Below are 56,360 nucleotides of genomic sequence, written 5' to 3'. Positions count from 1 at the left end.
ACTATGTCCAACATCGTCGTAAAAAGCGGCACAGCCCGAAACCCGGCGATCCTCGCTATCAGCGACAATCTCCCATCGCTTTTGCACGGCGCGCCATTTTTCACCGGCTTTCGGCGCAACGCGTTGCATCTTGTCACGGCAGCGGGCCGGCAGTGCCGGCAGGGTCACGCCGGCATTCTGGCGGCCGATCTCAGTTGACGCTTCCGTGAGGCGCTGATCGAGAGTGCCGCAGCCATTCAAGATCGCCGTCAGTGACGCGGCAACCATCATCGCCGGTATCAGCGGCCACGGCCGCCTCATATTGCTTCCACGCATCGTCCGCTTCCCTGTTTGCCGCCTCGGCACGCACTCGATCGCTCGCGGCGGCCGCTTCCGCCACTTTGAACTGACGGCGCATTTCCTCGATCTGTCCTTGCAACGCCAGCTTCTCGGACGCCGTGACGAACCCCTCGCGCGCCGCCGAGGCGACGGCCGGGTCATGCACCAGCCAGACATAGAGGCTCATCAGCGCGGCCGTCAGCAGAGTGCCGGCCACGACGCCGGCAATGGCGGCGGCCGTCGTCCCGATCTTGTCGAGCAAGCCGAACATCACAGCACCCCCGAGGCGCAGAGTTCGCCTTCGCCGATGCGCGTTGCGTCGCCCATACCGCGCCGCCGGGCGAGGCCGACCACCATGCGCCCACCGGCCCGGTTGAAGGCCGTGGCGGCGACACAGCTTTCCTGCCAATGCCCCGCCCGGCCGAGCCGGGCCGCTGTCGAGTCGCAGGCGGCGTTGGCGCCGATGTTCCAGGCGAGCGAGTTCATCATCGCCCGCCAGCTCACCGGCGCGGCATTCCAGTTGGGAATGCAGGCCACGAGCTTGGCGCGATAAACGTTGGTCAGCTTAGCCGAAAGGCGCCGGTCGCAGCCGACGGGTGTTTCCGTCATGCCGGGTTTCACATTCGTCGTATCGCCGTCGCAAATGGTCCAGACCGGCGGCTGGGCGATGCTGTCGAGATAGGCGCTGAGCGACCGGCCTTCCCAGGGCTTGACCAGCACCTCGACGGCCAGCGCCACGTCGTCAGGCACCGGCACGGCACCGGGCATCAGCGCCACCGTGCCGCCGGCACCGGCCGCGACAACGACAGCGGCGATCGCCGCGCGGGCGCGCCGGGTCGGCGAGAGCTTAATCGTCGCCATCGTGCAAGGCCTCCTGAAGGATGTAGCGGGCAATGAAGGCGGCAAACACCACGCCGAAGACAACGAACGGGAAGACCGCGGGGGCGATCAGCTCTGTGCCGGAGAGATAGGGCAGCACCGCCTCGGCGGCGGTGAGCAAGCCGCTAGCGATCAGGATGTGGGAGGTCCAGGAATGTCTCAGCACGCGGCGGGCGTTGGGGATGAGCCTCGGTCGCTTCATGGCGCAAACTCCAGCGAGAATGGCTGGAGACTAGACGGGGATGGTTTCCGCCGTTGCGCTCAGCCGATCCTGAGCCAGTGGCGCACCAGCACCGACGCCTGATCGGAAAACCAGGTCAGGGCCGCGCCGACGCTGACACCACCGAGGGCGAGGAAGCCAACGATGGTGAGGCCGGTCTTCTTCATGTCCTGCCAGTCATCAACGGCCGGCAGGACGGTTTCCGCCTGTGTTTGAGCGAGAGTCTCGACCAGCTGCCGGCTGAGCGCCAGTTCGGTCTTCACGTCGGCCAATCCCTGTGCCTGTTCATCGAGCCGGCGATGCACGGCCGCGCGGTTGTCGCGGGCGGCCGTCTTCTCGTCGGCGAAATCGCGCAGCAAGTGCTCAACGCTGGCGCCGAGCTCGCCGAGCTTGACGAGGATCTCTCCGGTGGGATCGGTATCGCGAAACAACGGCTTGGTCATGCCCTCAACCTTGTGGGGCCGGCCAGCCGGCGGCGATGTCGATGGCATCGAGTGCGGCAGCGTTTTCGGCGGCAAGCGCCGCGTCCTTCAGGTCGCGCCGGTGCTGCACGATAGCGGCATAATAGTCGCCGACCGAGGCAGCCAGGGCAAGACCGTCGGCCGGCGTGGCCAGCGGGATGCGAAGGTTCTCGATGGTGATCCAGCCGCGCGCATAGCTGTCGGGCCAAGACACAGCGCCGGAAGCAGCGGCGGTGGCGGTCGCCGCCATAGCCGTGAGATCAGCTCGACTGCCGTCATCGAGGGCAATGTGAAGACCGGAGGGTAACGACGCGCCGGCGGAAAATAGAATATTAGCAAATGCGGTTATGCTGGCGAGCTTGGCCTTGCGGAGATCTTCAAATGAAGACGCCGGTTCGGCAGGGGCGGACCAACTCACGCCATCGAATATCCACCCGATCTGAACATCGGCAGGACCGTCAACCACGTTAAACTCAGCGAGTTTCGCATCATCCTCCAGCATGACTGTGTTAACCACCACGCCGGCTTCAACGACATAAGCTTGCTTCATGATCAGAACTCCAGCAAGAGAAGGCATCCTGGCGTGCCCGCACCGCCAGTACCCGAGCCACCGAGGCCCGCTGCTGCGCCGCCACCAGCGCCGTAACCGCACCCAGGGATGCCGTTTTTGGATATGGAGCCATTCCAGTTACTAACTCTAGCGCCTCCGCCGCCGGCACCGAGGCCAAAAGGCCCATTGCCGCCGTTCGGGCCGGTGGAAAGCACTACCGGATTGCCGCCAGTAACCGTCCCGTCCCCACAGGGGGCACCCGACAAATTGATAAGGCCATTGGTTGCCACCCCACCATTACCCTGGGCGCTGTACGTGGTGGCTCCGACTGCAAAGCTGGAATTACCCCCGACACCGCCGATTATCGCCGTATACTGTGTGCCGTCAGAGACCGTAGCAAAGAACATGCACCCAGCCCCACCGGGAGCCCCGGCACCATAGGAAGCTCCGCTGCTGTTACCACCGGAGTTTGCTCCACCAACTAAAAAGCCGAGCCACTTAGTGCAGCCTGGGGCCGGCTGGACATTACCTGAGGCCGTAATGAAGCGAACGTTCTTCAAGCGACCAAGTACTGCCGTCAGGTCGAGCGCGAGCAGCCGATCGGCCGAGAGATCACCCTCAGCCGGCGTGGCGTCGCTGCCTGCTACGCCATTGAGCGACAAGCCTGCACCAACCTTCAACCTGCGCCCTGTCGGCACATACCCCCCGAGCATGGTGGTGATCTGCGCGGTGGTCGAATAGGAGGCCGGGTTCCAGATCTTGGCCGCTTCAGCACTTGCCGCCGCTTCGGCAGCCTTGCTGGTGGCCACTCCGGCCGCCGCCGTTGCGGTGCTGGCATTGCCCTCCGCCGCCACCACGGAGCCAGAGATGCCAGCCACCGTCTTGATGTCCTGGGCGATCGGTACCAGAGCCTGCATCTGCGGCTGGATGTCCGACAGCGAAAGCACCGAACTGGTGAGTTGATCCACCGACACCGACGACGTCACCGGCAGTACCACGGCGCGCGCCACCTGCTCTTTGAGCTGCAGCGACATCTGCGTCTGCAGATCGATCGCCCGCTCGATGGTCTCGGCGAAATAGGCACCCTGGTTTTCGAGGTCAATGTTCTGGGTGAACGGCACGTTGAGGATCAGCGTCACCCGATAGCCCGAGGCATAGGCGACGGCCATGTCGACGGCCCCGCCGCCGCTCTGGCCGACGCCGGCCACAGTGTAGTCGGTTCCGAGTGACAGCGTCGTCTCGGTGCCCTGGGGATCAGTCAGGATGACGCGGATGTGTGCCGCATCGTAGATCCGGAAGCCAAAGGGAAAATGTGTCGTCGCCCCGTTGCAGGCATAGGGGCCGGAGCGGTTCGCTTCGCTAGCAATAGTCATCGGCGGGCCTCGCTGTTTTGCAAGACCGTAAGGGCAGAAGGATTATTTCGTGACGCGACGGCCCCCGCCAGCGCCACACTCCCCTTCGCCAAAGCCCCGCGTTGGCAGAGCCGCTCAGGATGGTACTATTTAACGGCAGCCCTGGGCGCTTTTTTTACACCTGAGAGAACGTTTAGGGTCACCGCTGCCTTGGCACCGCCGGCGTCAGCCCGGCCAGCCGGCCGCAATGTCGATCGCTTCGAACGCTGCGGCATCCTCGGCTGCGAGAGTCGCGTCCTTCAGGTCGCACCGGAGCGGACGATGGCGTCTGCCATGACATCAATTCGATGCGCGTAGCCCGTCACTCCCACAGAACAGTTGCGGTGCCCGAATCGAACGTGTCCGTGCCGTTTGCCGGGGTAAGGCGTAAACGATCAAGTACACCCCCGAGTGTCTTGTCTCCGCCCGCCACGAACCCGTAGTAAATGCCCGCACTGTTGTCGAGACCACCAGCCAGGCTGGCGACCCAACGATTGCCGCCGACGTTGATCAAGGTAATGACCGAAGATGAGACGACGGCTGCCCCGCCCGTCCAGCCAGCGAAAAAACCAGCCGTGCTGCTCATGGACGAACCACCGGACCCAGTGGTCGAAATAGAAGTGTACGCGGCATATCCGGTGTTCTCAATGCCGGCAGATTTACCCAGTTGCAACAGCACATGGGAAGCGCCAGTCGTGCTGAGACTGGCCAAAGCTATAGTAATGCGCTTCGCAACTGACGGGATGCCCGTAAAATCTACAACGGTTCCGCTCAGTGCGACCGCAGTCTGCCCCTTGATCAGGCCAGTAAGCTGGCTTCCATCAACTGCTGGCAACTTCGCGTTGCCATCTAGGGCAACAAGATTGTTCGCAAGTACGCCAACGACACGACGACCAAGAGTGACCAGGTTTGTAGCGAAAGTCATCCGGTATCACTCCCAGAATAGATTGGCGGTGCCGCCAGTGAATGTATCGCCTGTGTCTGTCTTTATCCGAATCCGATCGAGAACGCCCGGAAGGGTGATGACGGCCGTCACCCAACCAATACGGGTTCCATCGGAACACTGGCCCACAACCTTCCATGTATCGCTCGTAATGTTTACGAACGTCAGCAGAGAATTAGATTGATTTACATTCCCACCGCCGCCCACAGGCAGAATGATGCCGCTACTAAGTGCAACTGTCCCGTAGGCGGTTGACAGCATAGCACCCTGAGCGCCGACATAGCCGGTGGTGACTATTCCTGAATTGGCGCCGACCTGAATCAGCAAACTTGCTGAGGAGGAACTTCTTGATACATTTGTCAAATCCAGCGTTATACGTTTCGCCGCTGACGGAACCGCAAGGAAATCTTTTATCGCCACTCCAGAAAGCGCCGAGCTTCCAAGCGGGCGAAATAATCCAGTAAGCTGCGAACCGTCGAGCGGAGGGATTTTCCCCGCCGCATCGAGCTTGAGAAGCTGATTGGCTCCAGCACCGGCGTCCTCCACAGCCGCGCTGCCGAGCCCGAGGTTAGCCCTTGCCGCCGTCTTGTTCGGCAGATCGGAAAGGTTGTTCGACAGCGCCACAGAGTTGGAGACTGCGAAGGCGGTAAAAACGTGAACCTCGACGACATCGCCGGCACTCGCCGCGTTCGCCAGCGTTAACGTCGTGGCTGTCAGCGCGTAGTCGGCGCCACCGAGGGGGTATTTCGCCCCGTTGTGGTAGACGTTCGCCAGGGCCGGAACGATCGTCTGACCTAGTGAAAACACCGTCTGCCCAGCCGTCGCGGTGAACAGGATAGGGATATAGGCTTGCCCGCCGAAAAGCGCGGCTTGCTCGGCTGATGCCGCCGCCGCATTGGCGCTGGTCGTCGCCGCCGCCGCCTGCGCAGCGGCAAGCGCCACCTTGTTGGCCGCGTCCAGAGCGGCAGCCTTGGCCTCGTCCCGATATCCCTTGACGGCCGATGCGTTACCGGCAACGTCGTTAAGGGTGATGGGATCGATGGTCGCCCCCTCGCTGTAATTGGCGGGCGCGAGGTATGCCCGCTTGACCATCTCCAAAAGCTGGAGCGTCCGTTGTGTGACAAGGTCGAGGCCGCGCTCGATGACTTCCGCGAAAAATGCGCCCTGGTTTTCGAGGTCGATGTCCTGAACGAAAGGCACATTCAGAAGCACGGTGATCGATGCACCGGCGGAGTACGCGGCCGTCGTCACCACCGAACCGCCGGCGTCCCCGCCAACCCCAGCCACCGTATAGTCGGTCCCGAGCGACAACGTTCTGTCGACGCCTAACGCATCGGTCAGGATCACCCTGACATGCCGCGGATCATAGACCTTGAAGCCGAACGAGAAGCTTGTCGTCGCCCCGTTGCAGGCATAGGGGCCGGAGCGGTTCACTTCGCTCGCAATGGTCATCGGCGGACCTCACAAAAGCATCGTACGGAAAGGAAGCCGGTTTCCGCAGACTCGATGCGGCAACAGGAAAGTCGAATCTCGCCAGACCCTAACCCGCCGAGGTTTGTTTCATCCCGCCCCGAACACATGATCAATCGCCGTGGACGGCGGCGCGTCGATCAGGAGCGCGGCGGCCATCATGGCCGAGCGCACGACCTTGGCGTCGCCGGCGCCCTTTGCCGGTTCGGCCAGTGGGGCCCACATGGCTGCCCTGGCCGCGCCATCGCCCAACACCGGCGTGGCGTCGCGGATTTCCGGTGCCGAGTCGATCAGGCTGAGGCCGCCGTCACCACCCTGCCCCTCGCCCCGCGCCGCCGCTTGCACCACCTTTGCACGGGCGAACAGCAGAGCGGCGCCGAGGGCGCGCGTCAGATCGCCGGCCGCCCCCGCCGCGTCGGGATGGGCGTGGAAGAAGGCTGCGACCATCGTCTTCACCGCCTCGGCCTTGCCGTTCGGCGCTGCGCCCGCCCGCCGCAACCAGCCGTCGCCCTCGGCCACCGCCTTGGCCTCGTTGCCGAACCGGGCGAGCCCCTCGCCGTAGCCGGCGAGCCACACGGGCATGTCGACGAAATGCCAGCGGATGCGCCGGATCAGCCAGGCCGCGAGATCTTCCTTCCCCGCCTCGCCCCGTTTGGCCGCCGCCGCCCGCCGCCCGGCCATCAAGGCGGAACGCTCGACGATCCGGTCATCGACACCGGGGCAGAACGTACCGCTGACGCCGGCCGCAAACCCAGCCTTGCCCACCGCTTTCATCGCCTCGGGCAATCCCGCCGCCTCGATCAGCGCCACCGCCATATCCTGCGCCAGCTGCCGGGCCGCCGGTTCGCCCCCTTTGGCCGATGCCATGCGCATCAGAAATTCCGCCGGCCCGAGATCGCCGGCCGCCACGCCGTCGAGCCAGGCCGCCAGCGTTTCGAGATCGTCCTTCCGGCCGTTGACGGTGAAAGCGTCACCCAGCTCCAGCTCCCTCAACAGCCGCCCAGCATTGGTCACCGGCTCGGACAGCATGAGATCATGCAGCAGCCGATCGACGGTAGCATGCAGCAGCGTGAGATCGAGCCCGACGCTCCCCTCCGCCTCACCGCCCCTAGTCATCGCCTTGGCGAACCGGCCGGACCGCACGTCGCCGGCAAGGTCGCCCTGGACGACCAGCGGATAGAAGCCGCCCTTCAGCGCCACGCCGCCCACGCTCACCGGCCGCGCCGCGGCCCACTTGGGTGTTCCACCGGTCGCCCGCCGCTCGCGCGCGACGATCTCGTCCCGGAAGCTCTCGAGAAAATCCCACACCGCCTGAATGAACCGCGTATCCCGCCCATCGAGCGCCGCGAGGATCTGTGCCACCATCTCCGGAGCAAGGCCCGCCTGCCCGGTCAGCCCGGCATAACCGGCCTCGTTGCCGGCATTGAGCGCGATGGCGATCATCTCCCAGCGCGACAGCGACCGCCCCAGCACCGGCAGGAACCGGCGCACCGCCATCGCCCGCCGCTCGCGCGCGTCATAGGGCGCATAGAGCGCCGCGATTTCCTGCGCCGCCCGCTGTCGACGCGCCTTCAGCGCCGCGACGGCGGCATCGATGGGCGCCTTCAGGGCCATGAAAGCCGCCCCCTCGGCGCGGCCATCGATCTCCCGCAACACCTCGCCGGCGGCACGACCGAGATCGACCGAACGCTTCCCCACCCCGCCCTTCGCTCGCGCCAAAGCGGCGGCGATGCCCTTGGCAGCGGCGCCGAGGCCCTGCCGGCCGCGCTCGTCCACCAGCGCATCGTTGCGGCCCATGGCGTGTTCGATATTCTCGAGGCTGGCCACCACCGCCTTCAGCGTGCCGATCGGCAGCTCGCGATAGGGCTTGCCCTGGCCATCGGCCAGCACGGCATCGGTGAGCGCCAGTTCGTTTTCGCGGCCGGCCGCCGTCATCGCCCTCACGAAGGTGGCCACCGCGTCGCGCGGCGCCAGCTCGCCGGGCCGGCGGAACTGGTAGCGGTCGAGAATGGCATCGATGGCCGGCCAGCCGTCAACGCCGGTCGTCACCTCCGGCCGCTCGGGATGGTCAAGCCGGCGCACCATCTCCTCCGCCGCCTGGAGATCGTCGGCAATCCGCCGCGCCTCGGCATAGAGCGCCACGTTGAGAAGCTGCCGCCGCCGGGCATCGTAGATCTTCTTGGCCCTCTCCTCGCCCTCGTGCGAAGCGGAGAGCCTTGCCACCTCCTCGCCGGCCCGCTGCTCGGCCACCAGGTGGTGGCGGGCATCGATGGCATCGCGCACCGGCGTGTCGACCAGCGCGTCGCGGGCAAATTCCGCCGCCCCCTCGGCGGTGACGGGCTGCGCCTCGCCGGCCGCGCCAGCCAGCGCCTTCAGCTCGGCGGCCAGCCATTCGGCCATGCGGCTCCCGTGAATGGCGGCCAGCGCCTTCTCCGGCAATGTGCCGTCAACCAGCGGATCGTCCCGCCGCTCCACCATCAGCCGCTTGGCCTCGGCTGCAATGGTCGCCTCGCGCTTCGGCACCAGGGCCATCGCCTGGATCATCTCGTCGCCGCTCGAAAAGCCGAACAGCCCGGCCGCCTCGTCTGGGTCGACGCCGCCCGTGGCGGCATAAACGGTGAACCGCCCACGCGGCAGCGCGGCCAGCACCGCCTCACCGTAGCGCTCGACCAGAATGGGCCGCGACAGCCTGAGCGTCGGCAGCGCTGGCGCTTCATCACCCAACCAACGGCGGTTGGTCAGCCACTCCGTCGCCCGATAGACCGGCAGCGCATTGATCCGCCCTTCCGCCTCGCGCGTCGCAGCCGCCAGTTCCTCGCGATAGCCTTTCTCCCGCGCCTCACGCACTGGCCGCATGATCTCCCGCGTCAGTCGTTCTTCGGCCTCAGCTTCCGCCGCCGTCCGCTTTTCGGGGAGCTCCGGCGACACCGGCCCGACATCGCCGGCCGCCTGGCGCGCCCCGGCCAACGCCAGTTCGCTGGCGAGCAGCCGATCGAACACGTCGCCCACCTCGGGGCTGACAGCCACCCCGAGCCGCCGCTCCGTAAGATAAAGCCCGATCAGCCAAGTCCGGAAATGGCGAAACGCCTCACGCGGTTCGGCCGGCAAAGCCGCGCCCCTCAGGAGATAGTCCTCGAAGGCGCGGGCGAACCGTTCCTCGCCATCACCGGCCTGGCCCAACCAGCGGGAAAGAGCTGCCTTGTCTTGAGAGGCGGGGGGTTCGCCCCGCCGCGCCATGGCGTCCAGTTGAGTGAGATAAGTGTGCGCGGCTTCCCGCAAGACGAGAGGAAGAGCAGCGGCCGAGAATAATTGTTTCGTAGCCTTATCGTCATCGGCGGCTGAGGGAGTACCCCTCGTTTCGCCAGCTTCCGCTGCGTGATCGTTCAAATCACTGGGGCGCGCTTGCATCACCTCTGACGCACCTTCACCATTCTCAGGGAGGCCTTTTCCCAGTTTTCCTGCGGGGAGAACAGCGTCTTGCCTAGCAACATTTGGGGAAACCATTCTTATTCTCCGACCAGGAAGTATTCCGAGAAATCGAGTCCAATCACTCGCCGGGCCTTGGGCTCGTTGACCCATGGCACGGGTTCGCCGCCCGCCGCGCAGGTTCCTTGGACCACGCCTAAGGCGCAGCGGAAGTGGTGGACCTATCTTCGGGAGAGTCAGCGCCTGTTCGCCCAGCTTGCTCTTTTCGAAGTCGATCGATCAAAGCTCTGCCTTCTGCAAACGACGTTTCCCCTGGCTTGAACGTCGCGTGCTGAAGCGCAACATCGCTCAGCTTCGTTCCCACAATATCCGCCATGAAGGTACCCAAGGTCGTCCTGACATAGCCCCCAGACTTAACGGCAGCCTCGAACTCATTCGTAGTTATTCTCAAGCTCTTGGCAAAATCTTCGGCACTAATGCCAGCCTTCCGAAGAGAATCCACAATTGTGTCGGCCTTGAAATAAACGTTCTCAACTTCGGTTCCGAACGCTGTTTTATCGACGACATAGCGTATCTTCTCAGTCTCCCGCAGTTGGGGCAATTTCGGCTCTACGATAGCCGCCAGATCCTCCAGTCTCTCTTTCAAACCGGTGGCTCGCTGAGCCGCAGCAATGGCGTTTTGGGGATCAAGAGGGGCATAATGCGGCTTGGAACCGACGGTGGCTTTTTCGAATAGCGATCCCCCGGTTATCTTCAGCCCTGAAAGCAGTGCGCTGGTGGCTGCTGCGACACCCACGTCGTCGAACAAGTCGCGGTTCTTGTCGTAGTTCCACTTCACGATAGCGTTTTGGCCGACCTGCTGCCCTACTTGCAGGGCGACATCGACGCTTGGCTGAATAACCAAGCGCTCGGTAATACCGCCTGCGAGCTTTCCAAGCCCCGGAATCTTCATTAGTAGATTGCCCAAAGGTGCGTTCGTAAGAGCAGCAACTACCAGCGTCTCACGCTTCACCTTTGCCAAGGTCTGCGGATCTAATTTAAGCTTCCGCCCCTGCTCATCGGCGGTCCCAACCGCATCCGCTGTTAAGAATGCCCATCCCGCTCCGTGTACGATCTGCTCAAGCCCCAACGCGACAATCAGAGGTCCGGCCATCTCACCAACCTTACGACCGAATATGTTCTCCCGTCCGGGTGCGGCCGGGAGAACCTTCTTGCCAAAATTGTCCACAGCCTCACCGTTGTCCGTCATGATTTTCCCGACGACCGAGGGGGAAATCATGGCTCGCACTTGCTCAGGGTCGGCACCTTCAAGCATCGCATTGAAGCCACCTATGAGGTAATTGTAGTTTTCGTCGTTCAGGACCCGTTGGTGGATAGCCTCTATCTCAGCTTGGCTCTTGCCTCTCATTCCGAGGATGTCATTGACGAGAGACTTGTGTTCTGGCGTCTCCGAATCCAGACCGATATGTCCCATTAGCTTAATGAACCTTCCACCGGCAGCTATCACACTGCCGGGAAGCGCTTTTGCCAATTCTATAAGGTTATCGGAAAGCCATTGCCTTTCTAAAGCTGTTCTAGCCCAGATTTCGTCTTTTTCACCGCTGAGAAATTGTTTCAACACATCATCAGCAAGTAGCGGGTCGATAGCGTTCTGTTCGTAGATCTTTCGACGAATGGCTTCAATTTCTTCCGGGCTTTTTCCCTTGGAGCTGACTATGCTGTCGGTGAGATCAGCAAGCTCCTTGTCGGTGGTTGCCATCAGTAAATTTTTGGCATCCTCCGGCCCATAGGTCGGGTTATCTCCACGGACCCATTCGAGCATCTGCAGGCCTAGCTCAGGAGGAAGATCCTGCTGAGCCTTGATCCGCTCTGCTAGGGCTTTTGCCTGCTCCTCTGTGAGGCTCGCAGCATTAGCAATCTCGTCTGAAAGAATTTCTCGCCCAGATGGTGGTATATAAGTCAGCTTCGCCAGTGCTTGACCTTCTGAAAGGCTGCCATTGGCCACGCCATCGATAACGCTGAGCGCTAGTTCTTGAGAGATGTATGGTTGCCGGACGATTAGGTCTTTGAATGCTTTCAAAAGCTGAGGGTCGGGGTTTTCTCCAATTTTAGCGATGCCAAGTGCAATTGAGGCGCGCGTCGACGGGGCCTCAGGCAGATCTATCTGCGTCTTAAATTCCGGCCCCAATGGCATTGCTGAGCTAAAAGGCAAGGTTTGACCAAAGGCCGGAGCATCTTCCGACCGCCCCCCAGTACCGACCGCTGATAGTTCGGCTGGGCCTTTTGGGGTGGGCTGCGCTGAGACGGCAACCGACGAGGGGGAGCTTGTCGTATTACCGTTTGGCAAACCGGCACCAGGCTCAGGCACAACCTCGACATTTATCAGCTTCTCGCCGGGCCGCAGCCCACTGCCGAGTTTTTCATCGTCGTCGCCTGCCTTTGAGGAAAGCGCCTGCCCAGAGCTCGCAGGGGAAGAAGCGGGTTGTGCCCCGCCAAACGCCGGACCAGCCACGGGATCGCCACGTGTCGATGATGCCGCATCACTCGGTTCAGACGCGACCCCGTCCAGCCAGATCACCTTCTCGCCGGGCCGAAGCCCATTGTTGTTGCTTTGGTCGCCAGATGGTGCCGAGTTGCCATTGCTTTGCTGGTCGGACTGCTGTCGGATGGCAGCCGCATCCGCCGTAAGATCCCCGCTCGGTCGCGCGTTAGTGCGAGGGACGGGGAGAGAATCGGCCCAGCCGCCGTTCAGCATCGTTCCGTCTTGGACCGCCTCAGGCATTTCGCTGGGTTTGTCCCATACAGAAGGGACAGTCTTTCGTTCGGGGCTATCTTGCGGACGGACGTCCGCGAACTCATCCGCAAGCTCCGGGTTCGGGATTGGAGGCGAGTTCAGCCATCCTCCCGCCCACGGCGTCCCGTCCGGAATAGTCTTGGAAGCCGCGACGAGATTGCCGGTGGCCTGCTCCACGGACGCCAGATGGTTGTACTGGTCCTTAGGGAGCGGGGTATCCTTGGGGTCGCTTGCGATCGCCAAGGTAATGGGCGAGCCGGCCCGAATCCCATCCGCCCAGGCATAGTCGGCGGCCTCGCGGAACAATTCGTGATTGGCCTTGACCATGTCCTCCGGCGCCGGCTTGCTCCCGGTCCGTTCGGCCGCAAGGTCGGAGAGCTGCGCATCGCTGGAGGACGAACCGGCGGCGTCTTTCACCCGGTTTGCGGCCTGGAATGTCTTGCGCTTTTCGTCTCGCTGCCGCTGCTCATCCTTGTAGGCAATGTAGTTGTCAGGGCTGTCGGGGCTGTTGTCAGGGGTGCGCAAAGGCCTATCTCCCGAAAAGGATCAGGCCTGACGCTAAGTCCTGAGGGTTTCCATGGTGATCGGTTGCGGCGGTCCATCCCCCCACAGCATCAGCTGAGCCACTGGAACTCCGACCGGTCACCTCCTCAGTATTCACCACGACTCTAGAAAAGATTGCGGCCGATTGCCGACTCGCGCCCAGGTGGGGCATATATAGGAACGTAAGAGGAACAGGATAAAGGATCCGCGCAAGGTCGAGCGGATTTGCCAGACCTTCAAGGCGCAGCGAAGGGCAGCAAAGGATTGAAGCAGAGTCATATGAACTGGCGACGCAGATTCATGACGCCTTTCGGCCGAAAAGCTCCGAACAAAAGGACAAACCGAAGTGAAAGACTATAGCCCCGCGCAGATAAAGACGGGTTTCAGAATAAGCCTCGCGCTCCTGTTTATCATTTCACTCGTCGGCAACCTCGTGATTAAGCTCCATAGAGGCGATCAGCTGGGCTACCTTCCAGGAGCCCATGGACGATGGGTCGGACAGCTTCTGGGTGAGGCGTTAGCCTCGTTCATAGCTGCGCTGATCTTCTTCGGCATCGTCAGGATGGTGCGGAAGACCAAGACACCCACAGCGGGGCTGGTAACGGGTATCGTCATCACTCTGATCTGGTGTGCAATGCTCTACCATGAGGCCAGCCTGGAACTGTCGGGCGCCCTGCCCTCCTAAACGAACTGCGACTGCCTGAACGCCGCATATTCCCGCGCCACCTCGCCATCCGTCGGCTTGCGGTCGAGCTCCATGGCGAGCTGCTGTGTAATACTCGTGCGCAGATCCGGTGAGATGTCGGAGAGCTTGACGTTCGGCTTGGGGCGCCTCGGCCCCAGTTGCGGCAGGTAATAGGGCATGACGAACCGGTCGACCGACTTGTAGATGTCGGATGGGGTCGGCCGGGCCTTGGGGTTGGCCGCCCTGAAGTCGGCGAGGCCGGTATAGACGGCGTTCTGCGCCTGGGCCAGCAACTGGCGCTGGTCGGCGGTTTCCTCGCCGCTGGGCGGCAGCGCACCGGCGTTTACCAGCCGCGTCCTCGCCATGTCGAAGGCATCTTTCAGCTCGGCGCCCTCATCGCGCGCCTTGCGGCTGTCCTGGCCGATGGTCGACTGGGTCTCGGCCAGCGCCTTGAGGTCGGATTTTCCCAGGCGGTCACGATAGTCGTTGAGATTCAGCCGCGAGAAATCCTCCGGCCGCACGGCGGCGAACAGGCGCATGTCGCGCAACAGCACATCGTCGCTGACGATGGGAGCGAACTGTGCCTTGCTGACATAGTTGCGCGCCACCGTCATGGAGCTGCTGCCGGCCGCCTGCCGGATGGTGTAGGGCAGCGCGTCGGGCACCGCACCGGCCTCCACCTGCCGCCAAAGCTCGGCCTTGGCCGCCTGTTGCTGCTGCTGCTCCTGCTGGCTTTGCTGGGCCAACGTGGTCATGATCGCCAGCCGGGCAATGTCCCGCCGGCTCGGATCGTCGATGGCTTTGAGGTGCTTGTCGATGGCTTCCGCCGACGGCCGCAGCGCCCGCGCCGCCACGCCGTCGGTGCTGGCCACCACCGAGCCGCCCGATCCCCCGCCGATCGGCAGGCTGAGGCCATAGGAACCGGCGTTGCGCCGCAGCCAGTCTTGCACGTCGGCCGGTGCCTGATCGATGCCGCCGCCATGGTAGGTGAGATCGACCGCCCGCCCCTCGCCATGCATGGTGTCGGCACCGTTGCGAAAGGCGATGCTGAGGCCATCGCGGACCTTGGTCGGCGCATCCTCGATCATGGCGGCGAGGTTGGTGGCAAAGGGATTGTCGAGGTTGAGCACCGCCGAAGCGTTGGTGCTGGCCGTGTGGTGGAGCAGGAAGCCTTTCTGCCGCGTCGGGCCCGCAGCCGGCGCTCCGTCCGATGTGCCAAGAGTCGGCGGCCTTTCGCTCGGCACCCGCGGTCCGGCCGCGAAAGCCATGGCGCTTTGAAGCGTCCTCTCATCGTCAGCTGCCTTGCCGACGGTGGCCTTCAACCTGTCCCGGGCCTCCGGAAGCAGAAAATCCCCGTTGGTCTCGATATCGGCCTCGGCTCCACTGGGATCGGTCTCGGCCTTCCTGCGGATTTTATCCTCATGAACGTCCGAAATCAGAGCCGCCGATTGGGCCGCCAAATCATCCTTGTTCCAATCCAGGAGGTTCCCTAAGTGCTGGTACTCCGTGAAAGCAGCGATCACGTCCAGCTTCTCGTCGTTGGGTGTGCCCCAGCTCGCCGCAGCATTTTCACGGAACGTATCGACGCGCGCTTTGCTGGTTTGGACGGTCCAGGTTTTGCGCTCCTGCATGGCGTGCTTGTAGGCTTCGTCCATCAGGCTGTTGATCGATACGTTGGTGGAGTCCCAGTATTTCCTTGCCGCCAGAGGCGACAGACCCTTGGCTCCATCCTGCGCCAACTGCAACAGGTTCTTTCTGTAGGCGTCCAGCCCCTCCACCGCCGCGCGGCCAGTGGTGTTCATATAGCCGTTCTTGCCATATGTGGCGTCGCGAAAGCCGCCCAGGGTGTTGTTGCTGCTGTCCTTTGCCGTGTTGGTGTCGTCCAGCTCCTTCACCTCGGCCACCGCCTTGCCCACGTCGACGAGGCCCTGCCCGGCCTTCCCCATCGCCTCGCCCACCTGCGAGCCGAACATCTCGCCGGTGGCGTGAATGTTGTCGCGGAAATTGAGGCCGGGATCGAGGTGAATGCCTCGGTCTTCATAGGTTGGCACAACGGGCATCTGGTCCTCGCATCGCTCGCGCGCCAGGACGCTTAACCGTCCGACGCTGTCGGCCCGACGCTAAGGATTTGGGGTTTCCGTGGTGGTGTGGAGAGAAGCGCCTGCCCAGGAGCCCGGGCATTTACCAAATTCTACCAAAGATTGCAGACCGAGAGAATTCGCCTATTGATAGCGAGCGGAATAGAACATATAAAGAACACGGCGGGGCGACCTTTGCAAGGCCATTTCAGCCGCAGACGCATTCCCGCCCTCACGATGGGACGATCATCATGACTTCAAAGACTTTTTCGCTCGCCGCGCTGGTCGTGCTCCTGGCGGGGCCGGCCCATGCCGATTGCGCGCTGATCACCAGCCCCTGCCGCACGGATTCCCACGGCAACACCTATGTGACCGAACAAAACCTCGGCTTCGGCTACACCACCTATCGCAACGGCGTGCCCTATTCCCAGACACACGAAAATATGTACGGCTCCACCACCGAATACACCTACGGCCACGGCTCAACGACCTACAATTACGATCCCTATGCCAGCGGCTTCAAAAGACGGTAACGGCAAGTAGGCCGGATCACGAGCCGAACGCCGGTTCGGCAGGTTCTGACTTGCGTAAGCCAGCGCCCGCCGAAACGACCGCTATTCCCGCGCCAGCTCGCCGGTGGCGCGGGTATTGTTGCGAAGGTTCAGGCTGGGATGGAGGCGGCTGTCAGGGCATTCATAGCCCGGTACAACGGGCATCTGGTCCTCGCATCGCTCGCGCGCCAAGACGCCCGAGCGGTCCGACGCCAAGGATTTGAGGGTTCCCTGGTGGTGTGGACGGCGTCCGCCCCCCTCAGTATTCACCGAGACTCTAGATCAGGTTGCAATCCGGTACCGACTCGCCCTGTGATCGGGCGGAGTTGGCAAACGCTGATCGAAACGAGGATGGAAAATGCAGAATAGTACGCAAGAGGCGGCTCAGCAGGCCGCAGCGTCAAAGGGTAGCGGCCTGGGCAAGTGCATCCTCATTCTGCTCGCCGTGTCTATCGCCCTAAGCGTGGTGCTAGCGATAGCAACCGGGCAACACATAGATCCGAGCGATCGCTTCGGAACAGCGCATTTCATCGGCGCCCAGTTGGCATATGTACTGCTGCCGTTCCTCATTTCGCTGCTCTTTTTCGCGATCATCCGGCTCAGCCGACCAGCGGGGGTGCCGACGGCTGGGCTCGGAACCGGCATCGTCGTCATGCTGATTTGGGACTATCTCGCTTATGTCGGGCACATGATGCACTAGTTCCTGTCAGAAACCCTATATCAACCGCTCGCTTTATCCTGCCTGAGGTCCTGATCTCCGCTAGGATGACAGCATGATGGCAGTGAAATCAGGGCGGCAACCGGAGCGGCGAGCTAGGCAGTAATTATCTGTTTTATATCAATTTCCTGTCATCCTCACGAAGGCGAAGACCTCAGGACGAGAGGGCTCCGAGGGCACTATCAGGCGCCCCGGAGCCCCTATCGATTCAGCTGCAGCTTCCCGGCGACTACGCCGCCACGACCGCCACCTTCTCCTTCACCAGCTTGTTCAGCCCCGCAAAGTCCGTCTTGCCCGAACCAAGCAGCGGCAGCGCCGGCACCACCAGCACCTCGCTCGGCATCATCAGCTCCGTCGCCCCACGCTCGCGCGCAAACGCCATGAAGCCATCGCGAGTGGCGTCCTTCTTGTCGGTCGCCAGGATGATGCGCTCGCCCTTCCTGGCATCCGGCACGCTGGCGGCGGCTGACATCGCGTCCGGCCAGCACTGGGTCGCCAGCGCATCGATGGCGGCCAGCGACACCATCTCGCCGCCGATCTTGGCGAAGCGCTTGGCGCGGCCCTTGATGGCGACGAAGCCATCGTCGTCGAGCGCCACGATGTCGCCGGTGTCGTGCCAGCCGCCCTCGGGCGCCTCGAGCACGCCGGGGTTCTCCACCCGGAGATAGCCGAGCATCACGTTGGGCCCGCGCACGTGCAGGCGTCCGCCTGTTTCGATGCCCTCCACCGCCTCCAGCTTGTGCTCGACGCCCGGCAGCAGGCGCCCCACCGTGCCGGCCCGGTTGTGCATCGGCGTGTTGAGCGCCAGCACCGGCGCCGTCTCGGTCACGCCATAGCCCTCGAAGATGCGCAGGCCGAACTTCTCGGCGTAGAGCTTGCGCGTCGCCTCCTTCACCGCCTCGGCGCCGGCCACCAACAGGCGCAGTGAGCGGAAGTCGTAGGGGTGCGCCATGCGGCCATAGCCGTTGAGGAAGGTGTCGGTGCCGAACAGCACGGTGGCGTTGGTCTGGTAGACCAGCTCCGGGATGATCCGGTAGTGCAGCGGCGTCGGGTAGAGGAACACCGGCACGCCGGAGACCAGCGGCAGGATCAGCCCGGCGCTGAGGCCGAACGAGTGGAAGATCGGCAGCGCGTTGAAGGCCGTGTCGGTGCGCGAGAAGTCGATGCGCGCCGCCACCTGCGCCACGTTGGCGAGAATGTTGCGATGGCTGAGCACCACGCCCTTCGGCGTCCCCTCCGATCCCGAAGTGAACAGGATGGCCGCCGCATCGTCCGGCCCGGTCTTCACCAGCCGGTGCGGCCAGTTGAGGAAGGCATCGAGCTTGTCGAGCCGCGTCACCGTGGCCCTGACATCCTCCAGCCAGACGATCCTGATCTTGCCCTCGATGGCGGCGATCAGCGGCTCCAGCCGCCCTTTCTCCACGAAGACGCGCGAGGTGACGAACACCTTGGCCTTGGAGGCCGTGCAGGCGGCCAGGATGTTGGCGGCGCCGGCCGTGAAGTTGATCATCGCCGGCACCCGCCCTGCCGATTGCAGGCCGAGGAAGGTCACCGCGCCACCCACCGCGTTGGGCACCATCAGCGCCACCGTCTCGCCCGGCGTGGCCAGCGGGGAGAGCTTGCGGCCGAGAATGCGCGCCCCCATCAGCATGCGACGATAGCTGAGCTTGCCGCCCACCGGATCGCTCACCGCCCGGCGCCCGGCGCCATGCTGGCGGGCGGCACCCACCATCGCCTCGAAGATGGTGAGGTCGGTGTCGGTGGTGCGGAACATCATGTCCGACATGATGCCGTAGAGCGCGTTGCCGGCCGCCTGCCGGCGCAGCTTGCCCTTGAGGGGTTCGGGCAGCGTCAGCCGCACCGGCTCGGTGATGGTCACCGTCACCTTGGGGAACCAGCGGCGCTTCACCTGCATCGAATTCAACCGGCTGAAAACCGTCGACTCCAGGCCCGCGAGGCGCACCGGCACGATGGGCACGCCGGCCTTGTCGGCGATCAGGCCGACGCCGTCATAGACCTTCATCAGCGTGCCGGTGACGGTGATCCGTCCCTCGGGGAAGATGATCAGCGTCTCACCGTCCCTGGCGGCGGCGATCAGCGCGCGCGTGGCCAGCGGCTTGGTCGGGTCAAGCGGCATGGCGCGGGTAAAGCGCAGGAAGGGCTTCACCCACCACGCCTCGGCGATGGTGTGGTCGATGGCGAACACCGGGTCGCGGTCGAGCAGGGAGACGGCGACCACCGCGTCGAGGAAGCTCGTGTGATTGAGCGCCACGATGGCGCCCTCGCCGGCCGGCGGCACGTTCTTGAGGCCGGTCACCTCCATGCGGAACACGGCGCGCAGCAGGATGGAGACGAAGTCGCTGAGCGGGTTGGTCGGCAGCACCTTGAAGATCCAGACGGCCGAACCGAAGGCGAACAGGCCGAGGGCCACCAGCACCATCGGCACCGTGGCACCCAGCGCCTGCGCCACCGCCACCGTGCCGGCGCCTGCCACCATGAACAGGGCCGTCAACGCATTGATGGCGCCGACCACCCGGGCGCGCCGCTCCACCGGCGCCCAGTGCTGGGCGGCGGCGAACGACGGCACGATGAACACGCCGCCGGCAATCGCCAGCGCCGCGAGGTCGATGGCCGCGTGAATGGCCCCGGGGTGGCCGAAGAATTCGGCAAGGCTATCGGTGGCCGGCGCGGGGGCGTGGCCGGACAGTGTCCAGGCGAGATCGAGCGCCGCAAGGCCGATGGCGACGGAGGCCACCGGCACCGGCAGCAGCACGATGCGGCCGGCCGACAGCCAGGCGCCCAGCGCCGAACCCACGGCGATCGACACCGCGAACACCGTCAGATAGGCCGACACAGCCGCCTCGCGGCCGCCGAGAATGTCTTTCACGAAGGTCGGCATCAGCGCCATCGCCACCACGCCGAATAGCCAGAACAGGCTGACCATCACGCCGGTGCGCCAGAGCCGCGCATCGGTCCAGAGTTCGCCGATCAGCCGCACAGTGGAGCGGGCAACGTTGGGATCGACCACCGTCTCCGGTGCGGCGGCGCCCACCTTGGGCACGTAGAGCGCGGCGATCCAGCTGCCGACGGCCAGCGTCATCATGGCGATGCCGAACACGATGGGCCCGCCATGGGCGCCGGTGGCAAAACCGCCGGCATAAGTGCCGGTGAGAATGGCGATGAAGGTCGCCCCTTCCACCAGCGCGTTGCCGCGCGGCAGCTCGGAAGGCGCCAGCAGGTCGGGCAGGATGCCGTATTTGATCGGCCCGAACAGCGAGGAGATCACCCCGAACAGCACCAGCGCCGTCATCAGCACGGTGATCGACTGGATGGCAAACCCCAGCACCGCCAGGCCGGCGATGGCGATCTCGACGAGCTTCAGCCAGCCGGCGACGCGCGCCTTGTCATAGCGGTCGGCGAGCTGCCCGCCGAGGCCCGACAGGAAGATGAAGGGCAGCATCAATATGCCGGTGGCGATCGTCACCAGCGCTTCGCCGCCGGCGACGCCCATCTGGAACAGGATGGTGAACACCAGGGCGTTCTTCAGGAAATTGTCGTTGAAGGCCGAGAAGAACTGCACGAGGAACAGCGGCCCGAACCGGCGCTGAATGAGGAGCGACTTGCTCATGGGACCTCCTGAGGGGGCAACGGCCATGGGAGACAGGGAAGCGGATCGGCAGGGGAAACGCAAATGACCGATGGGATACCATCTGTCCTCACCCTTCACCCCGCCTCGCCTCCGTGCTATGAACATCGTTCATGGAATATCGATAGCAGAGATTTGAACGCTGTTCAACGCAAAAATGAACATCGTTCAAATCCTGCACGAACGAGGCAAACGACCATGAACGCCCCCCTCTCCGAACGGCGCCAGGCCCAGCTCACCGCCCTGATCGACGCCGCCGAGCGCCGCATTGCCCAGGGGGGCGCGGCAAGCCTCAGGGCGCGCGACCTTGCCGCCGACATCGGCATCGCCTTGGGCGGCCTCTACAACATCGTCGCCGATCTCGACGAACTCCTGCTGCGCGTTTCCTCCCGCACCCTCGGCCGCCTCGGCGAGGCGCTGACCGCCACCTCCGATGCGCTGCCGCTTGAGACAAAGGACGACGCGGTCAATCGCCTCGTCGCCATCGCCCACGCCTACCTGCATTTCGCGCGCGACAACCTCCTGTTATGGCGCACCCTGTTCGAACTTCACCTCGCCGAGGGAACCGCCCTGCCCGCCTGGGCCGCCGACGACCAGCTCCGCCTCTTCCCCCACGTCGCCGCCCCCCTCGCCCTCCTCGTCCCCAACATGGACGAGCCCCGCCAGACCCTCGCCGCCCGCACCCTCTTCGCCGCCGTCCACGGCATCGTCACCCTGGGGCTGGAGGAAAGACTGGTGGCGGTGCCGCTGACGGCGCTGGAAGGGCAGATCGAATGGCTGGTGCGGGCGACGTGCCGGGGGCTGAGGGGATAGAAGAGCGCGATATCTACCCTTCGTCTTCTTGTCCCGAGATCCTCTGCCTGCGCAGAGGAAGACAGATTTATATGGGCGGGCCAGTCGGATAGCGTCTTTATAGATTGTCTTCCTCTGCGCAGGCAGAGGACCTCGGGCAGAATAGGGCGAGCCGCCGATATAAGGCTCGCCTGGAAACGCTCTCTTTCAACTCTACCGTAGCGGGCAATTGAGGTTGTATTCCATTGCTGACTCGCACCATGCGCGATATGGTCGCTATTGATAAAATCGGGCTGGGGGAATTCTCATCGTGACCGCGCGCGCTTTGAAAATAATGGGCATTGTCTCTCTTCTTGTTGGAATGGCCGGCTGCAACACGACGCCCCACCCGTCATACACAAGCACGCCGGAAGAATCGGCAAGCGTCGCGCGCGTGTCGGAATGCTTCGAGAGAAATATCCCCAAGTTCGATGACGGCGTGACAGATCCGGCCAAGATTGCCGCCGCCATTGCCAAAGGCCCCTGCGCGCGGGAACAAGCCATCGCAAAGAAAGTGTATTTGCGCGACATACCTCCCGAAAGGCTTCAGGCTGTCAGCGATGCCATTGACAGGGTGCCGATTGCGGCCGGTAAGGAGCTCATCCTCCAGCGCCGGAAAGGTGGCTAAGGCCGCAGTTGGCTTGATCGCCGCCTAAACCTTGAACACGTTGTCCCGGTGCCACTTCAGGAAATGCGGGCTGGGGCGGTCCGAGGGGCGTGGCGGAACGATGGCGTGCCCACTGGCGTTGATGAGGCCGCGCGCACTGTCGGGGTCGTTGACGTGCCGCGACACCAGGATCCTGAAGTCGTCAGCGAGGCCGATCAAGCCGCGATCGAACATCCAGTGCGCCGTCCCGGACAGCGCCAGGCCGTTGCTCAGAATGTCCGGACCATTGGCCTCGACGGGGCGAATGTGCGCCGCGTCCACCTCGGCCCGCCCTCCGCCGTTGATCAGCCTCAAGCCCGTCACGGCGCACCGCTTGTCATAGGCCCGGAGCACCACGCGCCGGAACAGTCGGTCACGAACGATGCGAGAGGTGAGCTGATCGACGCGCAGGCGCGGCTGCTCCATGATGAAGGGAACCTGCGAACCTTCGCCAAAACTGACCAGATCGGCATCCAGCATCGGACCGATACGCGGCAGTTCGGGCTGCGCCTCGTGGAATCCGCGCGCCAGGATGCGGTCGAAATCAGTGGCGCTGATCGGCCTCACCGCCGACTGGGCACGGCCGGAGATACCGCCGTCCTCGTTGAGAAGGCCACGCTCGATCACCCCGTCCTCATCGGAGAAGGGCACCGGGCCGACGAAATCGAGATAGCTGCCGGGCTCGATCTCCGCGACATACATGCCGGGCGATGCCGCATCCGGAACGACGCGGGCCACGCGGGCAACGGCGAAATAGCCCCGCGTGTCGCGGATCTTGCGCGGCTCGTAATAGACGATCCAATCGCCGACGCAGGCGCTGACGCGACCGAGATACTGCGCCGGGAACTGGTATCGCTCCGCCGGGCTGTCGTCATAGATCGAATCGAAGCGGTGAATGAACACGCCGAAGGACATGGTGATTTCGTAGCATGCCGCGCCAATCTGGGGATGCGGAAACGAAGCAGAATGCCTTAGCCTTCCGTACGAGCGACATACCTGAAAGTGGTTCACCGCCCTTCAGAGAGAGCCCGATAGCACTCGCTCGATTTCTCGTCATGAGGTCCTGCGCCTTCGCACAGGATGGCACCTTATGGGAGGCCGTGCACAAGCTACCAGCTTGTTTCACAAATATAATTCTCCCGTCATCCTCGCGTAGGCGAGGACCTCAGGCAGAATGGAACGAGCCGTCGATATCGCGCTCCCTTAGCGCCCTCACCCCCGCGCCACCCTCACCAGCCACGCCCTGACCACCGCCTCCTCCACCTCGCTCATCCCCTCTGCCAATTCCCGCTCCAGCCCCTCCACCCGCTCTCGGCAGGCCTTGAGCTGGCTCCTTCCCGCCTCCGTCAGCTCGATCTGCAGGATGCGTCCATGCACGCTATGCGGCGCTCTCTGGATCGCGCCGGCGCGTTCGAGGTTGGCGATGATCACGCTGACGGTCTGCGGCGTCAGCAGGGCGAGGCGGGCGATGTCGGCGTTGGAGATGCCGGGATAGGCGGCGAGCATGGTCATCACCGCGAACTGTGGCGGCGTCACGCCGAGATCGGCCAAGGCGCGGTCCATCTGGTGGCGGAACGCCCCCGCCGCCTGCCGCAAGAGGTAGCCGAGATGGCCTGCCTCGCCGCGCTTGCCCTCGCCCACCTCGGGTAACTGAACCTCGTCGGACCGCTTGCCCATATTATCAGAGCTCTGATATGTTGTTCGTACTCTGATATATCCCATACGGCGCTGGCATGCCATCGTCCGGAGACCATTCGATGCCCAAAACCATCTTTCTCGCCGGCGCCAGCGGCGCTGTCGGCCGCCGCCTCGCACCGCTCTTGGTGGCCGACGGCTGGCGGGTCATCGGCACCACCCGCTCCCGGGACAAACTCGCCGATCTCCACGCCCTCGGTGTCGATCCCGTCCTCGTCGATGTGTTCGACGCGGCGGCGCTGACGGCGGCGGTTCTCGCCGCCAAGCCCGAGGTGGTCATCCACCAGCTCACCGACCTGCCGCCCGGCCTCGATCCGGCGCTGATGGCCGCCGCGCTCGTCCGCAACGCCCGCATCCGTGACGAGGGAACGCGCAATCTGCTCGCCGCCGCCGTGGTCGCCGGCGCCCGGCGCGTCATCGCCCAGAGCATCGCCTTCGTCTATGCCGAGGGTCCCCTGCCACACGGGGAAGGCGACCCGCTGGTCACCCCTGCGGAAGGCCCGGCCGGCACTTCGGCGCGCGGCGTCATCAGCCTGGAAAGCCAGGTGCTGGCCGCCCCGCTCGAAGGCCTCGTGCTGCGCTACGGCCGCTTCTACGGCCCGGGCACCGGCTTCGATGCGGCGAACGGCCAGGCGCCAATTCATGTCGACGCGGCGGCCAAGGCGGCGGCGCTCGCCGTCACCCGCGGCGCGCCCGGCCTCTACAATATCGCCGAGGACGACGGCACGGTGCTGAGCGACAAGGCGAGGCGGGAACTCGCCTGGTCGGCCGATTGGAGGAGCAACTCATAGCTCGGCGCCCTCAGGCAGAACGGCGCGGTTTGGCAACCGTGGGCTCAGCGACGCCCATCACCTCCGGCGCCAAACAAGGTTGCGTCCCATTGTCTTCTCGCGCAGCAGACGACATAGTCGGCTGGGCAAGTCGGGCTGGGAGACCTTGTCGTGCAAATAAGTCTAGCAAGAACCGTCGGGCTCATCTCCATTCTTGTTATTTTGGCAGGATGGACGCCAATCGAGTCCGCACCAGCCACAGAAGAAGAAAGGCTAGCTAGTCTCATCGCAGTCGGTTTATGCGTAAAAAACGATGTCAAAGAAAAATATGACAAAGAAATTGCTGAAATTGAGACACGCGATTCCATACGGGATGGAAACTGCAACCGAGACTACCAGAAATTAATCGCGATTTACACGCTAGGGTTGACTGAGGAAGACCGGATAGAATTTTTGTCCTCCGGCGATTTCATGAAACAGATAGACAGAGATCTCGATCTCTTGCGGAAACGCAATCGCTAGAGGTGCGGGACGCCCTAGTGTCTCAATATGAAGATAAAGTCGCCGGCGGTTACCCCGGCTCAGGCAGAATGAAACGATCGGCTCAGATAGCGCTCCCGACAACACGACCGCCGTAATCATCCCGACTCCAAACGCGGTTGCATCCCATTGTCGCCTCGCCTTTCACGCGACATAGTCGAAGAAGAGAGTCGCTAGGGACGATTGTCGTGCAGAGAAGCCGGTTGAAGGCGGTCGGGATTGTTTCGCTTCTTTTGGTTCTGTCGGGCTGCGTCACCGATCGCGGTCCGCCCAGCCAAGCCGAACAATCGGAAAGCGTTGCGCAGTTGAAGGCGTGCGTCCAACGGAACCGCGGGAAATTCGACGACGGCAGGTCAGACCCGATGGACGTTGCCATCAAGATCGCCGACGGGCCCTGTGCAAGGGAGAATGCCGCCGTGCTCGACGCCCTGCGGCGCGCCATACCTCCCGGAAAGCGCGGAACCTACAACGACGATGTCTACCCCATCTCCTACCCGATCGCCCAGCTCGAGATCATAAGTGGCAGAGCGGCCCGCTGAGCCAGCGGGTGCGGCAGGGTGTTTCGGATCGCCCCCCGTGGCACCATAGTCGATGCGGATAGAGTGGGGCTGGGAGCCATGAGCCATGCAAACAAGCCTGTTGAAGACCGTCGGCGTCATGGCCGTTTTTCTGGCGTTGGCGGCCTGTACCACGACCCCGCGGCTGCCGCCGGCCAGCGAACAGGAACAGTCGGCCAGCGTCGCCAAATTCGTCACTTGCCTCGACAAGAACGTGGCGAAGGTGGATGACCGCGTCTCCGATGCGTCAACCATCGCCGCGGCGCTGGTCGAGGGCCCGTGCGCGGCCGATTACGCGGCCTCGAAGGAAACCTATACGCGCAACATGAGCGACAGGGAGCGCATCATGTTCGAGGCCAAACTCACCGCGCCGCACCAGGTCGCTGTCGACATCGTGCTGCGGCATAGGAAAAGCGCCAAGGCGCCCGCCCGAATGCCCACCGCCGATGCCCCGAGCAGGCGTATGCAGGGCGACAAGGCCCCGGCCACCTGATCGGCGGCCGAGGCTTATCTCACGGCGAGACGTTCCATGGATCGCCGGCATCAATCTGTTGTCGGGCCACCAGGGGGCGGATTGAGCTTCGCGTGGTTGACGGCGGCGTTGCCGAAGGCGGTGGCCATCGAGCCGAAGGCGCCGAGCATGCCCGCCGTGCGGCTGTTCTTGGCCTGCATGGTGAGGAGCGACGCCTGATTGCGATAGCTGACCGCCTGGTTGCGCACGTCATCGGCCTGCCGATAGGTGGTGGTTTTGATGGTCAAAGCGTCCACGGCGCCTTGCATGGCCGTGCCCACCATCTTGTCCAGCGGTGAGCCGAAGGTGGTGTCGACGCCGTTGGCAGCCATGGCCGCCTGCTGCTTGGCCATCAGCTGGGTAGTCAGGGCTTTTTGCTTCTGCTCCTCGCGCGAGCCGGAATCGATGATGTTCCGGGCCTGCCGGTCGGCCATCAAGGCGTTATTGCGCGCCTGATTGGCGCTGTACTTTGCGGCCTCGGCCTCGGCATTGGCGCTGGTGATCTGGCCGGCCCCGCCCAGGAGACCGCCGCCGATCATCAGAGCCGTGGAGAGTTCGCACATATTATGTCCTCAGCCCTAGAGATCGAATGGCGAGCGCTATTATCGCCTGAAGCAACAGCCTCAAGACGGCATAGCGCCGCGACGTGTCATGGGCGAGCGAGAGGCTCTGGTTACGACTGCCACCAGTGATGCTCGTAATCGCCGTAAATTGATTTTCCGCCCATGTACGGGGAAGTCTTGGCAATGGGGTTCGAACCCGAGCTCGGATTCATCTTCGCCGCATTGGCATAGGCACTGCCGAACGCACTGGCCATCGTGCCGAACGCACCCAACACGCCCGCCGTGCGGGCGTTCTTGGCCTGCATGTCGTAGAGGGCGGCCTGATTGCGGTAGCTGACCGCCTGGTTGCGGGTGTCATCGTAATTCCGGTAGGCGTTGGTGCGGATGGTCAGCGCGTCGACTGCGCCCATCTTGGCGGTGTCCACCATCAGATCGAGCGGCGTGCCGAACGTCACGTCGACGCCGTTCGCCGCCTGACTCGCCTGCTGCTTGGCCATCAGCTGCTGCGTCAGCGCCTTCTGCTTCTGCTCCTCGCGCATGCCGGATTCGAGCGTGTTCTTGGCCTGGCGATCGGCCAGCATGGCGTTCTGCCGCTGCACCTCGGCATTATACTTGGCGGCCTTGGCCTCGGCGTTGGCGCTGGCAATCTGGCCGGCGCCGCTGAGGATGCCGCCGCCGATCATCAGTGCGGTTCCGATGTCGCACATGTCATTTCCTCAGTTCGAAGACAATGAAGGGGTAGCCGTGGACATCGACCTCCGTCAGGAACGTGGCACCCAGCCATTTCAGCCAGCGCAGCGAGGGAAAGTTGTCCCGGTCCACCGCATTGCGCAGCACCGTATGGCGCGTGAACAGGCTGGGCAGCCCCTCGGCCGTCGCCCTCAGGAACCAGCGCCAGTTGCGGGCGATGGCGTCGGTCCCGAGCAGCCACACGCCGCCGATACCGGCCAGCACATCGAGATCGCCGACGCCGTACATGATCTCCGGCTGGCCATCGATCAGCACGGTGAAGGCGGTCGACTGGGACATCGACCGGCGTAGCGCCTCCACCGGCCCCACCCGTCCGGCCCGCCACACCTCTACCTCGTCGCTGAGCCGCAGGCGCTCGCCGATCGACTGGCAGTGAGCGGCGCACGCCGGCACAATTTCAATATCAACGGCCAAGCGTCACCTCCGGCATGATGGCCAGGATCGACATCGGCAGCGGGTCGAACTGCTTGATGAACATACCGCCGGCCCGGTTCCAGTCGGGCGCCGGTGTCATGTCGATGTCGCCGGTGTAAAGGCCGATCGCCTCGTTCCACGCCTCGGTGGAGCGCTGCTTGAACTCGACGATCTTGTCGCTGTCGCGCCCCTCGTCGCGCGGGCCGATGAAGATGCCGCGCGTCTTCTCCACCCGGAGCACCACCTTGGAGATCGACTTGAAGCGCCCCTGCACCGTGCCGAGCTCGGCCACGGAGCCGAGATCGAGATCCAGCGTCTGCAGCACGGCCGCATAGGGCAGGCCGATGTGGATCTTGGCCGCAGCCATCGGCAGCGTCACCGCCCCGCCCTGCACCGTCAGGCCGCGCACCACGTTGCCGTCGCAGAGCGCCACCAGTTCACAGCCCTCGAGATGCGACAGCCCGGAAAGATGGCTCACCAGCGCGCCGGTATAGGTGAGGCCGCAGTCGACGAAGAAGGCATCTTCCACATGGTCGAAGGCGCGCGTGTGCAGCCGCTCGATATAGCGCTTGGTCTCACCGTTGATGGTGCGCCGCACCACGAAATAGGGCACGTCCTCGCCCTTTTCGGCGATGCAGGTCACATCCTCGAAGAAGGCGCCGGCACCGCTCTCATGGCGCGTCCAGGCCCAGACTTCATGCTCCTTCATATAGGTGAGCGACACCAGCGAGCCGTCGTCGAGCACTACCCAGACGATCGAGCTCGGCGCCTGCGCGTAGGCCCAGGACTTGATCGTCCGGTTCTCGAACAGGTGGCGGCTCATGATGGTGAGATCCTTGCCCACCCAGGCGTCGTCGCCATAGCTATAGGAGAAATCGCGGATCACCCCGCCCGAGCGCTGGGCGAACAGCACCGTCTCACCAACGTTGATCGGCTGCACCGAAGCCGCGCCGCGATAGCCCTGGTTGGCGATGACGATGGCGCTGGGCGTGATGGCGTCCGACGTCTGCCCGCCCGTCACCACCCATTCGGCCGACGAGGTCATCAACAACAGGCCATAGCGGGCCGCCAGCATCGAACGGACGATGTTCACCTGCCGCGCCCGCATGCGGAAGGTGATGGCGTCGCTATCCTTGGCCGGCGAGGCGTAGCCGAAATTCTCGTAGTTGGCGGTCTGGCTGAGATAGACCGCCTGCGGCTCGTTGTCGGTGGAGGCGAGCGCCAGCCGCTGCTGGATGAAGGTGACGGCGCGCGGGTAGTTGCCGGGGCCGGAGAACGGGTTGCGGCCGATCTGCGGCCCGTCGGCCGTGTCGGCGGTGATGTTCTCATCATCAAGCAACAGCTCGGTGGTGGAGCCGATATAGCCGAACGAGCCGTTGGAGAATTTATAGACCACGTATTTGGAGGCGCCGGTCACCGCCGGCCAGGCCACGCGGTTGATGCCGCCGTCGATCGAGAGATCGTTGACGCAGGAGGCCTCCAGCGAGGGCAGGCTTTCCTCGCCGGTCGCTGCGCTGACGGCCGCCACCTTGTAGCGATAGGTGTGGGCGATATAGCCGGTCTTGCCAGAGGTGCCGGCCTGCACCAACGCCGTCACGCCGGTGGGTGCCGGCATGGCCGGCGTGAAACTCGGCTCGGTCAGCGTCCAGTTGTTGTCGGCAAAGCGGGAAAGCTTCTTCACCGGATACTTGGGGTGGACGAGATACATCACGTCCGCTTCCTGGGCGAACACCAGCTCGCTGAGATCGGCGGAGGAATAGGGCGTGGCCACCTCGTAAACGCCGCCGCCCGAGGCCAGGATCAGCCCGCCATTGCGCCAGAAGCGCAGCGAGCCTTGGCCGAACTCGATCACATAGGCCTGGCTCTCGTTGAACTGGAAGGGGATCAGCCGCGTGTGGTTGGCGCTCGCCTTCACCTCGCCGACGAACTCCAGGCCGGCGCGGTTGGTCGCCCCGCCATGCGCCTGGATGGTGAGGTTCAGCGCCGTCTTGAGGCCGAGAGCATAGTTCTTGGTATCCACCCGCGCCCACAGCGCCGGGGAGAGTTCGCCGCCGGCAAAGGCCGGCTGATAGGCGCGAAGCGTCACTGCCGGATCCTCTCGTAATCGCTGGTGATGCGGCTGTCGGTCCGCTCGTCATTGGCCTCGGCGGCGCCAGCCGCCGCCTGCGTCTGCAACGCCATCTGGAAGGCCGCCTGCCGCTGGTTGGGGTCGCGCGTCAGCGGCATGGCAAGGCGCGCGGCGAGGTGCCAGGACAGCGCCTCGACGAACAGCGGCGGAAACTTGCTGGGGTCGTCGACCCGGCGGATATAGTGGAGAACGGCCGGCGACAGGTTGCAGTAGAGCCGGTCGCCGGTGAGCTCATAAGGCGAGCCGCCATCGTCGTCTTGGAGATCGCCGGGCAGTACAGCGCCGGAGGTCACATCGTCGGACGGCCGCACCTCGCGGATGCGGATGAGATCGACAGGCAGCGCGTAGGCATGCGCCCAGCGCCCCAGCGTGGCGTTCACCGTCGCATTGCCGGAGATCTCGGCCAGTACCGTGGCCGCCCGCGCAAACCGCCAGGGCGGCCCGGCGGCGAGCAGCGCATCGAGCGTCTGCTCGTAAAAGCGATTGCAGGCGCGCGCCTCGGTACTCGCCTCGCTGAGTGCGTCGATCTTGTCGGCGCCGAGGTGGCCAAGGGCCAGATTGCAGATTGAAACAGTTGATGCCATGAGCCACCCCGAAAACCGTGCCGCACTCTAGGCAGGCGGTGGTTTACGCGGTGACGGCGCTTCAATGGTAAACCGCCGCGGCGGGGGTCCGTCGCGGCGGTGTGTAAACTCATTGGCGCCCTAGCAAGGCACCGGAGCTTCGCTAGATTCGTCCCATCAACATCAGAATGACGATGATCAACAGGATCAGACCCAGGCCGCCGGACGGGCCATAGCCCCAACGCGAGCTATATGGCCATGTCGGCAAAGCGCCGAGGAGGATCAGGATGAGGACGATCACCAGGATGGTTCCGAGTGTCATGGGCGGTCTCCTAAAAAGGGGCGGCGAGGACAACAAATCTCAGCCCGATAAATACCTACGACACTAAGCAAATTCGCGAGGCCGCCTAACGGTTCCATCAAGCCGACTGCAACGAGCCTTTTGGCTTGGCGCCTCGCTGGAAGATTTGCGCCGAACGGAACGGAGCGAGCGGCAAATGGCGCTCTCCGTTTACCCATCGAAGATGCGAGGACGCGTTCAATCGTCGCGGCGGAGCAGTGCGCAGCGCAAATCGCGCCTACTTCCCCTGCTCCTCGATGATCTTGCCGATGGCCGGGCCGGCGAGGATCGCCACCGCCGTCCAGACCAGCGCCCATTTCAAGCTGCGGCGCCCGTCACGACGGGAGCGGGCGATCAGAAACATTTGCAGAAATAGGTCGAGCATCGCGAGTCTCCGTCCATGCCGCCTTGGCATCAGCCCCGGCGTTTCCCAAGAACAATCGTTGGCCGCCCTCTCTTGTTCCAGGCGGTCGGCGCCAATTGACATGATCCACGCAACCTCATCGCCTTCGAGAGAGGTCGAAACCGACAGAACGCTCCCAGCGACACGCCAATCTGCTATCCTCCGCCCAATTCTCTGGAGGGAGCCTACCATGATCGTCAAACGTGTCGTCGCCAACATCGCCACCGATCGGATGGACATCGCCAAGGCCTTCTATGGCGACGTGCTCGGCATGACGCTCGCCATGGACCACGGCTGGATCATCACCATGGTCGGTTCGGGTGAGGCGACGCCCCAGATCAGCTTTGCCGCCGAGGGCGGCTCGGGCACGCCGGTGCCCGATCTCTCCATCGAAGTAGACGACCTGGAAGAGGCGCACCTGCGGATCCTTCAGGCCGGCCACACGCCAGAATACGGACCGGTCACCGAGCCCTGGGGCGTGCGCCGCTTCTTCGTGCGCGATCCCCTGGGCCGCCTCGTCAACATCCTCGCCCATCTCTGAAAACCGGAAAATCCGATGATCGGACAGCGCCGCCGTTTCTCTTTCGGAAAGCCGGAGCGCCCTTGACGGCGCCTTGGAATCCAAGAATATCAATGACCAAATGATCGCAGCCCCGCCCCTCGCACCACCAAGGCCCGCAGACGCCGGCTGACGTACGCGCTGAGGCTTTTGCGGTGACCGGCCAAGCGGTCCGATAAACCCGCGAACCCCACCCGCCGAGGCCTCGCCGACAGCCGTCCGCGGGGCTTTTTCATATCGAGGCCGCCTCAGAGGGACCCACCATGCACCTTCACTTCGTCGTCCACGAATCCTTCGAAGCCCCCGGCGCCTATGAGACCTGGGCGGCGAGCCGGGGCCATACGGTGGGCTATTCGCGTGTCTACCTGGACGAGCTGCTGCCCGTCTCGCTCGACGGTCTGGACATGCTGGTCGTCATGGGCGGTCCGCAGTCGCCCGCCACCACGCTCGCGGAATGCCCGCACTTCGACTCGAAGACCGAGCAGGCGCTGATCGCTCGGGCGGTCGCCGCCGGGAAAGCGGTTGTCGGCGTCTGCCTCGGCTCGCAGCTGATGGGCGAGGCGCTCGGTGCGCCGTGCGAGCACAGCCCGGAGAAGGAGATCGGCAAGTTCCCGATCATGCTGACGGCCGCCGGCCTTGCCAACGACAAGTTCGCTCCTTTCGGCCCGACGCTTGAGGTCGGCCATTGGCATTCCGACATGCCCGGCCTGACGCCGGACGCCGTGGTGATCGCGACAAGCGCCGGCTGCCCGCGCCAGATCATCGAATACGGCAAGCTCGCTTACGGCTTTCAGTGCCACATGGAACTCACGCCCGAAGTGGTCGAGCTCCTGATCGCCGCCTCGGAAGCCGAGTTCCCCACCCTCACCGCCTACCGCTTCGTCCAGCAGCCGGACGCCCTCCGCCGCAACGACTACACCGAGATGAACGAAAAGCTGTTCGTGTTTCTGGACAAGCTTGTGGCGGAGTATGAGGCGCGGGCCTGACAGATCGTCGGCGCCACCCCTTGATTTTGTTTCTTGGAAACAAGCGGATGTATATTCCAATCCGCGCGGCACACCCCTATAACGCGCGCGCTGGGGTTGGATCTGCCCGCCATGCGCGAACGCGGCGGGCAGCGTGGGGGCTGTTGTGTCAGAAACCGGAGTGGGATACCGCGCCGATATCGATGGGTTGCGGGCGCTGGCCGTCGCCATTGTCATTCTCTTTCATCTCGATGTCGGCTGGTTGCCCGGTGGCTTTGTCGGCGTCGACGTGTTCTTCGTCATTTCCGGCTTCCTAATCACCTCATTGATCACCCGTCGTATCGACGCCGGCTCCTTCAGCCTGATCGATTTCTACGAGCGCCGCTTCCGCCGCATCTACCCCAACCTCGTCATCGTCCTCGCCGCCACGGTCGTCCTCGGCTGGCTGAGCCTGATCATGCAGACCTACCAGACCTTTGGCCGAACCCTGGTCTGGGCGGCGCTGTCGGCGTCCAATTTCGTCTTCATGGGTGGCGGCGGCTACTTCGACCCGGGCAGCATCAACAAACCGCTATTGCATACCTGGTCGCTCGGCGTCGAGGAGCAGTTCTATCTGGTCTTTCCCTGGCTGTTGATGCTGGCCGCTCGGCGCGGCTACCGGCCATCCTGGCTGATCGCCGGCACGGTCGTCCTGTCGCTTGCCCTCAGCATCGCCGGCGGCATCGCCAACTGGGCGCCGTCCTACTTCCTACTGCCGACCCGCTTCTGGGAGCTCGGCATCGGCGGCCTGATCGCCATCCTGCCGCTTCAGGATCGCCTGCGTTCGACAGGGCGTGCAGTCCTCGGCGTCGCCGGTCTGGCTGGCGTCGTCTGGGCCTCTTTGTTTCTGAACGAGTCCGCGAGTTTCCCCGGTTACTTGGCGCTGCCCCCGGTGCTCGGCGCCGCCGCGCTCGTCGTCGCCAACGGTGGACCGGTCAATCGGCTGATGGCTTTGGCGCCATTCGCCTCGGTCGGCCGCCTTTCCTACGCGCTTTACCTCTGGCACTGGCCGCTGATCGTGATCGCGGCGAGCGTCGGCCTGCCGCCCCAGGACCCAACGACCCGCGTCCTCGTCGTCGGCCTGTCGCTCGTCCTGTCTTTCGTCGGCTACCACCTTTGGGAAATGCCGATCCGCCGCCGCCAATTCCTGTCGAGCCGCCGCGCGCTGTTCGCCGCGCTCACCACCTGCGTCCTGCTGCTGGTCGGCATGGGCATCTCGATTTACACGGCCAAGGGCTTTCCCCACCGGTTGCCAAAGGAAATCTCGGACATCTACCTGACCACGAAGAACGGCTCCCGGCTCATCTTCCGGCAGTGCCTCAGTCACACGAAGGTGCCCTACACCTGCCCGGTCGGATCACAAGAAGCCCAAGGCGTATCGTTCTTCATTATCGGCGACTCGCATTCCGAAGCGACGGCGGCCGAAATCGGCGAGGTCGCGGCGCAATACGGCCTGCGCGGCCTGTTCTTCGGCCAGAACGGCTGCAGGCTGTTCGCAGATCCGGTCACCGGTGAAACCACCCAATGCATCGCCGAGCACGAGCTCGCCATGCAGAGCTTTGGGAAATACCATCCCGCCCTGATCATCGCGATCACCCGGTGGCCGGATTACCTCGCCGACAACCCCGCCGACCCGGAGTTTCCCACACGGTATAGCTCGATGTACGACACGTTCGACAAGAGCTTGTCATTCTATGCGGCGAGCACGGTGGTAACGGCGCCGTCCGTTCCAACCTATGGCGTGAACATCGCCGAGTTCGCCGGTCGCGCCTGGTTCCGCGAAAGAATCGGCCTCGATGCTCCGCCCGTTCCCACCATGCCCCTCGCCGAATACCGCCGGCGCCAAGCGTCCGTCCAAGGGCTGCTGGAGACCGAGCAGCTCAACCACCCGAACCTCAGGATAACCGATCCGGCAACGGTGCTGTGCCCGAACGATACCTGCACCAGCATGGCCGGCAACATGCCGCTCTATTACGACACCAACCACCTGTCGCACACCGGCGCACAACTCTACGCCTCGCTGTTCCGGCCCTATTTCGCCGAGGTGGCCGGGCGGCCAGCCGGCCTCGCCAGCAGCCCCCCATCCAGCCGCTGACGACGGGGGCCGGAACCCATCAATCTGCCATCCCAGCGACGGCTGGGACCTCGGGCAGAACGAAGCAAGCCGCCCGTATAGGTTTCTCTGTCCAGCTAGCTCCGTAGAGCCTGCCTCAAAATTCGCTGGTGGCTAGGCAGATGGCGACGAGCGCGAGAACCGGAGCGGAGCGAACTTCGAGCAACTCCAGCAAAAGTGGGAACCGGTTTTGTGTCCGGAGTTGCGTCTGAGAAACAGCTCGTGAGCACCGGAAGCGCAGCATTCTATGCCAAGGTATCTGCCCGAAAAGTTGCAGACTTTTCGGACAAAGCGGATGCTGGGGATGCCCACCCCAGTAGAATTTTCGAGCAAGCCTTCAGTGGTGGCAGTCCTCGCCCTCGGCATGATGCGCGCAGGTGTGGTCGGCCGAAAAGGCCGTGAGCGCCTTGCCGAGGAAGGCCTCCACCACATCGCCCACCTTGCGGTGATCGCCGGCATGGAAGGGCTGAATGCCCGAGGCGAGGAAACCGGACAATGGCCGGGCGCCCATGCCATAGGCGATGATGGCCGTCACGCCGTGCTCGGCCAATTGGCGCACCGGCGCCAGGCAATTGTCGTGCGGCACAGCCGGCAGAATAGCTGATTGCACCACATGGCCGCCCTCGATGCGAAACAGCGAGAAGGCGTCGCAATGGCCGAAGTGTCCGGATATTTCGGCATCGAAGCCGCCGGGGGCATCGGAGGGAACGGCAAGCAGGGTCATGATCGGTCTTCGTCTTTCAAGTCTGACATCCCGAGATCCACGGTGTCCTTGGGGCGATGACCGCAGCCGCCATCCTTGGGCCGCGTCACGCTGCCGCCCTCGATGCGGAGCGCCAGCCCGGCCGTGATGGCGGTGGCCGTCGTCCGCCGCGCCTCGCCGAGGATGCGCGACAGCGTCGACCGCGATACGTTCATTCGCCGGGCCGCTTCCTGCTGGTCCAGCCCCTCGACATCGACGAGGCGCAAGGCCTCGTGTCCATCGAGCGTCAGCACGATCTCGCTGAGCGAAACCAGAGGGATGCCCTGCGGCTTGAAGTAGCTCGCGGGCAGTCCATCACTGACGGTGCGGGGCTTCTGCGGTCTCGCCATCCGGTCTCCGTTTTGGGAATACACCCATAACATGCGCCACCGATCCTCGACGCGACAGTCGGTTATGCACGTATACCCACAATATATGTCGCGGGAAAGCCGGCTGCCTCAGAGGCCGCAAACCTCTTTCGACACCTTGATCGTGCCGAGTTTGCGACCGCTTCGGGCCACATAGACATGTTGCAGGGTGGCGCCGGCCTTCATGAGCGTAACATCATCGACCACCGAGCAATGATAATCCGTGAGCTGGACCATCTGCTTTTGGGAGAAACGGCTGCTGTACTGATTGGAGATCCATGTCTCGTAAAGAGTCAGCCCAACCGCCCGCATGTCGGACTGGGTGAACGGCTCGTCCGGCCGGGGCGCCGGACTTCCGGCACCGGCCACGCCCTTGAGAACCTTCTCGATGCCATCCTTGTTGATGGCGAAGCGGATCCAGAGATCGGCGGGCACGCGGTCTTGCAGCAGACCGTGACTGATCCCCTGCTCGATCTCATCCTCCGCCCAGTAAGCCCCGCCAAGCAGCGCCAGACCGGCTAGAACGCTGACGATCTGTCCCGCCGAAAAGACAAGACGGAGAACACCGGCGCCCGACTCTTTCCCGCCCAAGGGCGGCGCGACCAGCAGCCAGAGATTGGCCACCGGAACGAAGGCCAGCGCTGCCGCCTTGGCATGGCCATGCACCTCGCGCGACCGCCGCGCGGCAAGGCGCCACAGCACGGCACCGCAGGCCACTTGCACCAACGCCCACAGCGTCGCCATGAAGCCCATGTGGCCGTTGGTCACCAGCACCGTCGTGGGGATCAACAGCGCCCACGACACCGTCGCAACCAGCACAAGAACGCAGTTGCCGAGGAAATACGGCGCGCGGCCCAGTGTTCCCTTCGATCGGAAGGCTGCCGCCCCCAGACCGCCGAGCATCATCAACCCCAGGCTGACACTCCAAATCCGGCTGTCGGGCAGAATGAGGAAGTGCAGAGCCCGCTCGTTCGCCGTCTTGCCCTCCAGCGTCAGCGCGGTTGGCCAGCTCAGGTCCGACAACGACCGGGCCCACCACGGCACAATGGACGGCAGAGACCCGCAATCCCTAGCCGAGGTCGTCATCGCCGCTTCTTCCAGACCGTCGCTGTTGAGGAAAACCGTCCGGAAGATCGCGCCCGCCTTGAGATACTCGGCATTGCCGAGATCCCCGCACACGTCCGATCGCCTTTTGCGCTGAACGCGCAGGTCGGCAACTCGCCCCGGCCAACGTGCCTTCAAAGTAAAGGTGATGACCTCCTGCTCGACCTTGACGGCATCATAATCATAATCGCCGTTATACTCCGACGGCATCTTCATGACCTTGGCTTTGCCTTCGAGCGCCTTTTGCAAACCGTCATCGCGGATTTGCTGCTTGGTCCCGACGACTTCGATCATCTGCATCATGTTATCGATATCGGGCATATCAGTTCTTTCAACGACCTCCAGTGAGACCGCGCCGCCCGCCAACACCAGCAGAATCAATCCGAAGATCGCGCCTTCCTCGCCGTGCGTCAGCCCGAACGGCTCGGCGGCCCTTATCCGCGATGACTTGAACAGAAGCCAGAGGTTGGCGAGCGGAATGAAGGCAAGCATTGCCCCGTTCGGATGGCCGAAGGCATCCCGCGACCGCGCCGCCGCGATGCGCCCGACATAGAAGCCGCCGATCAGCGGCGCCGCCATCAGGAGAACCGCCAGCCTTGTGGCAACGCCCCAAACGCTCGCGTCCCCTCCCTTGACGGTCGCGATCTCCACCACGCAGACGAACAAGGTGACGAGGCACAGCCGGACGAAATACGGCACCCGTCCCAGCGTCGTCGTCCGCCCAGGGAGTTGCAACCACGGCCACAAGGACAGCCAGCCGACCAGCCCGCCGGCCGCGGCCAGACCGTAGACGCTCGACCAGTAGGGGAGCAGATACTGAATGACAAAGGCTGATGCGAACTCTTCCAATGCCGCCCCCTGCGCTACAGCCCGCAATCCCCGGCCTTCACCGCCACCACCGCCACGCTGCGGCCAGCCCTGTCCTGATAGGTTTCCTTGACGGTCGCGCCGGCCTTGAGAAGCGGGATCAGGTCCTCTTCCTCGCAGACGCGCGTCTGCACCGCGCCGCTGATCGCCTTGACCAGCTCGGGGTCGGCGGGATCGATGAGCCGGGGATCGTCGGAGTTGATGAGGTTGACCCTCTGAAGCTCCGTCCCGTTCGCAGCGTGGCTCAGCCTTCGGATACTGCCGCTATCCTCTGGGTTCACCGGCCCGCTGGTAATCAGCTTGATGGTGCTTTCAAGGCCATCCCTGTTCAGCACGAATTGCACCAGCATGCCGAACGGAAACACCCCCGGCGTTGCCAGCGCCGATCTCTTCCATACATCGATCGCCATTGTTGCCCCCAGGGTCGCACCGATCACAATACCCCCGACGACAACGCGGATGGCGGCAAGGCCAAACGCTCGCTCGCGCCGGACCAGACCGGGCTCCTCTTGCCCAGGAACAAAGAACAGCCAGAGATTGGCCAGCGGGATGAAAGCCAGCACCGCCAAGCCACAATGACCTAGGACATGGCGCGACCGCGCCAGCGCCAGACGCCACAGCGCGAAGCCGCAGCCGACCTGCACCAGCCCCCACAGCACGAGCCACGCGCCGAGATGGCCCTTTTCAAACGCGCCATGCGTCGGCACCAACAGCGCCTTGGACAGCGCTGCCACCAGAAGGATGACGCAATTGCCGAGGAAATACGCCGCTCTCGTCATGCGCGCGTTCGAGATGAACAACAGCGCCGAAATCGCGCCGCCGAGCGCGGCCAGCAGAAACGCGGTGGCCCAGATCTGCCACTCGCTACGCAGGATGAAACTGATCGCCAACTCTTCCGTCACGCTCCGCTCCCCATCAAATCGTCACCTGCGGCGGCGCTTGATCCAGCACCACCCGATGTTTCCTAAAGCCCGCAATCCCTCGCCGTCAGCGTTATGCCGACGAGTTCGCGCCCCGTCGCCATAGCTGTTGACGATGGTGGCGCCGGCTTTCAAAAGCGGGATGAAGGTCCTGCCCTCGCAGATCTCATGACGGGCCATCTTCGGGAAGAAATCGTCGAGGATCGGATTGCCGCGCTTGTCGCAAACTCTTCCAGCACTTGATCCCCCACCCGAACGTCAGGCGCACCGGATCGGCCCGATCCATCGGCCCATCCGTCAAAACTGCACCGCGGATTCGCCCATGGCCTCGATAAGACTCGGAGGAACCAAAACGCGACAGCAGCCACCCGGCAGCAATCTATGCGGGCGGAATATCGCGGACAATCGCAATCCTCCGGACCCACCGAAAGTCGGGCTGGAGCGAAGAGAGCAACCGGGAGATATCGGTACCGCTTCGCCGGTGGCCGCCAAGTCGGCGTCTCGGATGTGCCCAGGATTCCCCGCCCTACGGCCCATCGCTCGGTGCCAGCGTGAAATAGTCGCCGGACCTCAGCTCGCTCGTGCCGTCCTCATAGCGGAGATAGGCATAACCGTGGTCGTCGATCTGCCGGCCGGCATAGAGCTGCATCGACGCCACCTTCTTGCCGGTCTGCCTGCAGATCATGCCGTTGGCGGCGATCTCCTCCATCATCGCCCTGGACCTGTCCACGCGCTTCTCCAGCGCCAGCTTTCGCTTGGCCTGCAGCGACGGCATGGCTGCGTCATCCTCGGCAGCCTGTTGCTCGACGAGGGCGGCGTGCTGCGCCTTGAGCGCCTCGACCAGCGACCGGAGATAATCCTTCTTGTCGCCCGGGGCGACGAACTGGTCGGCAAGCACGTCCTCATAGTCCGCCGACAGTTGGGAGACCTCATCGGCCGCCGCCTTCACATCGGCATCGGTGGCCTTGAGATGGTCCCACCACGCCCGTTCGGGGCGTACGGTGACCGGCGCCGGCGTCGTGTTGAGGTCGATTTCCCAGGCTTTCCGGGGTAACGGCGCCGGCTCCGGTGCCTTGCCGATGACCATCAGGATAATGATGCCGACGCCGGGAAGTACGAAGCAGACGGCGCCCCACAGCCACGGGTTTCGATTGTTCTGATTGGCGATATAGGCGCCGACGATCGCCACGAAGACGGCGGAAACGAGCAGCCTCGACATGCCATAGTCATACATTTTTCCGCAGTTACCCCCGAGATATGCCAAACGCCGCTTCGACGGCCGACCTCCTCGCCGGACCTTCGCCAACGCCAAGCCCCATCCATGGAGATTGAGTATCCAGGCGCGGCCGCGACCCAAGGCGGCAATCTATGCGAGCACCCGATTCCCGACAATCGCAGTCTTCCGGATACCCAGAACATTTTGTGAACAAGATCGAATGAGGGCTGGCGGCATTCAGTTCAGGAACCCTGTTTCCCGACGCTGGAGTCCGCCTTTCGGAGGCATGGCAGCTCCTCACACCACCGCCTTGTGCTCCTCGCGCGCCGCTTCCCACACCTCGCGCGCCGCGTCGGCGTTCATCGCCGCGATGGCGAGGCCGACGATCAGGTCGGGCCAGGCCGAGCGCCACAGGAACGCGGTGACGAGGCCGGCGGCGATGATCGCCACGTTGGCCACCGCGTCGTTGCGGGCCGACAGGAAGGCCGCCTTGCCGAGGCTGCCGCCGTGATGGCGAACGCGGGCCAGCAGCAGCGCGCATCCCAAGTTGACGGCGAGCGCTCCCAAGCCGGCGAGCGACAGCGCCCAAGGCTCCGGCGCCACCGGCACGTTGAACTTCTGCCAGGCTGTCCACAGCGTAGCGAGGCCCGGAACCATGAGGATGGCGGCCAGCGCCATGCCCAGCCGGGCGCGCGCCCGCACCGACCAGTCGAGCGCCAGCACGATCAACAGGTTGACCGAGGTATCCTCCAGGAAATCCACGGAATCGGCGAACAGCGACACCGAGCCGATGGTAAGGGCCACTGCGAACTCCACTCCGAAATAGCCGAGGTTGGCCAGCGCCACGATCTTCGCCGCCCGCCGTAGCGGGCCGTTCTGAGCCTCTGTCATGACCCGCTCCGGTTGGATTTATCAACAGTTCGGCGCCTCATACCTCCGCCTCGCTCTTTTCTGCCCGAGGTCCTGCGCCCGCGCGCAGGACCTCGGGCAGTAAGAGGTAATCAGCCGATATCGGCCTCCCGTCAACTTCCCCTGCTTGTCGATGTATTTGCCGACGGCCGGCGCCGCGAAAAGCGCCACCGCCGCCCAGACCAGCGCCCATTTAAGACTCCGGCGCCCGCCCCGCAGCCCGCCGCCGCCGCTAGAGCAGTTCCAGCAAAAGTGGGAACCGGTTTTGCGCCCGGAACTGCGTCTGAACAATGAGATAGAGCTTTTCCGGTAAACCTGATTTCACCGAATAAGCTCCAGGCCATCGCGGCGTTCAGGGGACATTGGTTTGGGCGCTGTCCGGTCCCCCAACCAACGTCGAGGGTGGATTTCGGCACCATCACTGGTTACACATATCCCAAGCCACACGCCCCGCCAGCCCTAGGGTATGACATGCGAAAATTTGCCACCGCCGCCATGTTCCTCTGCCTTGCCATCCTGCCGGCCGCCGCCGGCTGGGATCACCCGGACCCGTCGACCCAGTTTCCCGGCTGGGTGTTCCAGATGCATGATGACGGGACATTTCGCTACACCTGCGCGGCGCCTCGGATCTGCGGCGAAGGCTCGGTCGTCAGCTACCACCTGCACTTCGCACCGGCGCCCACCATGGCCGAGATCCGTTCAGCGCAAAAGGAGCCGCGCCTGCCGATCACCTGCCGGCGCATCGGCAATGAAGAGTCCTGCGAATATCCGAACGCCATCGACAGCAACGGTCGCCCTACTCACTGGCGGCCGACCTCGATCCAGGGCTCGAAGGGCGATATGTTTCACAGCGGCTACCTGTACAAGCGCCTGCCGGACGGCAGGCACGGTCTCATCACCATCTCCAGCTCGGCCCAGACCGACAAGCTGGCCCGGAAGAACTACGACATGATCAGGTCATCGCTGACCGACGCCAGTTACTAGCCGGCGCCGCAAACCGTCACCACGCAGCCAGAAATCCGCGCGATGGCCCGCAATCTCAAGCGGTCAGCGTAAGCTTCACCCGCTCGCGCGCGCCCTCGCCCGCTTTTTACGCGCCTGGAGGCGACCACCGGCAACCACGGCGACACCAGCATGCTTTCCACCCACCCCGGCAGGCCGTCTATTCCGACGGCTTGGAGAAGCCCCGGTAGAAGCGGGTCGGCTGCAGGAACGAACTGGCGATATTGGCGACGATCGGTCCATCCGCCTCGCTCGCCTCTTTGGCCTGTTGCCACTCGGGATCGGCCATGAACGTCGCCCACTTCTGCTCGCGCTCGGCCAGCGACTGCCACTCGATGAGATAGGTCAGATCGTTGTTGGAAGGGCCGGTCATGGTCGTCCAGAAGCCGAGCGAGCGAATGCCAAGGCGTTCCCAGATGGCCAGCGTCCTGGTCTCGAAACGCTGCTGCAGGGCCGGCAACCTGCCGGGCAGACAGGTATAGACGCGCAATTCGTGAATCACCGGACACTCCTCATGCAGGGTCGGGGAGCCAGACCATATCACCCACCGAGGGAATGGGGAGAGAGCTCCTGCCAGCAGGCCGGAGGCTGCGGTGCCCCCTCCCCCAGCAAGCCCTCCACCAGCCCCGCCGCATAATCCCCGTCCGCTCCCTCGTGGGTGAACAGGATGCGGTAGATCACCGGCGCCACCACGCGGTCCATGATGGTGCGGGTATCCGGCGGCGTTTCGCCGCGCGCCAGCGCCCGCTCGCGGATAATGTCGAGCTGCCGACCGGTGTAGACCGCGCAGGTGCAGGCATTCTCCGGCCGGTCGGAAGAGAGCACGTCGCGCATCATGGCGCGGCCGGGATCGGAGGCCATCTCCTCGGCATATTGCTCGAGCCAGCCCTTGAGGTCGGCCCGCCAGTCGCCGCTGTCCCTCGGCTCGCCGTCGGGGCGGAGCTGCCGCACCGCCACGTCCGACAGAAGGTCGGTGAGCGTGCCCCAGCGGCGATAGATGGTTGACGGCGTCACGCCGGCCCGCGCCGCGATGCCCGGCACCGTCAGCTCCTCGCCCGCCTGCTTGAGTTCGTCCACCGCCTTGAACACCGCCGCCTGAATGCGGGCGGCGCGGCCGCCCGGCCGGGGCGCCGCCTGAGGCTTTTCCATAACCGCTTGTTTTTGATCCATTTCCTGACCAGCCACAGCCATAGGACTCCCACTAAAGCAAAATATTTGCTTTTAGAGTCATGATGGCGTATAAACGCAAACTCTTTGCTTTTATCACGGAACCAGCGCCATGACCATCTCTTCCGATACGCACGGGCGCCCGAAGCGGGCGGAACTGGGCCTGCATGCCGTCACGCTGACGGCCTTTTTCGCCGCCTCCAGCGTGCCGAGCCCGCTCTATCCGCTCTATCAGGCGGCCTGGGGCTTCTCGCCCTTCATGATCACCATCATCTTCGCCATCTACGCGATTGCGCTGCTCGCCACGCTCCTGTTCTGCGGCTCGCTGTCCAATCACTGGGGTCGCCGGCGGGTGATCCTCACGGCGCTCGCCATCCAGCTTCTGTCGATGGGGCTGTTTTTCCTGGCGCAGGATGCCGCCTGGCTGCTGGCGGCCCGCCTCGTCCAGGGCCTTGCCACGGCGCTGGCCACCACGGCGCTGACCGCCGCCATGCTCGACATCGATCACAAGGCCGGCGCCACCATCAACTCCATCGCCCCGATGATCGGCATGGGTGCCGGCTCGCTCGGCTCCGGTCTTCTGGCCCAGGTCGCCCCCTTCCCGCTCCGGGCGGCCTATGTCCTGCTCATCGCCCTGTTCGTGATCCAGTTGGCGCTGAGCGTCCGGTCGCGCGAAACACTCGCCACGCTCTCGGCCGACAAATGGGTGCCTCGCGCCCGCATCGAGGTGCCGGAGGCCGCCCGCAAGGCCTTCCTGCGCGTCGCCCCGCTCAACATCGCCAACTGGGCGCTCGGCGGCTTCTTCCTGTCGCTGTTGCCATCGCTGATCCGCGCCATGCCGGGCAGCGGCGCCACCTGGCTGGGCGGCGCGGCGGTGGCCGCCCTCACCTTCGCCGCCAGCCTGTCCATCCTCGCCCACCGCAACAAGACGGCGAGCATGGCGCTGGCCGTTGCCGGCGTGACGGGTGCGATCGGCACGGCCGTCATCCTCGCCGGCGTCTATGTCGGCAGCCCCGCCATTCTGATCGCCGGTTCGCTCACCGCGGGCGTCGGCTTCGGCGCCGGCTTCCTGGGTGCCACCCGCAACCTGGTCGCCCGCTCCACCCCCGCCGGCCGCGCCGGGTTGATGTCGGCCTTCTACTTCGAAAGCTACATGGCCACCGCCCTGCCGGCCATGGTCGCCGGCTACGCTGCCCGGCAGATCGGCCTTCTGGAAACCGCCACGGTTTTCATCGCCCTGGTCGTCGCCCTATGCCTGCTGTCACTGGCCATGCCTGAGGCCGATTGTCCGCAAAAGGTGGCCGAACAGGGAGCATGAGAAAGTGGGGCGCCCGATACCGACGCCCCGCTCTTTCCTGCCTGAGGTCCTCTGCCTGCGCAGAGGAAGACAGGATTATATAGATAAAACAGATATATAGGTTGTCTTCCTCTGCGCAGGCAGAGGACCTCAGGCAGTATGGAACGATCGGCCCATATAGGGCACACCTCCTCCACTCAAGCATCAGTCTTGACGGTGCGTCAGGGTGCCTTCGGCCGGCTTGATCACCTCGCCGCCAACGGCAACTTCAGCGCGGGGCGAACGCGTCGTCGGGCCACTCGGGCGCATCGTCCGGATCCACCCAGGCGCTCTCGATTTTTTCGGGCTTCTTTGTCATGGCACTGCCTCAAGGCAATCCCTTGCAGGGCGTCGTCCCGCCTCGTCCAGAATCCTGGCGCGGCTCCGCCTACTTTCTCCAGAGTTCAGCGCTACCTTGCAAAACGTACCAGCAATTGGAGCCCAGTCCGCCAATTTTCTCCGTCTTTACATTACTGATTGCGTCCGCTCCCTGTGCATAGGCGATGCGCTTCAGATCGTCGGTAATGGCAGCAACAGACGGGGGTTCGGCGGTTAGGATACGATGACACCTGTTGGTCTTCATGACCCCCAGAGATTTGTACCCAGCTGGAGCCGACTTGAAGACCTCGATCGTCCTGTTTGCCTCACGCTGCGCCTGCATTTGATCGGTAGCGATCATGTTGCCCTCGGGGCCACCGTATCCGGCCGAGACACAGCCCTGAACCAGCGCTGAAAGAACAACGACGGGCAAAATCAGCTTTATACCCATTTGGGTGGAAACCTTCTCCAAGAACTCGGAACAGACAGTCGACAACAACTCTTCCGCCATTCCCTTGGAGACAATCTATGCGGGCAACATGATGCCAGCAATCGCAATCATGCGGATGTACCGAAATCAGAACGAAGCGATCGGCTGATGTAGCCCCCTATCCTATGAACGCCGCCAGCACCGACAGCACCAGCACCACCGCGAACGCAATGTTCACCCACCTGCCCACCGTCGGGTTGGTCACCGCGCGGGCGAGCAGCGATCCCGCGGCGAGCCACAACACATTGACGATCACCACCAGCGCCAGGAACAGGCCGCCTTTCATGAGCTCGTCGGCCACCGGCCGCCCGGGCAGCAGTGTGTAGCGCGACACCACCGCCGCCACCGACACATAGGCCTTGGGGTTGGTGAGCGACAGCAGCACCCCCGGCCAGATGCCGGGCGCACGTCCCGGCGCTTCCATGCGCGACATCGGCGGCGCCGTGGCGATCTTGTAGGCGAGATAGAGGAGGTAGAGGCTGGCCGCCACGGTGATCACCGGCGCCACGCCGGGGTAGGACAGGATCACCGCCCAGAGGCCCGACCCCACCAGCGCCACCACCGCCACCATGCCGAGATCGAGCCCGATCATGTAGCGCACGCCCCGGCGAGTGCCGAAGGCGGCGCCGATCGCCGTGAGACTCATGGTGTTGGGGCCGGGGCTGCCCACCAGAGCAAGCGAGGTCAGAAGATAGAGCGGCGTCGCGTCCATGGGGCCTCCCGCCGCCAACATACGCAAATCCACCGCCACGCCGCCACCCGTTTGTCATAGGCAATGGCCGATCCTTTGCCTTTGTCGTCCCCCGCGAGCGATGGTTCGCCGGCCTTCGGTTTGAACTGTCAAGTAATCCTTGACAGTTGTTCCTCGCCGGCCGCCCGCCCACGGCCCGTTTCGTGCCGTTCGGCTGATCACGGCTGATCACGTTTACTCGCGCGGGGAACTTTCTCCTGCTACCATCGGTTGGGTATGGCATCGGGGCCAAACACGTGCATATTGGCTCAGGCTGATTAGGAGATCGGACATGTCCAACCTGCCGAGGACTCCCGTGGAGACGCTCCACCATATCGCGACGCTCACCGAGCAGATGGCGCAGCAGGCGCAGCGCGCCGACCTGGCGTTCGTCGCCTACCTCCTGTCCATGGCAAGCCAGGAGGCCAAGGCCGAGTTGAAGAAGGCCGGCATCCCGATCGCGGCCGACCAGTCGGCAGGCATGGGAAACGCCGTCCAGTGATCAAGCGAGGCGGAGCCGCGGCGCCGCCTCCCTGCTTTCCCCCAACTCCCAAGGTCAGGCTCCCACGGCCAGACCCCAGACGATAGCCGGCCGGCTCATGCCCGCCGGCTTTTTTGTCGGCCTCCGCCAGAATCGTTTCCCTGACCTCCCTCAACAAGAAGTTGCCTTTTACCGATCAACCTGAGGTCGACATCCGGAAAATTGCCAAGGCCTGTCATTTCGACTTAAGACTATGCCAGTAATCCAAAATATCTGGCGGAACTTTTATTTAAGAAACAATATGGTATATCTTGCTGGGTGATTCATTTAACGGGGCTGAACGATCGAACGTGTCGGCACCGAAGATAAATGCGCTCCTATGAAGAATTTAAGTTCTGGCGCGTCGGCTCTGGCGATTTCGCCGAGGCTTGATGGCGCCTGCCGGGTGGGGACCTGCGCCGGGGGGCACACGATGAAATCTTTCTCAAAGCTCCGCCATGGCCGGATGAAGCTGCCGGGCGACCTGGCAAGTCGCACCGAACCATAAGGCAGCTGTTCCTTGCTCCTCACCCTGACGCAACAGCAAGACAGCGATCGCGTGACGATTTCGCCGACTGAAATTGCCATTTCGATCATCGACACGCTGCTGATCGTCTTCATCGGCCTGTTCGCCATTTCCACCGCCACCCAGTTGCGGGACGACGCGATCGAGAAGCAGCTGAAGATCGAGACCAGCCTCGCCGACGTGATGACCGATGAGTTCAACCACTCGTTCCAGGCCACGGAGCTGGTGCTGGCCGGCGTCGCCGAATTCCTGAAGTCGAGGGGCGTCGAGGATCAAGTCGCGCTCGCGGCCAACATGACCACGGAACCGGCCAACGAAATGCTGCGGGCGCGCATCTCCGGCCTCTCCTTCATCGACGCCCTCACCCTGATCGATCAGACCGGCCGCGTCCTCGCCACCACCCGCGTCTGGCCGGCCCCGGCGTTCAACTTCGGCGACCGGCAGTATTTCAAGGTCATGCAGAGCATGGCCGGCGGGCCGACCTATCTGAGCCCGCCGATCATCGGCCGCATCGCCGGCGGCCCCAACCTGGTGCTGTCCCACCGCCTCACCACCTCGTCGGACCGCTTCCTCGGCGTGATCAACGCTGCCACCGACCAGACCTATTTCGCCAACCAGCTGGCGCGCGTCGACCTCGAACCCGACAGCGTCGTCGCCTTCATCCTCGACGACGGCACCATCATGGCCCAGTCACCGCCGCTGCCCCTCGATCGGACCGCGGAAGCCAACCCGCCGCGCTACGATGCCAAGGCCCTGCTCGGTCTGCCGCAGGCCGGCGGCCTCATACCGGCCGGTGTTCTCGGCGGCCGCGAGCGCTACACCGCCGTACGCCGCTTCGCCAACTTCCCGGCGGCCATCGTGGTCAGCGTCGCCGCCGGCGCGGTCGACGACGAGATCCGCCGCACCACCCTTCCCATCATCATCGCCTCCCTGGTGATCTGCACGGTGATCGTCATCGTCACCGGGCTGTGGGGGCGCCAGCTGCGGCGCGACCGGCAGCAGTCCAGCCTGCGCTACCGCCAGGCGCGCACCGACACCATGACCGGCCTTGCCAATCGCCTCTGCTTCGTCGAGTGGCTGGAACGGCTCAACAAAGGCGGGCCGGCCACGCCCTTTGCGCTCTATTTCGTCGATCTCGATTACTTCAAGACGATCAACGACACGCTGGGCCACGACATCGGCGACAAGCTCCTGATGGCCGTCGCCGAGCGGCTCACCGAAACCCTCACGCCCGACGCCAAGCTGGCCCGCCTCGGCGGCGACGAATTCGCCATCGTCCGCACCGGCGTCGTCGAGGAAGCCGACGCCCTGCGGTTCGCCGATGCCATGGTCACAGCCTTCCGCCGACCGTTCCTGATCGACGGCCAGCAGCTCAGCGTATCCAGTTCCATCGGCGTTTCGCTCTGCCCGAGGGACGGGAGCGACCTCGTCTCCCTCCTGAAGAATGCCGACCTCGCCCTGTTCAAGGCCAAGACCGACGGACGCGGTCTGGCACGGGTGTTTTCCAGCGATCTGGCGCAGGTGGCGGAAACCCGCCGCAAGCTGCAGATCGACCTCGAGGAGGCCTGGGAACACGGCCAGTTCTATCTCGTCTATCAGCCGATCTTCGAAACCGGCAGCCATCGCCTGTCCGGCTTCGAGGCCCTGTTGCGCTGGCGGCATCCCGAACGCGGCGAGGTGCCGCCCGACCAGTTCATTGCCGTCGCCGAGGAAACCGGGCTGATCATCCGCCTTGGCGCCTGGGTGCTGGAAAAGGCCTGCGCCGACGCCATGAACTGGCCGGACAGGCTGTTCGTCTCCATCAACCTGTCGCCCGTCCAGTTCCGCGACGGCGCCATCGAGGCCCAGGTCAAACGCGCGCTGGAGATCACCGGCCTGCCGAGCCGCCGGCTGGAGCTGGAGATCACCGAGTCGATCCTGCTGCAGACGGGCAACGAGGTTCAGTCCATCCTGGCCAAGTTCAGGGCGTCGGGCATCAGCATCGTGCTCGACGACTTCGGCACCGGCTATTCCTCGCTCCGCTATCTCGTCGATTTCAAGATCGACCGGATCAAGGTCGACCGCTGCTTCGTGGTGGACCTGGTCGACAAGCCGGAGAGCAAGGCCATCGTTCAGGCCATCCTGGCGCTCGCCGCCTCCCTCGGCCTCAAATGCACCGCCGAGGGCATCGAGACCGAGGAGCAGGCGGCGATCCTCAGCCAGGGCGGCTGCAGCCACCTGCAGGGCTATCTTCTCGGCCGCCCACTGCCGCCCGATACGGCGCTCGACTTGACGGCCGAAGCACGCGACCCGCTCGCGCCATCCTGAGAACACAGAGCCTGGCTGTAAATTCGCTGGGGCGCGGCAGGTGGCGACGAGTTCGAGAACCGGAGCGGAGCGGACTTAAAGGTCCGTGAGCACCGGAAGCGCAGATCTCTAAGCCAGATGCCCACCCCAGTAGAATTTCCAGTCGGGCTCACACCACCGGATTGCCGTTGGCGCTGGTCTCCGGCACCGCTTCCTTGACATCCCAATGCTCGGCCAGCCGGCCATCCTCGACGCGGTAGATGTCGACCACCGCCATGCCGCGATCGCCGGGGCTTGTCTGGAACAGCGTGTGGGCCACCACCAGATCGCCCTCGGCGATCAGCCGCACCACGGTGAAGCGCGCCTCCGGCAGGTTCTGGAACATCGGCCCGACGAAGGCTTGCAGCGGCGCCCGGCCGTTGCCGACATGCGGATTGTGCTGGATGTAGTCCTCGGCCACGAAATCCTTGAGCGCGGCAAAATCGTGCCCGTTCCAGACCTTGGCGTAGAAGTCGGCCACCAGGGCCTTGTTGCGTTCGGTAAGAGTGGTCATGGTCCTATCCTTTCAGTTGGAATTGCAGAGACAGGCGGCTTCCATCGCACAGATCTTGGGTTGTGCCGCCGCGCGGCGGGAGAGCTGCAGCGCCAGAAGGCTGAGGGCGACGAAGCCGAGAGAGACCAGCGGCAGGCCGGCGATGCCGAGGTGCGGCAACAAGCTGCCGGCGGCGAACGAGCCGGTGGCCATGCCGACGTAGATGGCCGAGGAATTGAGCGCCAGCACCAGGCCGCGCACCTCCGGCGCCAGCTCCACCATGCGGCGCTGCTGCGACGGCATGAACACGTCGCTGGCCATGGCCCAGACGATCAGCAGCAGCACGGCGAGCGACAGCCAGCCGGGCACCACGTAGAGCGCGCCGAACACCGCCATCAGGCCGAGGAGCGCCACGGTCACCGCCCGGTCGGCCGACCACAGCTTGGCGATGCGCCGCGCCGCGAAGTTGCCGAGAATGCCGGCCGCGCCATAGATCATCAGCACGACGGACACCGCCTCCACGCCGGCGCCGAAGCGCTGGCCGAGCAAGGGGGCGATCATCGTATAGGTGCCGAACAGGCCGGCCATTTCCAGCACCATCACCGCGATGCCCGCCGCCGTCGCCGGCCGCAGCAACACCTCAACGAGCTTGCCGAGGTTGACCGCTGCGCCGCCGCCGTTATCGGCAACGAAGCGCGCTACCAGCCCGGCGATCACCAGCGTCGCCGCGCCCACCAGCAGGAAGGTCGGCCGCCAGCCGAGGGCGCTGCCGAGCCAGGTGGAGAGCGGCACGCCGACCACCGTGGCGATGGTCATGCCGGAGAACACCACGGCCAGCGCATGGCCCTGCCGCTCCTCGGCCACCAGGCTGGCGCCGAGCGCCGAGGCCACCGGACCGATGGCCGCCGCCCCCAGCGCGGTGACGATGCGCCAGGCGAACAGCACGGGATAGTTCGGCGCCAATGCGGTGCCGAAGGTGCCGGCCGCCATCACCAGCAGGCCGATGAGAACGAGCCGCTTGCGCGGCCAGTGGCCAACCAGGATCTGCAACAGCGGCGCGCTGACCGCGAAGGTGATGGCGAACACCGAGACCAGAAAGGCGACGGCGCTGGCGCTGAGGCCCAGCGAGGCGGCCATCGCCGGTAAGGTTCCGACAACGGCCAGGGTCGCCGTGCCCATGGCGAAATAGGCAAGGCTCAAGAGATTGAGCGACAGGGATGCGGAGCGATCTGACATGACACCCTCCTTCAGAAAAGGATTGGCCTTCAAAAAAGGACTGGGTGTTGGATAGCGCCGCGCATGGTATACATGAAATCGATTGTCAGTATTTGAGGCATAAGCGCCATGGATATGCGAGGCATCGACCTCAACCTCCTCGCCTCGCTCGACGTGCTGATCGAGGAGGCCAACGTCACCCGCGCCGCCGCCCGCCTCGGCATCAGCCAGCCGGCGCTGTCCGCCCAGCTCGCCCGCCTGCGCGACGTGTTCGGCGATCCCTTGCTGGTGCCCAGCGAGACCGGCCGCGGCATGCTGCCGACCACCAGGGCGCTGGAGCTGCGCGACCCGCTGCATGCCGCGCTCAAGGATCTGGAAATCGTCGTCCGCCGCCCACCGCGTTTCGACCCGATGGCCGACGAGCGCCGCTTCGCCATCGCCGCCAGCGACAACGCCACCATCGTGCTGGGCCTCGCCCTGATCGAGCGTCTCAAGGGCATCGCCGGCCCCGGCATCCGCATCAGCTTCCAGACGGCGCGCGGCGACATCATCGCCGCCCAGTTGGAGCGCGGCGACATCGACCTGATGATCGGCTCGCAACTGATGGTCCAGCCGGCCATGAAGGCGCGCAAGCTGATCGACGAGCGCTATGTGATGGTGCAGCGCAAGGGCCATCCGCGCGGCACCGGGCCGCTCGATCTCCAGGTCTATTGCGCGCTGGATCACGTGCTGGTCTCGACCAGCGGCGGCAGCTTCCGCGGCTTCATCGACGAACAGCTCGAGCCCCTCGGCTACCGGCGCAACGTCGCCCTCTCGGTGCACCAGTTCATCCTGGCGCCCATGGTGGTCGAGCACACCGACTTCGTCTCCACCCTGCCCGAGCGCTTCGCCCGCCGCTTTGCCGACCGGGTGGACATCTTCGAACTGCCCTTCGCCGCCCAGGGCTTCAGCCTCCACGCCGGCTGGCATCCCCGCAGCCACGCCGACCCCGCCCACCGCTGGCTGCGCGAGCAACTGGTGGCGGTGAGCGAGACGACGAGCGCCTAGTTTGAGTTGTCACAGAGCCGCCTTATAATGCCCGATTGAGGGATCAGCGCGCGTCATCGAGCGTTTTCCGACCTGCTTTCTTGAACCCGCCCGAGCGCGCCTACGGCATCGGACCGAAAAGTGGTCTCCGGTTTTCGGAAGATCCGATGCGACGAGCTTGGAGGGTCATCATGAGCGTCGAGCTTATCGTTCATCCGGGCGTCGACAGCGCTCTCATCGCCTGGACGTCGCCTTTCATCGCCGATAACAGGGGCTTCGCCTTGCGGCGCAAGATCAAACGCGCGCCCGGCAGCGCCGTCAGCCCCAACACCACGGGCGAGGCAGACGCCGAGGGCTTCCGCGAAGAGATCGTGGCAAGCTGGGTCGGCTTTGCCGATGGCCCCGACGTTCCCGAGGGCACGCGCCGGCCCACCACGGAATGGCCGATCCAGAAATATCTCTGGTCGGACTTCGCCGTCAGCGCCGGCGACGAGGTGGCCTATCGCGTCATCCCCATGCGCGGGCCGGCCTCAGGGCTGACCGAGGCCACCGCTGAGGCCTCCGCCTGGAGCGCGCCGGTGACCATCGGCGCCGAGACCGAGGGCCACGCCGCCTGCTTCTTCAATCGCGGCCTGGTCGCCAGCCAATGGCTCGCCCGCCTGCTACCCGACGAGGCGCCGTCGCAGAAGCTGGAGAAGGAAATCGCCACGCCGGACAGCCGCATCCGCCAGTTCCTCGCCGGCCCCATCCGCGACGAGCTGGTGCGGCTCCTCACCGAGGCGGCCAGCGCCAAGGCGCACGTCTACGCCGCGTTGTTCGAGCTGAACGACCCCGAGCTCATCCCCCTCCTCAAGGCGTTCAAGAAGCGGGCGCACATCGTGCTCGGCAACGGCAGCGTCGCCAAGAAGGGCGAGGATGAGAATGCCGAGGCGCGCGAAGCGCTCGCCGGCACAGACCTCCACGACCGGATGAGCGCGCCCCGGGCGCTCGCCCACAACAAGTTCCTGGTGCTGGCCGACGCCGACAAGAAGCCGGTGGCCGTGTGGACCGGCAGCACCAACTGGACGACGACCGGCCTCTGCACCCAGGCCAACAACGCGGTGCTGATCCACAATCCCGAGCTTGCCGCCTTCTATCTGGAACAGTGGCACGCGCTTTCCGATGCCGGCGACGCCACGCCGAATTCGCTGGTCACCGCCAACGGCACGCCCCGCAAGGCCGGCAAGCGCACCACGCTGTGGTTCACGCCGCTGAGGGGCGGCCTCGACCTCGACCAGGCCGGCGAGCTGATCGCCGGGGCGAAGGACGGCATCCTGTTCCTGATGTTCAACCCCGGCCCGCGCGGCACGCTCCTCAACGACATCATCGAGCTCGCCTCGCCCGGCAGCCCCAACTTCAAGCCCGACCTCTACATCCAGGGCGTCGTCAACCAGAACCCCGGCACGGACAAGAACCCCGTCGTGCTGTTCAATCGCGGCGAACGCATCGAGGCCAACGCCGACGTGGTGCTGCCGGCCGCCATCCCCGGCGCCCTCAAATACTGGAAGAAGGAACTGCTGAAGCTGCCCACCGCGCACGCCATGGTGCACAGCAAGGTGGTGGTGATCGACCCCTATGGCGAGCATCCCGTGGTGATGACCGGCTCGCACAACCTCGGCCCCAAGGCGAGCGGCGTCAACGACGAGAACTTCCTGATCATCGAGGGCAACGGCGCGCTGGCCAGCCAATATGCCGGCAAGATCATGGAGATCTATGCCCAATACCGCTGGCGGCAATCGGTGCAGAAGCAGCACGGCAAACCAAGCTGGTCGGGCCTTGCCAACGACGACAAATGGCAAATCGCCGACCCCGCCACCCCCTACGACAAGCGCCGCCTGCGCGAACTCGATTTCTGGTTCGGCCGGCACGCCTGAGCTTCGTCAGGCTCCGCCGTCGATCAGCTCGAGCTTGCCTTGGGCTGCAAGGCCGGCGGTGCGGCCGACGTGCCGCCGCGGCGCCCCGACAGGCGATAGAGCGTGACCACCGCCACCGTACCGACGACCAGGTTGGCAAAGACGAACAGCACCGGCGCGAGAACGTGGACGACACCGGCATCGCCCAGCACGATCAGGCGGGTCGGCGCGGTGGCGAGCGCCGTCACGCCGAAGGTGAAGGCCCAATAGGAGGGCGCCAGCGGCTCGCGCAGGATCCACGGCAACAGCCGCAGCAGGATCAGCGCCTGTAGGATGCCATAGCCGATCATGGCGTGGACCAGCAGATGCGGTGCCTCCGGCGCCACGGCGATCAGCGTCACCGCGCCGACGACCGGCGGCGCCAGCTGAATGCCCAGCGTCGGCCTCAGCGCGGCGGCCATGGCGGGCGACGTCAGCATGCGCTGCAGCAACACGGATTCGATGGCCAGCCAGCCGAAGAAGCCGGCGCCGAACATGAACTGCCCGAGGTCGGCAAACCCGAGCGCCGCGCCCACCGTTCCGCCGACGAAGCTGCCGGCCACGGTCGGCAGATAGAGAACCGGCGTCGAATGGCTCAGATCGCGCTCGCCCTTCCAGAGGTTGCCGGTGCGCCAGACGGCAAAGACCACGGTGAACGCCAGACCCGCGAGATAGAGCGCCAGCGCCGCGTCATAGGCGTAAGGCAGCAAACCGCCCGCCACCAGCATGGTGGCGACACCGGCAAGGCCGATGAAACAGCATTGCACAGGGTGGGCGGCCTCGCTCAGCGCCGCCTCGCGCGCCACCAGCCATTTCAGCCCGTAGAGCGTCGCGACCAGCAGCCACACCAGCCCGGCGATCAGCATGATCGCCTCGCCGATGACGGCCGGCAGCCCCCAGGCGAGATGGGCGGCCCGCCAGGCGCCGCCGAGACCCGCCAGTCCGAGAACCATGCCGAAGAAGGACGCAGGCACCCTCGGGATATTCGCGCTCATGATCTCTCCTCGAAAAGCCTTGGGCTCGGACCACCCCATTGTGTCAGGTCTCACGGACGGCCGAAACGGGCGCCGGAGCAATTCTCACAAAGCGGATTGCGCCTTGCATTCGGACAGTGTGACATGAACGATCAATAGATTGTTTTTACTATATAATTTACCTGTCATTCCCGCGAAGGCAGGAACCTCAGGAAGGTAGAGCGAGCCGCCGGTATAGGTCTCCGAAACCTGGATCGAAGCGCAGGACGGCGCCGGCGCCCCGACACGCATTCGCCCGCCTACTGGGGCCAGCTTGATTTCCCGTCCGGCCCGACCATCTCAGCTCCACCACAAGGGAGACCGCCCATGCCGAACCCCAGCCTGACCGCGCATGCCTACGTGCTGGCCGTCCACGATCTCCAAGGCACCAGCGCCTATTTCATCCACAAGCTCGGCTTTGAAACCGACTGGGAAGACCCCGGCAATTGGCACGCCCTGAGGCGCGACGGCGTCCGCGTCATGCTCGGCCGCTGCCCCGACGCCCTGTCGCCATCGGTCCTCGGCGACCACAACTATTTCGGCTTCTTGGTCACCGACGACATCGACGCCCTCCACGCCGACCTCACCGCCCGCGGCGCCCTCGTCTCCTCGCCGCCCACCGACAAACCCTGGGGCTGGCGCGAAATGCCCGTCGCCACGCCGGAAGGCCACCGCATGATGTTCGCTCAGGCGATTGGGTGAGGAGCAAGCGCTCCGTGAGCGCCCGATACATCCTCTAGTGCCCCATTCTGCCTGAGGTCCTCCTTGGACTCACGAGTGAAGTGCAACACCTGCTAAGGTGTTGCTGCGATGGGACAACATTACTCTCAGCTCTCGTTGCGAGAGCGGGTGACGGTAGAGCTTCTCCACCGGGAAGGGCTATCGGTGCGAAGCATAGCGGCGCGGCTTGAACGATCAGCATCGACGATCAGCCGCGAGCTCAGGCGCAACGCCAAGCCGACCAAACAGTGGTCCGGCCCCTACGATGGCGAACGGGCGCACCGCCTGGCCGCCCGACGACGACAATGGGATACCCGTTTCAAGCTGGCGCGCCAGCCGGACCTTGCGGCCGACGTCAAGCA

General features: G+C 64.3%; 55 protein-coding genes. 21 read left to right on the top strand and 34 right to left on the bottom strand.

The genetic code is table 11. The features are described 5' to 3' along the window. Window positions 1-3: 3 nt before the first annotated feature. Window positions 4-198: a hypothetical protein gene (locus G522_RS30170; protein WP_026793009.1), complete on the top strand. Its 195-nt coding sequence runs from the start codon at window positions 4-6 to the stop codon at window positions 196-198. Here G522_RS30170 and G522_RS0122820 read toward each other — a convergent pair. From G522_RS0122820 to G522_RS0122770, 10 genes are all read right to left on the bottom strand, one after another. After that, entirely contained in the window at window positions 191-589 is a 399-nt protein-coding gene (locus tag G522_RS0122820) for a hypothetical protein (protein WP_026793008.1), read from the bottom strand. The two genes, G522_RS30170 and G522_RS0122820, sit on opposite strands and share 8 nt — an antisense overlap. After that, entirely contained in the window at window positions 589-1,179 is a 591-nt protein-coding gene (locus G522_RS0122815; RefSeq protein WP_026793007.1) for a lysozyme, read from the bottom strand. Before G522_RS0122815 ends, G522_RS0122820 begins: the two co-directional genes overlap by 1 nt. After that, on the bottom strand, window positions 1,166-1,399 hold the full coding sequence (locus tag G522_RS0122810) for a DUF7940 domain-containing protein (RefSeq protein ID WP_026793006.1): 234 nt from the start codon (window positions 1,397-1,399) through the stop codon (window positions 1,166-1,168). Before G522_RS0122810 ends, G522_RS0122815 begins: the two co-directional genes overlap by 14 nt. A 59-nt stretch (window positions 1,400-1,458) precedes the next feature. Further along, entirely contained in the window at window positions 1,459-1,860 is a 402-nt protein-coding gene (locus G522_RS0122805; RefSeq protein ID WP_026793005.1) for a hypothetical protein, read from the bottom strand. 4 nt (window positions 1,861-1,864) lie between these two features. Next, window positions 1,865-2,428, bottom strand: coding sequence for a DUF4376 domain-containing protein (locus tag G522_RS0122800; protein ID WP_026793004.1), 564 nt, complete (start codon window positions 2,426-2,428; stop codon window positions 1,865-1,867). 2 nt (window positions 2,429-2,430) lie between these two features. Next, on the bottom strand, window positions 2,431-3,801 hold the full coding sequence (locus tag G522_RS29280) for a hypothetical protein (protein ID WP_026793003.1): 1,371 nt from the start codon (window positions 3,799-3,801) through the stop codon (window positions 2,431-2,433). 340 nt (window positions 3,802-4,141) lie between these two features. Further along, entirely contained in the window at window positions 4,142-4,744 is a 603-nt protein-coding gene (locus G522_RS0122790) for a hypothetical protein (protein WP_026793002.1), read from the bottom strand. Window positions 4,745-4,750: 6 nt separating this feature from the next. Beyond that, a complete protein-coding gene (locus G522_RS29275) occupies window positions 4,751-6,214 on the bottom strand; it encodes a hypothetical protein (RefSeq protein ID WP_026793001.1) in 1,464 nt (487 codons plus the stop codon). Between the two features lie 108 nt (window positions 6,215-6,322). After that, a complete protein-coding gene (locus G522_RS0122780) occupies window positions 6,323-9,469 on the bottom strand; it encodes a hypothetical protein (RefSeq protein ID WP_026793000.1) in 3,147 nt (1,048 codons plus the stop codon). A gap of 385 nt (window positions 9,470-9,854) precedes the next feature. Continuing rightward, on the bottom strand, window positions 9,855-12,977 hold the full coding sequence (locus tag G522_RS0122770; protein WP_026792999.1) for a hypothetical protein: 3,123 nt from the start codon (window positions 12,975-12,977) through the stop codon (window positions 9,855-9,857). Window positions 12,978-13,341: 364 nt separating this feature from the next. On the opposite strand from G522_RS0122770, the gene G522_RS0122765 reads away from it, so the two are divergent. Next, window positions 13,342-13,680, top strand: coding sequence for a hypothetical protein (locus G522_RS0122765; RefSeq protein WP_026792998.1), 339 nt, complete (start codon window positions 13,342-13,344; stop codon window positions 13,678-13,680). Here G522_RS0122765 and G522_RS0122760 read toward each other — a convergent pair. Continuing rightward, window positions 13,677-15,740: a M15 family metallopeptidase domain-containing protein gene (locus G522_RS0122760; protein WP_026792997.1), complete on the bottom strand. Its 2,064-nt coding sequence runs from the start codon at window positions 15,738-15,740 to the stop codon at window positions 13,677-13,679. The two genes, G522_RS0122765 and G522_RS0122760, sit on opposite strands and share 4 nt — an antisense overlap. A gap of 269 nt (window positions 15,741-16,009) precedes the next feature. Here G522_RS0122760 and G522_RS0122755 point away from each other — a divergent pair, with 269 nt between their 5' ends. Both G522_RS0122755 and G522_RS0122750 read left to right on the top strand, forming a co-directional pair. Further along, the gene (locus G522_RS0122755; protein WP_026792996.1) at window positions 16,010-16,291 is read left to right on the top strand and encodes a hypothetical protein; all 282 of its coding nucleotides are present in this window, start codon (window positions 16,010-16,012) and stop codon (window positions 16,289-16,291) included. Window positions 16,292-16,667: 376 nt separating this feature from the next. Continuing rightward, window positions 16,668-17,009: a hypothetical protein gene (locus G522_RS0122750; RefSeq protein WP_026792995.1), complete on the top strand. Its 342-nt coding sequence runs from the start codon at window positions 16,668-16,670 to the stop codon at window positions 17,007-17,009. A 247-nt stretch (window positions 17,010-17,256) separates the two neighbouring features. Here the strand turns inward: G522_RS0122750 and G522_RS0122745 are convergent, their stop codons facing one another. Then, window positions 17,257-20,655 carry an acyl-[ACP]--phospholipid O-acyltransferase gene (locus G522_RS0122745; protein WP_026792994.1) on the bottom strand — a complete coding sequence of 1,133 codons (3,399 nt, stop codon included), beginning with the start codon at window positions 20,653-20,655 and terminating at the stop codon, window positions 17,257-17,259. 216 nt (window positions 20,656-20,871) lie between these two features. Between G522_RS0122745 and G522_RS0122740 the strand changes: the two genes are divergently transcribed. Together G522_RS0122740 and G522_RS0122735 are read left to right on the top strand one after the other, a co-directional pair. Then, entirely contained in the window at window positions 20,872-21,486 is a 615-nt protein-coding gene (locus G522_RS0122740) for a TetR/AcrR family transcriptional regulator (protein ID WP_026792993.1), read from the top strand. 289 nt (window positions 21,487-21,775) lie between these two features. Next, a complete protein-coding gene (locus G522_RS0122735) occupies window positions 21,776-22,132 on the top strand; it encodes a hypothetical protein (protein WP_156887028.1) in 357 nt (118 codons plus the stop codon). 24 nt (window positions 22,133-22,156) lie between these two features. Here the strand turns inward: G522_RS0122735 and G522_RS0122730 are convergent, their stop codons facing one another. Together G522_RS0122730 and G522_RS0122725 are read right to left on the bottom strand one after the other, a co-directional pair. Next, window positions 22,157-23,065, bottom strand: a complete 909-nt coding sequence (locus G522_RS0122730) for an HNH endonuclease (protein ID WP_026792991.1) — start codon at window positions 23,063-23,065, stop codon at window positions 22,157-22,159. A 297-nt stretch (window positions 23,066-23,362) separates the two neighbouring features. Next, complete coding sequence (locus G522_RS0122725; protein ID WP_026792990.1) at window positions 23,363-23,827, bottom strand: MarR family winged helix-turn-helix transcriptional regulator; 465 nt, start codon at window positions 23,825-23,827, stop codon at window positions 23,363-23,365. A gap of 80 nt (window positions 23,828-23,907) precedes the next feature. Here G522_RS0122725 and G522_RS0122720 point away from each other — a divergent pair, with 80 nt between their 5' ends. The 4 genes from G522_RS0122720 (at window position 23,908) to G522_RS0122705 (ending at window position 26,205) form a co-directional block, all read left to right on the top strand. Then, complete coding sequence (locus G522_RS0122720; protein WP_026792989.1) at window positions 23,908-24,636, top strand: NAD-dependent epimerase/dehydratase family protein; 729 nt, start codon at window positions 23,908-23,910, stop codon at window positions 24,634-24,636. Window positions 24,637-24,786: 150 nt separating this feature from the next. After that, window positions 24,787-25,137: a hypothetical protein gene (locus G522_RS30325; RefSeq protein WP_026792988.1), complete on the top strand. Its 351-nt coding sequence runs from the start codon at window positions 24,787-24,789 to the stop codon at window positions 25,135-25,137. Window positions 25,138-25,517: 380 nt separating this feature from the next. Next, window positions 25,518-25,694 (top strand): hypothetical protein, encoded by a 177-nt coding sequence (locus G522_RS30165; RefSeq protein ID WP_156887027.1) that lies wholly within the window; start codon window positions 25,518-25,520, stop codon window positions 25,692-25,694. 100 nt (window positions 25,695-25,794) lie between these two features. Further along, the gene (locus tag G522_RS0122705) at window positions 25,795-26,205 is read left to right on the top strand and encodes a hypothetical protein (RefSeq protein ID WP_169453587.1); all 411 of its coding nucleotides are present in this window, start codon (window positions 25,795-25,797) and stop codon (window positions 26,203-26,205) included. A 50-nt stretch (window positions 26,206-26,255) separates the two neighbouring features. Here the strand turns inward: G522_RS0122705 and G522_RS28335 are convergent, their stop codons facing one another. The 7 genes from G522_RS28335 to G522_RS30160 form a co-directional block, all read right to left on the bottom strand. Then, window positions 26,256-26,786, bottom strand: coding sequence for a virion core protein, T7 gp14 family (locus G522_RS28335; RefSeq protein WP_051229129.1), 531 nt, complete (start codon window positions 26,784-26,786; stop codon window positions 26,256-26,258). Window positions 26,787-26,896: 110 nt separating this feature from the next. Continuing rightward, window positions 26,897-27,493: a virion core protein, T7 gp14 family gene (locus tag G522_RS29270; protein WP_051229127.1), complete on the bottom strand. Its 597-nt coding sequence runs from the start codon at window positions 27,491-27,493 to the stop codon at window positions 26,897-26,899. A 1-nt stretch (window position 27,494) separates the two neighbouring features. Next, entirely contained in the window at window positions 27,495-27,950 is a 456-nt protein-coding gene (locus tag G522_RS0122690; protein WP_026792985.1) for a hypothetical protein, read from the bottom strand. After that, on the bottom strand, window positions 27,940-30,036 hold the full coding sequence (locus G522_RS0122685; RefSeq protein WP_026792984.1) for a phage nozzle protein: 2,097 nt from the start codon (window positions 30,034-30,036) through the stop codon (window positions 27,940-27,942). Before G522_RS0122685 ends, G522_RS0122690 begins: the two co-directional genes overlap by 11 nt. Further along, window positions 30,033-30,662: a phage connector family protein gene (locus G522_RS28325; protein WP_036840614.1), complete on the bottom strand. Its 630-nt coding sequence runs from the start codon at window positions 30,660-30,662 to the stop codon at window positions 30,033-30,035. Before G522_RS28325 ends, G522_RS0122685 begins: the two co-directional genes overlap by 4 nt. Before the next feature lie 142 nt (window positions 30,663-30,804). Beyond that, the gene (locus tag G522_RS29745; RefSeq protein ID WP_036840611.1) at window positions 30,805-30,963 is read right to left on the bottom strand and encodes a DUF3309 family protein; all 159 of its coding nucleotides are present in this window, start codon (window positions 30,961-30,963) and stop codon (window positions 30,805-30,807) included. A gap of 256 nt (window positions 30,964-31,219) precedes the next feature. Then, the gene (locus tag G522_RS30160; RefSeq protein ID WP_156887025.1) at window positions 31,220-31,366 is read right to left on the bottom strand and encodes a hypothetical protein; all 147 of its coding nucleotides are present in this window, start codon (window positions 31,364-31,366) and stop codon (window positions 31,220-31,222) included. A 208-nt stretch (window positions 31,367-31,574) separates the two neighbouring features. Here G522_RS30160 and G522_RS0122665 point away from each other — a divergent pair, with 208 nt between their 5' ends. From G522_RS0122665 to G522_RS0122655, 3 genes are all read left to right on the top strand, one after another. After that, the gene (locus tag G522_RS0122665; protein ID WP_026792983.1) at window positions 31,575-31,925 is read left to right on the top strand and encodes a VOC family protein; all 351 of its coding nucleotides are present in this window, start codon (window positions 31,575-31,577) and stop codon (window positions 31,923-31,925) included. Between the two features lie 281 nt (window positions 31,926-32,206). Next, on the top strand, window positions 32,207-32,929 hold the full coding sequence (locus G522_RS0122660) for a type 1 glutamine amidotransferase (RefSeq protein ID WP_026792982.1): 723 nt from the start codon (window positions 32,207-32,209) through the stop codon (window positions 32,927-32,929). Between the two features lie 145 nt (window positions 32,930-33,074). Continuing rightward, complete coding sequence (locus tag G522_RS0122655; RefSeq protein WP_156887024.1) at window positions 33,075-35,042, top strand: acyltransferase family protein; 1,968 nt, start codon at window positions 33,075-33,077, stop codon at window positions 35,040-35,042. A 355-nt stretch (window positions 35,043-35,397) separates the two neighbouring features. Here the strand turns inward: G522_RS0122655 and G522_RS28315 are convergent, their stop codons facing one another. From G522_RS28315 to G522_RS0122620, 6 genes are all read right to left on the bottom strand, one after another. Further along, window positions 35,398-35,784: a NifB/NifX family molybdenum-iron cluster-binding protein gene (locus G522_RS28315; protein WP_051229124.1), complete on the bottom strand. Its 387-nt coding sequence runs from the start codon at window positions 35,782-35,784 to the stop codon at window positions 35,398-35,400. Next, the gene (locus G522_RS28310) at window positions 35,781-36,152 is read right to left on the bottom strand and encodes a DUF134 domain-containing protein (protein ID WP_084633357.1); all 372 of its coding nucleotides are present in this window, start codon (window positions 36,150-36,152) and stop codon (window positions 35,781-35,783) included. The genes G522_RS28315 and G522_RS28310 overlap by 4 nt, the downstream gene beginning before the upstream one ends. Before the next feature lie 108 nt (window positions 36,153-36,260). Continuing rightward, on the bottom strand, window positions 36,261-38,123 hold the full coding sequence (locus G522_RS0122640) for a hypothetical protein (protein WP_051229122.1): 1,863 nt from the start codon (window positions 38,121-38,123) through the stop codon (window positions 36,261-36,263). A 14-nt stretch (window positions 38,124-38,137) separates the two neighbouring features. Then, the gene (locus G522_RS0122630) at window positions 38,138-39,043 is read right to left on the bottom strand and encodes a hypothetical protein (protein ID WP_156887023.1); all 906 of its coding nucleotides are present in this window, start codon (window positions 39,041-39,043) and stop codon (window positions 38,138-38,140) included. A gap of 544 nt (window positions 39,044-39,587) precedes the next feature. Continuing rightward, the gene (locus G522_RS0122625) at window positions 39,588-40,280 is read right to left on the bottom strand and encodes a hypothetical protein (RefSeq protein WP_156887022.1); all 693 of its coding nucleotides are present in this window, start codon (window positions 40,278-40,280) and stop codon (window positions 39,588-39,590) included. Window positions 40,281-40,574: 294 nt separating this feature from the next. Further along, window positions 40,575-41,168 (bottom strand): cation efflux transmembrane domain-containing protein, encoded by a 594-nt coding sequence (locus G522_RS0122620; protein ID WP_026792977.1) that lies wholly within the window; start codon window positions 41,166-41,168, stop codon window positions 40,575-40,577. A gap of 489 nt (window positions 41,169-41,657) precedes the next feature. Here G522_RS0122620 and G522_RS0122615 point away from each other — a divergent pair, with 489 nt between their 5' ends. After that, window positions 41,658-42,170 (top strand): hypothetical protein, encoded by a 513-nt coding sequence (locus tag G522_RS0122615; RefSeq protein WP_026792976.1) that lies wholly within the window; start codon window positions 41,658-41,660, stop codon window positions 42,168-42,170. A 178-nt stretch (window positions 42,171-42,348) separates the two neighbouring features. On the opposite strand, the gene G522_RS0122610 is transcribed toward G522_RS0122615, so the two are convergent. Continuing rightward, window positions 42,349-42,690, bottom strand: a complete 342-nt coding sequence (locus G522_RS0122610) for an NIPSNAP family protein (protein ID WP_026792975.1) — start codon at window positions 42,688-42,690, stop codon at window positions 42,349-42,351. A gap of 38 nt (window positions 42,691-42,728) precedes the next feature. After that, window positions 42,729-43,337 carry a TetR/AcrR family transcriptional regulator gene (locus G522_RS28305; protein WP_156887021.1) on the bottom strand — a complete coding sequence of 203 codons (609 nt, stop codon included), beginning with the start codon at window positions 43,335-43,337 and terminating at the stop codon, window positions 42,729-42,731. Between the two features lie 130 nt (window positions 43,338-43,467). On the opposite strand from G522_RS28305, the gene G522_RS0122600 reads away from it, so the two are divergent. After that, window positions 43,468-44,673, top strand: coding sequence for an MFS transporter (locus G522_RS0122600; protein WP_051229120.1), 1,206 nt, complete (start codon window positions 43,468-43,470; stop codon window positions 44,671-44,673). Window positions 44,674-45,079: 406 nt separating this feature from the next. Here G522_RS0122600 and G522_RS0122590 read toward each other — a convergent pair whose 3' ends face one another. Together G522_RS0122590 and G522_RS0122580 are read right to left on the bottom strand one after the other, a co-directional pair. Then, the gene (locus G522_RS0122590; protein WP_026792973.1) at window positions 45,080-45,460 is read right to left on the bottom strand and encodes a hypothetical protein; all 381 of its coding nucleotides are present in this window, start codon (window positions 45,458-45,460) and stop codon (window positions 45,080-45,082) included. A 157-nt stretch (window positions 45,461-45,617) separates the two neighbouring features. Continuing rightward, window positions 45,618-46,211, bottom strand: a complete 594-nt coding sequence (locus G522_RS0122580; RefSeq protein WP_026792972.1) for a LysE family translocator — start codon at window positions 46,209-46,211, stop codon at window positions 45,618-45,620. Between the two features lie 310 nt (window positions 46,212-46,521). Here G522_RS0122580 and G522_RS0122575 point away from each other — a divergent pair, with 310 nt between their 5' ends. Beyond that, window positions 46,522-46,731: a hypothetical protein gene (locus tag G522_RS0122575; protein WP_026792971.1), complete on the top strand. Its 210-nt coding sequence runs from the start codon at window positions 46,522-46,524 to the stop codon at window positions 46,729-46,731. A 538-nt stretch (window positions 46,732-47,269) separates the two neighbouring features. Then, window positions 47,270-49,582, top strand: coding sequence for a putative bifunctional diguanylate cyclase/phosphodiesterase (locus G522_RS29265; protein ID WP_051229118.1), 2,313 nt, complete (start codon window positions 47,270-47,272; stop codon window positions 49,580-49,582). Between the two features lie 148 nt (window positions 49,583-49,730). Here the strand turns inward: G522_RS29265 and G522_RS28295 are convergent, their stop codons facing one another. Both G522_RS28295 and G522_RS28290 read right to left on the bottom strand, forming a co-directional pair. Next, window positions 49,731-50,114, bottom strand: a complete 384-nt coding sequence (locus tag G522_RS28295) for a nuclear transport factor 2 family protein (RefSeq protein WP_036840608.1) — start codon at window positions 50,112-50,114, stop codon at window positions 49,731-49,733. Window positions 50,115-50,126: 12 nt separating this feature from the next. Next, a complete protein-coding gene (locus tag G522_RS28290) occupies window positions 50,127-51,329 on the bottom strand; it encodes an MFS transporter (protein ID WP_051229116.1) in 1,203 nt (400 codons plus the stop codon). Window positions 51,330-51,437: 108 nt separating this feature from the next. Here G522_RS28290 and G522_RS0122555 point away from each other — a divergent pair, with 108 nt between their 5' ends. After that, complete coding sequence (locus tag G522_RS0122555) at window positions 51,438-52,355, top strand: LysR family transcriptional regulator (protein WP_036840606.1); 918 nt, start codon at window positions 51,438-51,440, stop codon at window positions 52,353-52,355. A 170-nt stretch (window positions 52,356-52,525) separates the two neighbouring features. Continuing rightward, entirely contained in the window at window positions 52,526-54,247 is a 1,722-nt protein-coding gene (locus tag G522_RS28285; RefSeq protein ID WP_051229114.1) for a phospholipase D-like domain-containing protein, read from the top strand. Window positions 54,248-54,270: 23 nt separating this feature from the next. Here the strand turns inward: G522_RS28285 and tehA are convergent, their stop codons facing one another. Next, window positions 54,271-55,260: a dicarboxylate transporter/tellurite-resistance protein TehA gene (tehA, locus tag G522_RS0122545; RefSeq protein WP_026792969.1), complete on the bottom strand. Its 990-nt coding sequence runs from the start codon at window positions 55,258-55,260 to the stop codon at window positions 54,271-54,273. 345 nt (window positions 55,261-55,605) lie between these two features. Between tehA and G522_RS0122540 the strand changes: the two genes are divergently transcribed. Both G522_RS0122540 and G522_RS30705 read left to right on the top strand, forming a co-directional pair. After that, the gene (locus G522_RS0122540; RefSeq protein ID WP_026792968.1) at window positions 55,606-55,980 is read left to right on the top strand and encodes a VOC family protein; all 375 of its coding nucleotides are present in this window, start codon (window positions 55,606-55,608) and stop codon (window positions 55,978-55,980) included. 108 nt (window positions 55,981-56,088) lie between these two features. Next, window positions 56,089-56,360: helix-turn-helix domain-containing protein (locus G522_RS30705; protein WP_156887020.1), on the top strand; the 272-nt coding region annotated here is incomplete at its 3' end.

Source organism: Pleomorphomonas oryzae DSM 16300, assembly GCF_000422965.1.
GTDB classification, from domain to species: Bacteria; Pseudomonadota; Alphaproteobacteria; order Rhizobiales; family Pleomorphomonadaceae; genus Pleomorphomonas; species Pleomorphomonas oryzae.
Note: the sequence above shows the minus strand (reverse complement) of the source record. Positions and strands in the feature narration are given on the sequence as shown.

What these genes read in the sequence shown, in the direction of transcription:
- G522_RS0122600 (WP_051229120.1), top strand. Translation starts at nt 43,468, where the DNA reads ATGACCATCTCTTCCGATACGCACGGGCGCCCGAAGCGGGCGGAACTG.
- G522_RS0122730 (WP_026792991.1), bottom strand. Translation starts at nt 23,065, where the DNA reads ATGTCCTTCGGCGTGTTCATTCACCGCTTCGATTCGATCTATGACGAC.
- G522_RS28290 (WP_051229116.1), bottom strand. Translation starts at nt 51,329, where the DNA reads ATGTCAGATCGCTCCGCATCCCTGTCGCTCAATCTCTTGAGCCTTGCC.
- G522_RS0122725 (WP_026792990.1), bottom strand. Translation starts at nt 23,827, where the DNA reads ATGGGCAAGCGGTCCGACGAGGTTCAGTTACCCGAGGTGGGCGAGGGC.
- G522_RS29745 (WP_036840611.1), bottom strand. Translation starts at nt 30,963, where the DNA reads ATGACACTCGGAACCATCCTGGTGATCGTCCTCATCCTGATCCTCCTC.
- G522_RS28285 (WP_051229114.1), top strand. Translation starts at nt 52,526, where the DNA reads ATGAGCGTCGAGCTTATCGTTCATCCGGGCGTCGACAGCGCTCTCATC.
- G522_RS28325 (WP_036840614.1), bottom strand. Translation starts at nt 30,662, where the DNA reads ATGGCATCAACTGTTTCAATCTGCAATCTGGCCCTTGGCCACCTCGGC.
- G522_RS0122625 (WP_156887022.1), bottom strand. Translation starts at nt 40,280, where the DNA reads ATGTCGAGGCTGCTCGTTTCCGCCGTCTTCGTGGCGATCGTCGGCGCC.
- G522_RS0122575 (WP_026792971.1), top strand. Translation starts at nt 46,522, where the DNA reads ATGTCCAACCTGCCGAGGACTCCCGTGGAGACGCTCCACCATATCGCG.
- G522_RS0122660 (WP_026792982.1), top strand. Translation starts at nt 32,207, where the DNA reads ATGCACCTTCACTTCGTCGTCCACGAATCCTTCGAAGCCCCCGGCGCC.
- G522_RS0122790 (WP_026793002.1), bottom strand. Translation starts at nt 4,744, where the DNA reads ATGACTTTCGCTACAAACCTGGTCACTCTTGGTCGTCGTGTCGTTGGC.
- G522_RS0122820 (WP_026793008.1), bottom strand. Translation starts at nt 589, where the DNA reads ATGTTCGGCTTGCTCGACAAGATCGGGACGACGGCCGCCGCCATTGCC.
- G522_RS28335 (WP_051229129.1), bottom strand. Translation starts at nt 26,786, where the DNA reads ATGTGCGAACTCTCCACGGCTCTGATGATCGGCGGCGGTCTCCTGGGC.
- G522_RS30165 (WP_156887027.1), top strand. Translation starts at nt 25,518, where the DNA reads ATGGACGTTGCCATCAAGATCGCCGACGGGCCCTGTGCAAGGGAGAAT.
- G522_RS0122805 (WP_026793005.1), bottom strand. Translation starts at nt 1,860, where the DNA reads ATGACCAAGCCGTTGTTTCGCGATACCGATCCCACCGGAGAGATCCTC.
- G522_RS0122620 (WP_026792977.1), bottom strand. Translation starts at nt 41,168, where the DNA reads ATGACAGAGGCTCAGAACGGCCCGCTACGGCGGGCGGCGAAGATCGTG.
- G522_RS28295 (WP_036840608.1), bottom strand. Translation starts at nt 50,114, where the DNA reads ATGACCACTCTTACCGAACGCAACAAGGCCCTGGTGGCCGACTTCTAC.
- G522_RS28310 (WP_084633357.1), bottom strand. Translation starts at nt 36,152, where the DNA reads ATGGCGAGACCGCAGAAGCCCCGCACCGTCAGTGATGGACTGCCCGCG.
- G522_RS0122590 (WP_026792973.1), bottom strand. Translation starts at nt 45,460, where the DNA reads ATGGGTATAAAGCTGATTTTGCCCGTCGTTGTTCTTTCAGCGCTGGTT.
- G522_RS0122815 (WP_026793007.1), bottom strand. Translation starts at nt 1,179, where the DNA reads ATGGCGACGATTAAGCTCTCGCCGACCCGGCGCGCCCGCGCGGCGATC.
- G522_RS28305 (WP_156887021.1), bottom strand. Translation starts at nt 43,337, where the DNA reads ATGGAAAAGCCTCAGGCGGCGCCCCGGCCGGGCGGCCGCGCCGCCCGC.
- G522_RS28315 (WP_051229124.1), bottom strand. Translation starts at nt 35,784, where the DNA reads ATGACCCTGCTTGCCGTTCCCTCCGATGCCCCCGGCGGCTTCGATGCC.
- G522_RS0122540 (WP_026792968.1), top strand. Translation starts at nt 55,606, where the DNA reads ATGCCGAACCCCAGCCTGACCGCGCATGCCTACGTGCTGGCCGTCCAC.
- G522_RS0122665 (WP_026792983.1), top strand. Translation starts at nt 31,575, where the DNA reads ATGATCGTCAAACGTGTCGTCGCCAACATCGCCACCGATCGGATGGAC.
- G522_RS0122580 (WP_026792972.1), bottom strand. Translation starts at nt 46,211, where the DNA reads ATGGACGCGACGCCGCTCTATCTTCTGACCTCGCTTGCTCTGGTGGGC.
- G522_RS0122615 (WP_026792976.1), top strand. Translation starts at nt 41,658, where the DNA reads ATGCGAAAATTTGCCACCGCCGCCATGTTCCTCTGCCTTGCCATCCTG.
- G522_RS0122810 (WP_026793006.1), bottom strand. Translation starts at nt 1,399, where the DNA reads ATGAAGCGACCGAGGCTCATCCCCAACGCCCGCCGCGTGCTGAGACAT.
- G522_RS0122755 (WP_026792996.1), top strand. Translation starts at nt 16,010, where the DNA reads ATGACTTCAAAGACTTTTTCGCTCGCCGCGCTGGTCGTGCTCCTGGCG.
- G522_RS0122745 (WP_026792994.1), bottom strand. Translation starts at nt 20,655, where the DNA reads ATGAGCAAGTCGCTCCTCATTCAGCGCCGGTTCGGGCCGCTGTTCCTC.
- tehA (WP_026792969.1), bottom strand. Translation starts at nt 55,260, where the DNA reads ATGAGCGCGAATATCCCGAGGGTGCCTGCGTCCTTCTTCGGCATGGTT.
- G522_RS0122720 (WP_026792989.1), top strand. Translation starts at nt 23,908, where the DNA reads ATGCCCAAAACCATCTTTCTCGCCGGCGCCAGCGGCGCTGTCGGCCGC.
- G522_RS29275 (WP_026793001.1), bottom strand. Translation starts at nt 6,214, where the DNA reads ATGACCATTGCGAGCGAAGTGAACCGCTCCGGCCCCTATGCCTGCAAC.
- G522_RS30170 (WP_026793009.1), top strand. Translation starts at nt 4, where the DNA reads ATGTCCAACATCGTCGTAAAAAGCGGCACAGCCCGAAACCCGGCGATC.
- G522_RS0122750 (WP_026792995.1), top strand. Translation starts at nt 16,668, where the DNA reads ATGCAGAATAGTACGCAAGAGGCGGCTCAGCAGGCCGCAGCGTCAAAG.
- G522_RS0122780 (WP_026793000.1), bottom strand. Translation starts at nt 9,469, where the DNA reads ATGGCGCGGCGGGGCGAACCCCCCGCCTCTCAAGACAAGGCAGCTCTT.
- G522_RS0122760 (WP_026792997.1), bottom strand. Translation starts at nt 15,740, where the DNA reads ATGCCCGTTGTGCCAACCTATGAAGACCGAGGCATTCACCTCGATCCC.
- G522_RS0122800 (WP_026793004.1), bottom strand. Translation starts at nt 2,428, where the DNA reads ATGAAGCAAGCTTATGTCGTTGAAGCCGGCGTGGTGGTTAACACAGTC.
- G522_RS29280 (WP_026793003.1), bottom strand. Translation starts at nt 3,801, where the DNA reads ATGACTATTGCTAGCGAAGCGAACCGCTCCGGCCCCTATGCCTGCAAC.
- G522_RS29270 (WP_051229127.1), bottom strand. Translation starts at nt 27,493, where the DNA reads ATGTGCGACATCGGAACCGCACTGATGATCGGCGGCGGCATCCTCAGC.
- G522_RS0122555 (WP_036840606.1), top strand. Translation starts at nt 51,438, where the DNA reads ATGGATATGCGAGGCATCGACCTCAACCTCCTCGCCTCGCTCGACGTG.
- G522_RS0122740 (WP_026792993.1), top strand. Translation starts at nt 20,872, where the DNA reads ATGAACGCCCCCCTCTCCGAACGGCGCCAGGCCCAGCTCACCGCCCTG.
- G522_RS30160 (WP_156887025.1), bottom strand. Translation starts at nt 31,366, where the DNA reads ATGCTCGACCTATTTCTGCAAATGTTTCTGATCGCCCGCTCCCGTCGT.